The sequence below is a fragment of the Xanthomonas sp. BRIP62411 genome, from assembly GCF_003993525.1.
Taxonomy (GTDB): Bacteria; Pseudomonadota; Gammaproteobacteria; order Xanthomonadales; family Xanthomonadaceae; genus Xanthomonas; species Xanthomonas euroxanthea.
On record NZ_QEZI01000011.1, the window covers coordinates 115,343 to 172,111 of the forward strand.

Sequence of the window (56,769 nt, forward strand, 5' to 3'; positions counted from 1 at the left end):
CAGGCTTCACTGGCGACCCATCCCTTCACGACTTGTGCGACACGTTTTGAATCGGCTTTGACTGCTTCGCGTGCGAGGCGCATGCGTTCTTCGTAGGCGTCCGGCAGCGCGATCGGGGTCTTGCGGTCCTGACCGAGCTGGGCGGTGTCCTCTTCCAGGCGCGGCATCAGGTCGTCATCGTCGACCATCCGCACGTCGGCGCTCTGCGGAGTGCCATCGTTGCCGCCCTTGGCCTGCTTTTCCTTGATCGCGGTCACGCCGGTGAGCTGGCGCAGGGTGGGGCGCACCACGCCGAACAGCAGCGCCAGCACCACCACCGCACCGACCAGCAGGCGCAGACCGTTCTGCACGCGCGGGTCTTCCCACCACTTCGGACCTTCCTCGCCGGCCACCGCTTCGCGCACGAACGGGGCGTTCATCACCGACACCGTGTCGCCACGGGCCGCGTCGAAGCCCACCGCCTGCTTGACCAGGCCCTCGATGCGGGTCAGCTCGGCGGCCGTCAGCGGCTGCTCGACCATCTTGCCCTTGGCACCGGGGCGCGGGACGTTGTCCAGCAGCACCGCCACCGACACCCGCTTGATGCGGCCGGCCGGCTGGCGGGTGTGTTGCAAGGTCCGGTCCAATTCGTAATTGCGGGTGGCGCTCTTGGAACTTTCGGTCGGCGCGGCCGCTGCGGCGGCCTGGCCATTGGCAGCGGCCGGGGTGCCCGGTGCGCCGGCAGTGGCGTTTGCGGCTGGCGCCGGCGGCTGGCCGGGGCTGTTGCTGGTGGCGCCCGGCGGGCCCTGCGGGCCGGTGGCGCTGGTGCTGGTGTCGCTGACCTGCTCGCTGCGCAGCTTGGCCGGCTCGCCGTTGTAGAGTTCGCGGGCTTCCTCAACCACCGAGAAGTCCATGTCCACGCTGACTTCCGGGTTGACCCGGCCCGGGCCGGTCATCGGCTCGAGCAGCTCGCGGATACGCTGGTTGTAGGAGCTTTCCTGGCGACGCACCTGTTCGAACTGGGCGGCGTGCTGGGCGGCGTCGCTGTTGGGATCGGCGATGGAGAGCATGCGGCCGCTCTGGTCGACCACGGTGACGCGCTCGGGGGTCATGTCCGGGATGCTGGAGGCGACCAGGTTGACGATGGCGTCGACCTGGTTGCGTTCCAGGCCCTGGCCGCCGCGCAGCTCCAGCACCACCGAGGCGCTGGCCACATCACGCTGGCGGGTGAAGGCGCTGGGCTTGGGAATGGCCAGGTGCACGCGGGCTTCGCGCACCGGGCGCAGGGTGCCGATGGTGCGCGACAATTCGGTTTCCAGGGCGTGCTGGTAGCGGGCGTTTTCGACGAACTGGCTGACGCCGAAGCCCGGATCCTTTTCCATCAGCTCGAAGCCGCCGCCGGTTTCCTTGCCGGTCAGGCCGGAGCCGGCCAGCTTCAGGCGGGCGTCGTACAGACGGTCCTGCGGCACCGAGATGGCGCCGGTGTCCTGGTCGATCTTGAACGGGATCTGCGCGGTGCGCAGCAGGTCGGCCGCCTCGGCATTTCCCTTGTCGTCCAGGCCGGTGTACAGCGACTGGTAACCGGGTTTCTGCGACCAGAAGAACACCGCCAGACCGGCCGCCACCGCCACGGCGATCATCGCCATCATGGTCAGCTTGCGGGTGATCTGCAGGCTGCGGACACGGTCGAACCATTGCCCCGCCTTTTCGGCGTTCTGGTTCATGTTTTCTTTGGTGATCGCGAGTGCCATGTGTCGTCAACCCTTACAGCGGCATGTTCATGACGTCCTGATAAGCCTGGACGAGACGGTTGCGGACTTCCACGGTGGCGCGGAAGGCCACCTGGGACTGCTGGGAGGCGACCATGACCCGTGCCAGATCGGCACTGGGGTCGCCCATTTCGAAGGCCTTGGCCAAGGCGCCGGACTTCTGCTGGGCCTCGTTCACGCCGCCAATGGCGCCGCGCAAGGTCTCGCTGAAGCTCGGGGCCTGGGTGGCCGGTGTTCCCTGCGTGCCGGCCAGCCCCTGGATCTGGTTGCCGCGCGCCGCATCGCCCACCGCACCCATCGGGCCTTGGCCCATCTGCGTCTGGTAGCTGCGGATCTGCGAGAGGATGGAGGTAACGGAGTCGCTCATGGGTGCGGTCAGCCAGGGAGGCATCCACACCAATGCAAGCGGCGTGCCGAAACTGCGCCGGGATTCCGGCGCGGTGCGTTCCTGGGGCGCCTGTCACAAGCACGTCGCAGCGATACCGCCCCCCATCCGCCCTTCGGGCACCTTCCCCCGCAAGCGGGGAGAAGGGAGCCGATGGTGGTCAGCTGCAGTGCGCCGACAGATCACGCGCAGCCAAGGTTTTCCCTCACGCGCAGCCAATGCTTTCCCTTCTCCCGCGGGCGGGAGAAGGTGGCGCGCAGCGCCGGATGAGGGCAACACCGCCAATTGCCACCCGGCTGCAGGTACGGCAGCGCGCGGCGCTGGCGTGTGGTCGCACGCCCCCATCCGCCCTTCGGGCACCTTCCCCCGCACGCGGGGGAAGGGAGCCGGCAGGCGACCAGTGGCAGTGCAACCGAGAGGTCACATGCAGCCAGGCATCCGTTCTACCGCAAGCGGGAGAACGCTGAAGCGGCGTGCCCGCGCTAGTCGGGCAACCAGGCCGCCCGCCAGGTGTCCAGATTGCTGCCACGCAACATCCAGTCGCGGCGCACCACGTCACGCAATGCCGCGCCTTTTGCTGCCGAAGCGGCCGGGTCGGCAAGATGGTCACGGATCGCGCCGATCCAGTCGCGGTAGCGGTTCTTCACAAGGGTCACCGGCAGGCTGCCCTGGTAGCAGCGCACGTCGCTGGCGATCACCGGGTAGCCGCAGGCGCCGTACTCCAGCAGGCGCAGATTGCTCTTGCACTCGTTGAACAGGTTTTGTTCCACCGGCGCCAGCGCCAGGTCCAGATCCAGCGCCGCCAGTGCGGCCGGGTAGTGGTCGATCGGCACGCCGGGCTGGAACTGATGGATGTGCTGGCGCAGTGCGAACGGATACATCCCCATGAACACCCAATCGACCTCGTCGGCCAGCTCGCGCACCACATCGGCGATCAGTTCCAGGTCGCCGGTGTGGCTGGCGCCGCCGGCCCAGCCGATACGCGGCTTGCCGCCCTGGCGTTCCTTACGGTCGGACCGCGCGGGCAGGTGTTCCCACCAATGCGGCGGCAGGCGGTTCTCGGCCACGCGGATGTCGCTGTGCAACCCGGCGAATGCCTCGGCCAGCGCCTGGGTGGACACCACGAAGCGGTCCACCATGCCCAGCCCACGCCGCACTGTCTTGAGGATGTCCTTGGGCATGTGCTCGCGATGCGCGTTCTTCAGCGGCAGGTTGGGCAGATAGTCGTCCAGCTCATAGACCTTGAACGCGCGCGACAGCGCCTGCATCCGCCGCATCGCTTCCAGTCGCGGCTCGCCGACCTGGCGTTGCAGGATCACCACGTCGGGATCCTGACGCGCCAGCTCGCTGATCTCCAGATAGCCGTTGAACAGCACGCCTTCGACCATGCCGGCCTCGCGCAGGGCGCGCAGCGGCTGGATCACCCGATAGTGGCCGCAGCCTTCGACATCGGCGGGCAGCGCGATCATCGTCGGCAGCGGTCGCCACGACTGCAATGGCCGCCAACTGGCGCGCGGGTCGGCCAGCTGGAAGCCGGCGCCGGGATCCAGCGAGAAGCCCGGGTTGTAGGCCGGGTCGTTGGCCATCACCGGTAGCCAGCGCGCATACATCGCTTCTTCGTCGAGTGCAGTGGCGGGCGTTGCGTCGGGAGGATCGATCAGCAGCTGCGCGCGCGCGGCGTAGACATTGAGATAGCCGGCCTGCTGCAGGCGCAGGCACAGATCGACATCGCTCCATTGCGCCAGCGCCGGCTCCTGCGCAAAGCCGCCGGCGTCCAGGAACAGCTGGCGCGGCAGCATCAGGCATTCGCCACTGAGCGCGCTGTAGTTCTGATCCAGCTGCAGGCGTTGCAGATAGCCGGAGTCGTCGAACGCGGCACCTTCGAACGCGCGTGCTGCCGGTGCCCCCAGGCCCAGCAGCAAGCCGGCGTGATGCACGGTGCCGTCACCGCGCAGCAGCTTGCCGGCCACCGCGCTGACCTCCGGGCGCAGCGCGTGGTTGAGCAGCTGCGCCAGCCAATCGGACTTGATCGCCGCGGCGCCCGCTGCCAGCCACAACAGCAGCTCCCCGCGCGCCTGCCCGGCCGCCGCATTGCAGGCCGCCTCGCGCGAGGGCGCACCGTCGAAGCGCAGCACGCGGATCTGCTGCAGGCCAAGGTTGTCGATGCCCGCCAGCCAGTCGCGCAGCGCCGGCTCGGCGCTGTCGCCGCGATCCAGCAACAGCAGCTCGTAATGCGGGTAGCCGGTGTTGGCGAGCATGTTTTCCAGGCAGCGCTGCAGCTGCGCCAGGCGTCCATCCACCAGCACCAGAATGCTGACCAGCGGCTGCTGTGCATGGCGGTAATCCACCGCGTGCCGGCCGGGGCCGATGCTGCTCACCACCGCGTCCACGTATCCGCGCGCGGCAAGATGGCGGCTGATGGCGCGCTGCTCGTCTTCGTCGCCAAGCCGCGTGCTGGCCGATGCCACCAGCAAGGGTTCGGCGATGTGCTGGATGCAGGCCAGGCCGTAGCGTTCGACCAGCCCCAGCTGGTAATCCAGTTCGAAGGCGTCGCCCGTTCCAGCCGGAAAACCACCATCGGCAACCAGCGCGGAGTGCCGGAACAGCCAATGCCGCGACATCGTCGACGGCGCGCTCAACAGCATGTCCAGATACAGCGCCGGCCGCATCGCCAGCCCCAGCTGGCCACCGTCCAGCGCGACCACTTCATCGGCGTAGATGGCCTGACACGTGTCCGGCAGCGCAAGCATCTCCAGCGCCACGACCAGCAGACCGCTGGCGGTGAACAGGCTGCCGGCCTCGACCAGCAGTACCCAGTCGATGGACTGTTGTGCGGCGATGGTCCGGTTGAGCGTGGACACCAGCCCGTCCGGGCCGACCAGCACACCGCGCTCGCCGTGCTCGGCGGCCTGCTGCGGGGAGCTGCTGAGCACCCAGGTCTGCTGATTCGGATAACACGCCACCGCTGCCAGGCTGGCCTGGGTTGCGGCCACCGCTGCCGCGTCGCCAGTGTCGTCGATCAGCATTACTGCGATCCGCGGGCCGCCCGCATGCGCCTGCAAGCGCGCATCGATCAAGCCGCGCTGGACCATGCTCGGATGCCGCACACCCAACCAGGTGGACGGCGACACGCGCTCGGCCAACCCCGCGCTCTGCATCAACGCATTGACCAGATCCACCGACTTGAACACGCGTGCCTTGTGCGGGCTGAGTGGGGCGACGCGCACTTGGCGGTTGTCGCCGCTCTCGCGCCGCCAGCCCAACTGGCGGATGCCCTGGCGCAGATCTTCGTGGCCCTGGTCGCCGACCCCGACCTGATCGCGGCCGGCCTGACTGAACTGCACGCTGGACACGCGAAAATGCGTGAGCGGGCTGGACAGCAAGGCCAGGTTGCCGTGACGCAGCAGCTTGACGTAGATCGCCAGGTCGCCGACCCAGTGGATGGCCTTGCCGTTCAACATCATCAGCTCATTGCCCAGCGCCACCAGGTCGGCGCGCCGTGCAAGCACGCAACTCGGCTCGCCGATGAAGTTGATGGCATGGTCGGCCAGGAACGACACCAGCTCCGGCCCGTCGATCAGCACGTCCTCGCCGAACGAAAAGTTGGTGGCCAGGATGTCGGGCAACGGGGCGCCGTCATCGTCGATCCGCAGCCGGCGCGAGGACGCCAGCGCGGTGCCGGGGTTGCGTTCCATCGCCGACACCAACTGCGCAATGCAGTCCGGCTGCAGCACATCGTCGTCATGCAGGAACTTGACGTATTCGCCTTGCGCCAGGCCGATGCCCTTGATGGTGCTGCCGAGTTCGCCCAGTCGCGCCGGATTGCGGTGGTAGCGGATCGGGAAGGGAGCGCTCGCCAGGCGCGGCGCCAGCACAGCCTCAATCGCGCCATCGCCATTGTCGTCGCAGATCACCAGTTCCAACGCCGTGTAGGTCTGCGCCAGCACGCTGTCCAGCGCCTGCGCGACATAGCGCGGCTTGTAGGCGGGCATGACGATGCTGACCAGGGCGTTGGGCGTCATCGGCGATCGATTGGCTTGAACAGTCACAGGTGGATCCAAGGCGCGGAACGGGGAGGGCGGGGCGCCCATCGTGCGCCAGTAGATAGCGCACCTGGGTGGGGTTCAACCTAGCCGATCATGCAATAAGCGTGCCGTCGGTGGTGCGGTGGCAACCTGACCGGCAGCGGCACGCAGTCGCCCTTAGGGCTGAGGACGATCTCGCGGTTGTGCTGAGTCTTTGCGATACACCACCTCGATCCAATCGGTACGCAAGCTCTTGGGGTTCTTCGACAGTTTGGCGATGTCCCACAACGAAAAGCCGGCCGCCTGCATCAGGTTGACCACGTCGACGAAGCTGTTGGTCTTGCCGTAGAAATCGTAAAGGCCGATCTCGATCACTGCGCAGTCGGTGTGCTGCAGGATCGCAGTTGCACCCTCCAGCACCTGTCGCTCGAACCCCTGCACATCGATCTTGAGAATATGTACCTGGGCGATCCCCAGCAAGACGCAGGCATTGTCGAGGGTGGTCTTGCTGACCACAATTTCCTCATTCGTCGCCTGTCGCGCATAGCCGAGCGAGTCGGTGGAATCCGCGTTGATCGGCAGCAACCCGCCCAGGTGCGAGATGCTCTGCCGGTAGTAATGACCGACTTCTTCCTTCTCGCCCAATGCAACGCACCTGGTGGTCGTGCCGAACTGTGCAGCCACTTTTTCCAGCTCGGCAAAATTCTGCGGATCTGGCTCGAACGAATACATCTGGCAATCCGGATAGATCGACTTGAAGTGCTGGATCGACTCGCCGCGATGCGCACCCACGTCCAGCACCACCGGCGCGTCGGTCTTCAGTAACTGGTCGAAGAAGCGACGTGGGGAATACGCCTGGGCATGCGCCTGGTTTCTGAGATCGGATGTGCCGCAGATGGGCGAATGCATGCCGGGCTGCGTGTCGGACGTCTCATCCTGGCTCATGGCGCGTTCTGCTCGCCGAGCTGCATCATGCGCAGTGCTGCTTCCACCCGCACTACATCAGCCGGCGTATCCACCGCGATCGACTGGTTGCTCATCTGCACCATGCGCACTTCGAAGCCGAGTTCGAGAAAGCGCAGGATCTCGATATCCTCGATTTCTTCCAGGGGCGTCTTGCAAGGCACCGATGCAAACGCCTGCAATGCCTGCCTGGGAAACGCATAGGCGCAGACCTGCCGCCAGGCGTGCCGGAACTCGCCTTGCTTGGTGACCGGGATTGCCGCGCGCGACATGTACAGCAAACGCCCATCCGGGCGAACGACCACTTTGGGCACGCTCGGATTGCGGAACTCGTCGATGTTGGCGACCGGGCAGTAACCGTTGATCACATCACCCGGCGCTGCTGCCGCAGCGTCTATCAGCAGGCGTAGGTCTTGTGGATTGAATAGCGGATCGTCACCCTGCACATTGATGTAGGTGTCCACGTCGAGCTGTTGTGCAACTTCGGCAACGCGATCGGTGCCGGTCAGGCAGGCACTGGAGGTCAGCAGGGTGCGGATGCCGGCCTGCTCGCAGGTACGTTGAATCACATCGCAGTCGGTGGCGACCAGAATCTGCTCGGCCGGCGCCGCCTTGGCGCACTGTTGATAGGTGCGCACGATCATGGGCACACCGCCCAGCTCGATCAACGGTTTTCCGGGCAGGCGCGAAGAGTCGCGTCGCGCGGGGATGATGATGGCGTAAGTCATAGAAGCCTCCTGGCAACCGATGGCGTTGAGTGGCGAGGGCGGCTCAGCCAACTCTGCCTTGCCAAAAATCGGTGGAGTTGAGCTCCAGCCGGCTGACTGCCTCGGCAGCCTCAAGTACCGCATCGGTGTCAGTGAACAGCCGGTTCCACAAGTCCGTCGAGAAACCGTAGCTGTTGTCGCGCGCTACATTGAACAACGACACGAGCTTCAATGACGTCCAGCTCATCTGTGGCTCCAATGCCAGCAGACGGGACTTTGCAAAACGGTAGCTGTCGACCAGGGTCTCGGCCTGAAATCCGAGCTGGCGTGCGTAGCTCTTCCACAACGACGATTCGAAGGCGTATTGGCTCAGCTGTTGAAAATGCCGATCGGGTGCAAGTTCGTTCATTGGAGAAAACTCGTCGTCCGCATAATTCGCCGGTCGCGGATCCTCTGGCATCGACCACAAAGCCAGCATGTCCTGCGTCCTGCCAAGCATGGCTTTTTCGGTGAAAAGGAACGGGATGTTTCGAAACCCCGCTCCCAAAGAAATTGCGATTTTTCCTTGATTGCGTTTGCCTCTGAAATGGACATTGATGGCGTCGTGCGTTGAGCCGGTCAGCACGTTGTCGCTACGGCAACGCACCGCAAACGCGATGCCTTGCTCGACCAGATGCTCCACGCCCAGACGTGCGGAACGCAGCACCGCATTGCGGTAGTGCAGGCCCAGGTTGTCCGGCTGAGGCACCAGAATCAGCTTGTCCAGCCAGGGCCTGCAGCGGTCCAGTAGCGCACTTGGTTGGTGGTCCCAGGTCACCATGCACTGGTACGCCCAAGGGAAACGCAGACGATTCCAGGCCAGCACCAGGGGCGTAAAGTCGAACGCTAGCCCCTGCACGAAGATGCCGGTATCCGGCTTGGTCAGTTGTCGCGACAGTTGCAGCTCGGGCAACAGGCGCGAGAAATCCTGCAATTCCTGCAACAGTGCAACGCTGCCCTGGCCGTATTCGACGGCACGTACCGTGCGGAAACGGCCATGTGCCTTTGCAATCTGGTTCATCACCTCTGCGGCGTGATTGGAGAAGATGACGATCAGCACATCATCGACCGATTCCTCCTCCAGTGCCGAAGGTGGTCTGACCGGCAGGCCATGGACAGTTGTGCCCTGATTCTCCGGCCGCGGGCAGATGGTGTACTGCAAGTTCAACTGCTGGGCGATGGCTGGATAGAAATCACGGAAAAACTGTCCTGCCCCCCAGCCGATCAACTTGGTGCTGCGCAGATTCAGTCCTGGATATTTGATCGTGGCTCGCTCGATCGAGCCGACTGCTAACGCCATGACAGGGCTTCCTTATGTACTTTGCTGGTCTTATCAGTGTCATTGAATTCGGAGATGCTGTTGTTCTTCGTCGAGCAGCATCGCGCCGATTGCGATTGCGATTGCGATCATCCAGCGCCATGTCACGATCGAGTCGGCGACATGGCGCTGGGCGCCTGACGGATGCGGCGTAGGCGGTCATCGTCGGACAAAGCGGGCCGCGCACATCGCGACGATTTTTTAAGCCCCCCGCGTTGCGGGCGTCAGTCATCGCTCCATCTCTCAAGTCGTGAGTTTCCCCGGGCTTACTCCGCCCAGGGCGGCGGTGCGGCACCGGCCACGGGCGATGCATACAAAACGAGGTCGTAGTAGTGGCCGGGAGAGTGCTGGCGTAGACGGAAGTGATAGCCATCGACCAGTTTGTCCAGTTGCTCCACGATATCCAGCAGATCCTGGGCGTAGTGGTATACACAGATGGCCATGCGGGGGCGCTGGGTACGGATGAGGTGAGATGCGCCTTCCAGTGCCCTGGCCTCGAACCCTTCGATGTCCAACTTCAGTAGGGTGAGCTTTTCCAGCTCGTCGTCCAGGCGTGTCGTAGCCACGGAGATTCCGCCATTTGGCGATACATGGCTGGAAACGGTGCCGGTCTGCTCGAAGCGCAGCGTCGTCTGTTCGTTGGAGATGGCTTTCTTTATGGCCCTGAAGTTATGCGGGGGAAGGGGGAGGGTGCTGGCGATGCCCTCCAATTTCTGGAAGTTGATGCTATCGGGTTCAAAGGCGGTGATGCTTTCATAATGATGGCGGGATGCTTCCAGAAACTTGTGCACGATGGGGCCCTGGAAGGCACCGCCATCGCAGAAATGTTCACGCCGACCCAGCTGGAATGTGCTGCTATCGGCGTATGTTGAAAAGTACTCGTTGATCGGCGTCGCCCAGCAATCCAACAGGAGGCTGGAGTTGTAGGTCAGGCGGAACAACAGGTTGCTGTAGAGCGTAAAGACGCTGAGATCGTCGTCCAGTCGATCGGCAAGACGCAGGAATTCGTCCAGGCGCGCAAGCGTCCGCTGACGGTATACCCGGGCAGGCTCGTATACGGCGGGCAGCCCACAGTGCGCAACGGCCAGGCAGGCATCCACCCTTTCAATGCCTGCTTGTTCGCAGAGCTTGCGGGCAAGACCCGATTCTCCAGGGCTGTAGGAAAAATCGATGGCCAATGCCTGGGGATGCTGAGCCGCTTGTTCAATGAACTGGCGCGAGCTCCAACGCGGCACGCCATGAACGGTGTCGCTGTCGCTTGGCTGGTCATCGACGGCGGCAATGACATGGCTGGAGCGCTGGACGATCTTTGGGCCATAAATCTCGCCAATGCCCGAGCGCGGATGGAGCAGAAAGAGGGGGCGTTGCTCGAAGCGTGGGATCAGCGGATCCAGGCAAGGCGCAATGCTCAGTTGCTCGATGCCCGCGCTGGTACAGAGGTCATTTGCAAACGCCCGACCGCGCGGGCTGCAAGAGAAATCGATAGCGATCGCATCGGCGTACTGCCCTGCCTTGGCAAGGAACTCCTGACTACTCCAGCGCGGTGCGCCGTGAATGCGGTCCAGGTGGATGCTTTGGTCATCAATCGCGGCAACCACATGGCGCAGGTCGGCAACGACGCTGGGGCCATGCACCACGCCAGCATAAGACTCGGGAGCGACGAGGAATGCAGGGCGGCCGGCAATCGCGGGCAGGCGCGCGATGACATCTTCGAGTACGGGGCGCTCCTGCTCCGCAATTCGGAGAATCTGTTGGCGAAGCTGCTCATTTCTTGAGCTCATGAACGTCATCTCTCGTAGGTGTGAATAGGGGCGTCGTAGCGGGCGTCGAAATAGGTCTTGGCAGGTACGTCCTCGCAGTAGACGCGCGGCCAGCCAAGTTCGCAGCTTCGTCCCACCTTGACGCCACCGCGCACGATGGCGCCAGTCCGCAGGATGCTGTTGCCGCCGATCTCGACGCCCGCGCCGACGTGCACACCGTTCTCTATCCAGCATGACGATTTGACGCGGCATGCCGGTCCGAGGTGCGCGCCGGCATGGATGACGGTGTTGTAGTCGATCCTGCACCCGTGCCCGACGACGGCATGGGCACCCACGAATGCGTTGAGTCCGATGACCGTGTCAGCGCCGATGGCTGCGCTGGGGTGGATGAAGGGCTCCAGCTTGAAGCCACGTTCCATTGCTGCCTGCATCAATTCCATGCGCTTGAAGTTGCCGAAGCGTTCGTCGAAAGCCACAAACATGGCCCCTTCGGTCGGATTCAGCCCATCCAGCACGCCAAGATCGAACTCGTGTCCCGCGTCTTGTGGCACGTCGACCCTGATGACCGTCTCGTCCTGCCGCGTCTGCTTCCAGGCATGAAAGGCCAGGTCGAGGTAGTCGCTGCTGCCGATGATCCACCTAGATTTCATGTTCGGTCTCCATCAGCGTCGTGTACCAGCGTTCGACCAGGCGATTCATGGATTCATAGGCTCCCTGGGTAGGTAGCGGAGCGTCTGTGTGCAAGGCCGCCTGCACCCGCTCCATGATGTCCACGTCTTCGCCTACCACCACCTTGCTGCCGTGCATTTGTGCCAGTAGCACTTGGCTGGAGGAACCGTAAGGCTGTTTCCTGCGTGCGCTAAACCAGTAGATTTCCAGGTCGGTCTGGTCCGGCGCGACGGGAATGTGGTGTTCCAGGGTGAAGGAATAGCCGCCGTTAGCACTGGCGATATGCAGGTTTGGGAAGGCAAGCCAATTGAAGTAGGCGTCCTGCTTGCCCCAGCGTTCCACTTTCTCGTGCCAGCCGAAATGCTGAAGGTTGGGGATGGCGGCTTCCGGGCCGCCGAAACTGAAGCGGCGCATCTCACGCCTCAAGGCAGCGGGCGAGCTGTCTCGCAACGCTTCCATGGACTCCCTGGCTTGTTCCTCGTTCACCTCGGGAGTGAAGCTGACGCTCTTGGCCAGTGTCTTGGGGTGGACGAAGCGCGGGTGATTGGCATCGCGAAGATTTTCGTAAGCGAGTTTCCAGTTGTACCGGCCACGCCACGTGGTCACCATGACCTCGGTGTCATAGGCATTGGAACTGCTTTCCAGCAAGGCGATGAAGTCTGCCGAAAACTGTTCCTCGATCGGCATCGGGTCGGGATCGAGGTTGACGAACAGCAGGTTGCCCACCTCGCGCAGGGCGAACTCCCGCAATTTCAGGCCGCGTCTTTCTTCCTCGTCGAAGCCATACACAGCCGCGCACTCGGGGATGTTCTCAACCCGACCGTCTGCGTCGTACTTCCATGCATGGTAGGGACAGACCAACGGGCGCTTTCCCACCGCAGTGGTCTGCAGCAGCGCGCTGCGGTGCAGGCAGACGTTCTCGAACGCGCGCAGGCGGCCCTGGAAGTTCTGGATCAGCACCGGAATCCCAGCGAGCCTGCGGGTGATGAAGCAGTTGTTGTCGGGCAGCAGCGTCTTCAGCCCGGCAAACAGCCAGGCCTTGCGAAAGATCTTGCGCTGTTCGCGGGCGAAGATGTCCGTCGACAGGTAGTAGCTGGGGTGCATTCGCGATCGCATCGGCGCGGCTTCCTCAGGAATCCTTGTGGTAGATGATCCGGGCCGGGTTGCCGAACACGCTGGCGCCGGCCGGCACGTCCTTGACCACGACCGCGCCGGCACCGACCACGGCGCCGACGCCAATGTGGATGCCGGGCAGGATGGTGGCGTGCGGGTGCACGATGGCACGCTCACCGATCCGCGCGCCGCCGCCGATGAAGGTCATCGCACCGATCTGCGCGTAGTCACCGACATGGACGTCGTGCCCAAGCATGGTGTTGGCATGCACATTGGCGAAGTCGCCCAGCCACACGTCGGGGCTGAGCTGTACGCGATGGCACAGGAAGCAGCCCTGGCCGATGCGCACGCGCGGGCTCAGGAATGCACCGGTGAGGACCGGAATGAATTGCGCGCCTTGCGCCAGCAGCGGCTGCGCATAGCGCTGGCGCGCATGCGGATCGCCGATCGCGCAGACGAAGCGCTCTTCGTCCCGCGGCTGGTATGCGAGCGGGCTGCCGACGATGGCCAGATCGCAGCCGTGACCGTCCAGCATCTGCGGGCGCGTGTCGAGAAAGCCCACCGGACGCCACTGCGTTCCGCACGCCGGATCGCCCTGCATCTGCGCCAAGACCTCGCGACCCCATCCGCCGGCACCGATGATCAAGACCGGATGGGTCATAGGATCGAGCCGCCGTCCATGACCAGACTGGTCCCGGTGACCCAGCGGCTGGCGTCGGCCAGCAGGTAGATCGCGGCGTTGGCGACGTCCTGCGGCTCGCCCAGGCCCAGCGGATGCCGCGCCTTCTGCGCCTCGAGCTGGGCGGCGCCCCACATCGGCGTGACCACGGCCGAGGGGGAAATGCCGTTGACCCGGATCCTGCGCTTTGCCTGTTCGAGCGCCAGGCACTTGATGATGCCGATCAGGCCGGCCTTCATCGCCGAATACGGCCCCACGCCGCGCGTGCCAAGGTGCGCGGCAGTGGACAGCATGAACACGATCGAGCCCTGCGGGGCGATGGCGTTTGCCTGCAGCAGGCGCTGCGTCAGCATTACCGGAGCGAGGAAATTGACCGTGTACATCTCGGTCATCGCCGCCTCGGTCAGCTGCCGGATCGGGCAATGCTTCTGCATGCCCGCGCAGTGCACCACGCCATGCACCGTCGCGCCTGCCGAGACAACCAGCGCCTCGCGGTCGGCGGCGCTGGTCAGGTCGCCGAGCACGCCGACATGGCCCGTGCCCTGCAACTGCGCCCGGGTCTGCGCGAGGCGGTCCGTGTCGCGGCCGGCCAGGATGATGCGGGCGCCTCGCTGTGCGCAGGCAATGGCGATCTGCCGGCCGAGCCCCGACGACGCTCCCGTCACCAGGACCGTCTTGCCCTCGAGCGAGAACGCAGTGCGTGCCGGTGTAGTCATGCGTAGATATCCATCGGCACCGTGAGGCCGCCGTCCACCACGAAATAGGTACGCGTGATCCAGCGGCTCGCATCGGCCAGCAGGAACGTGGCGGCGTAAGCGACATCCTCCGGCTCGCCCATACCCAGCGGTGTCAGTTCGAACAGCCCTTCCATGTTGCCGCCGCTGCCCTGCAGGCCGTCCAGCAGCGGTGTGCGCACGTAGCCCGGGGCGATACAGTTGGCACGGATACCGTTCTTGGCAACTTCCTGCGCCAGCGATCTCACCATGCCGAGCAGGGCACTCTTGCTAGCCGCGTAAGCGCTGCTCGCCATTGGCCCGATGTGCGAAGCGACCGAAGCGACGAACACCAGCGAGCCGTTTGCGGCGATGCGCTTCTTTGCCAGCAGGCCGCGTGTCAGCAGCATCGGTGCGAACGTGTTGCTGGAGAAGATGGTGTCCAGATGCGCCCGGTTGACCAGGCGCAGCGGCACCAGCCGGGAGATCCCGGCCGCATGTGCCATCCCGTCCAACACGCCGACCTCGGCGACCAGACGGTCGATGTCCTCCTGCCGGTCCAGGTCTGCCGCGATTGCCATGTGGCCGTCGCCTGGCAACGCCTCCAGGGTCGACGTCAACCGCACACGGTCACGTCCGCTGATCACCAGCTGGGCACCCAGCTCGGCGCAGGAAATCGCGATCTGGCGGCCGATACCCGAGGAAGCGCCGGTGACGAGGATGCGTTTGCCGGCAAGCGCGAAGGGGTCGGGAGCAATGCTCACGATTCGATGAGATCTGGAAAAGTGGCCCCTTCGATGTCGAGCAGGCAGGTGCCCCACGACAGCCCGATGCCGAAGCCGCATAGCAGCACGCGCTTGCGCCCTGATTCCAGGTCCTTGTTGATGCGTGCGGTCATGGTCACCGGCAGCGAGGCGCCGCTGGTATTGCCGAAGTCGCGCAACGTCGAGGGCACCTTTTCCACCGGCAGGCCGAGCTTCTTGCGGATGGTCTCATTGATCATGCGGTTGGCCTGGTGGAACACGAAATAGTCGATCTCCTCCTTGGACACGCACGCATACTCAAGCAGCTTCTGCACTGCCGGCGGGATGCGCTGGGTGGAGAAGCTCAGAACTGCCACGCCGTCCAGGATCAGGTCCACGCCACGCTTCCAGGCACCATCCGCCTCGTCGCGATACGGCACCAAGTGCTGGATGCCGACCGGTTCGCGGTGGCCGCCCACCGGCAGGATGATTGCCCTGTAGCCGCTCCCATCGCTGTTGAGGTCGAAATGCATCGGTGGCGCGTCGGCGCTGAATTCCAGCGCGGTGGCGGTGCCGGAATCGGAGAAGATCGGGTCTTCCAGCGTGGCGCTGCGGTCACCGACCAGCAGCAGGCCCTTCTTGACGCCGCCGGCGGCGATCATCGAGCCGAGCAGGTTGATGCCGAACGGGTAGGCCGAGCAGCCCAGGTTGACGTCGAAGGCAACCGTGGCGTGCGACAGCCCCAGCCGGTCCTGCAGGATGATCGCGGTGGCCGGGATCGGATAATCCGGCGACTGGGTCACCACGATCAACGCATCGATCTCTTCGCGCTTCCACTGCAGCTTTTCCAGCAGCACCTGCGTCGCATCGAAGGCCATGTCGGAAAAGCACTGCCACTCCGACGCCATGCGGCGCGTCTCGATGCCGATGTTGCGCACCAGCCGCTCGCGCTCGGAGCGGATCTGCGGCCGGCAATCGGTGAGATTGGACACGACCCGCTTCGGCACGCAGGTCGCCATGCCGGCGAAGCGGACGTTGTGCAGCGTGGAGGTCGGCATGCTGCTTACGCCTCGGTCAGTTTGTAGAGATCGCCGACGGTGACGGCGGCGGTCAGGTCCTCGCCGGTGATGGTCTTGCCGTACTCCATGTCGAACATCACGATCACGCCCAGTGCGGCCAGCGAATCCCATTCCGGGAGTTCGAGCAGCACGGTGTCGGCGGTGACCTCGACCGGCTCCTGGAAGTCGGTGGCGGCGATGAAGTTCTCGATAAACGTTGCCTGGGTCATGCGATCTCGCCTGGTTGCCTGTTGAAGATGCGGGAGTCTGAAAAAAGCGTGCAGCGGGTTGCCGTCATGTCGCCTGTTGCCTGGCGATCAGATCGGCAATGGTATCGACCTGGTCGCGGGTCAGGCCAGGAAAGATCGGCAGGCACAGTACCTGTGCGGCCACCGAGCGCGCGACCGGCAGCCGTGCCGGCGCCGAGGAGGGCAGGGCGCGATACATCGGAAAATCGCTGATCAACGGATAGAAATAGCGCCGTACCAGGATGCCGTGCTCGCGCATCAACTGATACAGCGCATCGCGCGACAACGGGTAGTCGTCCTGCACCAGGATCGGAAAGTACGCGTAGTTGGCACTGGCATGATCTGGCCGCGCCACGCAGCGCACGCCGCGGACATCGCTCAGGCGCTGCCGATACTGCGCGTCGATGGCGCTGCGCCGGGCGATGGCATGGTCGATGTGCTTGAGCTGCAGCAGGCCGAAGGCCGCGCTGATCTCATTCATCTTGCCGTTGATGCCGGGTGCCACCACCGTGGTTTCATCGACGAAGCCGAAATTCTTCAGATGCCCGATGCGCTGGTAGGTGCGTTCGTCGGGGCAGACGATGGCGCCACCTTCGAAGGTATTGAACACCTTGGTGGCGTGGAAGCTCAACGCGCTCAGGTCGCCGTGACGCAGGATCGAGCCCCCCTCGTCGCGCACCCCGAACGCATGCGCCGCGTCGTAGATCACCTTGAGGTTGTAGATGTCGGCGATGCGGGTGATGGCGGTGGTGTCGCAGGCAGTGCCGTAGCAGTGCACCGGCATGATGGCGGTGGTCTGGGGGGTGATGGCCGCCTCGATCTTGGACGGATCCATGTTGAGCGTCACCGGGTCGATATCCACGAACACCGGCGTGATGCCTTTCCACAACAGCGAATGCGCAGTGGCCACGAACGAGTAGGGCGTGGTGATCACCTCCCCGGTGATGCGCAGCGCCTGCAGGGCGGTGATCAACGCGGTGGTACCGTTGGTCAGCAGGGCCAGGTGCGGCACGCCCAGGTACTCGCACAACGCGCGTTCGAAGGCGCGATGCATGTCACCCCCATTGCTGACAATGCGGCTGTCCCAGATCTGCTCCAGGTAGGGCAGAAATTCTTCCAGCGGCGGCAGCAGCGGGCTGGTGACGGGGATGGGCATCAATGCCTCGGCAGGTGCTGGTGAATGTCGGGATTGCGCCGCAGCCGACGGCTGCGGACGGTGTGATCCTGCGGAAGCAAGTGCCATGCCAGCAAGCGGGGCCAGGAATGCGCCCCGCTCAGTTCGCCAGCTCGGTCTGCTCGCGATCGATGCCGTACTTGCGCAGCTTTTCCACCAGCGTGGTGCGGCGCAGGCCGAGCAGCTGCGCTGCATGCGCCACCACGCCCTGGGTGCGTTCCAGCGCCTCGTTGATCAGCGCCAGCTCGATGTTGGCCATATGGCCCCGCAGGTCGATGCCATCGTCAGGCAGGCTGGAGCTGGTCGCCGGCTCGGCATCGGCGGTCGCAGGTTGCAGGGTCACGACATTGCCCGGCAGCGCGACGGCTTCGACGGGGGCGGCAACCAGTGCCGGCTCCGGCACGGGCTCGACCGCAATGGCCGAGGCAAAATCACCGCGGTAGCGTGCCGGCAAGTCCTGCACGCGTACCAAACCGCCTGGATGCAGCACCGCCAGGCGCTCGACCAGATTGGTCAGCTCGCGTACGTTGCCCGGCCAGTCGTAGCTGCGCAGCGCCTGCAGGGCCTCGTCGGCAAAGCGCACTTCGCCGCGTCCGGTGCGTGCCAGTTGCCCGGCGATGGTCTGCACCAGCATGGCCAAGTCGTCGACGCGTTCACGCAGCGCCGGCATCTCGATCGGGAACACGTTGAGGCGATAGAACAGGTCCTCGCGGAACTGGCCGTCGCTGATGCGGGTTTCCAGGTTGCGGTGGGTCGCGGCGATCACACGCACGTTGCAACGGATGGTCTGGCCCCCGCCGACGCGCTCGAAGCTGCGCTCCTGCAGCACGCGCAGCAACTTGACCTGCATCGGCAGGCTCATGTCGCCGATCTCGTCCAGCAGCAGGGTGCCGCCCTCGGCCATTTCGAAGCGGCCCTTGCGGGTGCTCAGCGCGCCGGTGAAGGCGCCTTTTTCGTGGCCGAACAGCTCGCTTTCCAGCAGGTCCGGCGGGATCGCACCGCAATTGATCGCCACGAACGGCCCGTCGCGCCGTGGCGAATGCTGATGGATGGCGCGTGCCACGACCTCCTTGCCGGTCCCCGATTCGCCCAGCACCAGCACCGTGGTATCGAAGGCGGCCACCTGGTCGATCAGGCGGCGCAAGCGGGTCACCGCCTCGCTGTTGCCGGTCGGGCCGGTGTCCTGCTGCACGCCGGCCTGGTGCTCGGCATCCAGGCGCTTGAGGCTGGCACGGCGCAGCAAGGCTTCCAGCTGTGTATGCCGCAACGGCGTGTCCAGCGTCCAGACATTGGCTTCGTGCAGGCCGTGGGCCTGCGCAAACGCGCTCGGGCTGCCTTCCATCAGCAACACCGGTGGCGGCAGCTTGGCATCGGCCAGCCAGTCGAAGAACTTGTCGGCCTGTGCGGCATCCTGCGCCGAGCCCACCATCACCGCCATCCACTCGTCATGGCGATGGCGGCCAGGATTGATGTCGGCGCCGTCGGTGACCCAGCGTGGATTGAAGTCCATGAACTCGAGCAACGAGACGGTGCGCTCGGCGCGCACGGCATCGCTGTCGATCAACAGAATGCGGGACTCACTCATTCCTGGCTCCTTACCGTCAGGCCCTCCAGGATTGGCATGACTTCCTGGATATAGGACAGCTTGCTAACAAAATTGTCAGCACCCGCGCGAAGAGCGTGTTCACGATGCTCTGCATCGTCGAAGTGGCTCGCGATGACAATATACGGCGGATCGTCCTGCGTCTTGATCAGACGCGTTGCCTGCAGCCCGCCCATCTCCGGCATGGCCAGGTCCATCAGCACGACATTGGGGCGCAGCGACTCAGAGCGCTCGATCGCTTCCAGTCCATTGGCGGCACTGCCCACGATATCGAGCCACTCCACTTTGCGAAAATGACGCATCGCAGCGTTGATGAAGCCCTCGTGGTCGTCGACCAGCAGCACGGTGAGTTTGCTCATAGTAATCCTTATCCTGCCCGGGCAAGCGGCGGTTTGTTGGTGCGGCGGCGCTCGCGTGCCGGGGCGATGTCGAGTTGTTCGCGGTACTTGGCCACAGTGCGACGGGCAATGTTAACGCCCTGGCGCGACAACAGCCCGGCGATGGCTTCGTCGGCCAGCGGCCGGCCGGCCGGCTCGCTTTCGATCAGTCGGCGCACCATCGCCTTGACCGCCTGGCCGGAAACGCTGGCGCCTTCCAGGCGCACCGCAAAGAAGTGCTTGAGCTCGAAGGTGCCGCGCGGGGTCTGGATGTATTTGCCGGTGGTGATGCGCGAAATCGTCGATTCGTGCATGCCGATCTCGTCGGCGATTTCCTTCAGCGTCAGCGGCGCCATCGCTTCCTCACCGCGCACCAGGAACGTGGCCTGGCGTTCGACGATGGCGCGCGTGGCGCGCAGCAGGGTCTCGTAGCGCATCGACAGGCCGCGGGTCAGCCAGCGCGCTTCCTGCAGCATGTCGCGCAGCGGCTGGGCGGCGTCGCCGGCCTCGGCCAGTGCACGCTCATGCACGGGATTGATGCTCACCCGATGGGTGGTGGCCGGGTTCAATGCCACCCGCCAGCTGCCGTCGGCATGCCAGGCGAGCACGTCCGGAATCACGCTGGCGTTGCTTTCCTGCAGCAGGTCATCGCCGGGGCGCGGTTGCAGCGACAGGATCAGCCGGACCGCCTCGCGTGCATCGTCCACTTCGGCATCGTGCGCGCGCGCCAGCAGCGGATAGTCGTGGCTGGCCAGCAGGTCCAGGTCGCCGGCAAGGATGCGCGCGGCCAGATGACGCGCCGGCACACGGCCGGGCAGGGCGGTCAGCTGGGCCTGCAGGCACTCGCGCAGGTCGCAGGCGGCCAGGCCGGCCGGGTCGCCGTGCAGCAGGCGCTGGCGGACCGCTTCCACTGCCTGCACGGTCATACCGAGACGGGTCGCGCCGAGCTGCTGCAGCGTCGCCAGGGCTTCGGTCAGGTAGCCGGCGTCGTCGGTCTGCTCCAGCCAGAACGCGGCGGCCCCCAATGCGGCCTCGTCCAGGTCCAGCGCCAGCTCGCGCAGGATGCGCACGTGCGGGTCGGTGGATTCACCGGCTGCCACGCGCTGCATGCGGTCGTCGTCGCCGTCGTTCCAGCTGCTGCTCGGCACGTCCCACATCGTGCTTTCCGGCAGTTCGTCGAAGGCGGCGACATCGGAGGCGCCATCGTCGCTGCTCGCGACGGCGTCGCTGTCGGCCAGCTCTTCCAGCTCCAGCAGTGGATTGGTTTCCAGCGCGCGACGGATTTCGAGTTCCAACTGCATGCCGTCCAACTGCAACAGACGGATCGACTGCAGCAACTGCGGGGTCAGGTGCAGTTGCTGGCCAAGCTGGGCGGAAATGGTCGTCTTCATCGAAGCGCTTCCGGAAGGCGCCGCACGTGGCAGCGATGGAACGCATCTTGCAGGACAAGGCGACGGGTTTCTAATCAGGGAATCGCGTGAGGCAATTCGTGATTTTCCTGACAGCGCGTGGGGAATTCCCTGACGTACAGGACGGACTCAAGCGTGCTCGCCGGAATCCCGTCACTGTTTTGGTCGCTGGCGGCCGCCTCCGGTCATCGCCCGGCGGCCGGCCCTCAGACCAGTTCGTTGTGATGCTTGGCCGCCAGCAACACTAGATCGTTGGCACGCCGGCAACCGAGCGATTCCATCATGCGCGCGCGATGGGTCTCCACCGTCTTGACGCTGATGCCGAGGTCGGCGGCGATTTCCTTGTTGCTCTGGCCGCGGCCGATCTCGCGCAGGATCTCGCGCTGGCGCGGCGACAAGGCGGCAATGCCGACCGGTTTTTCGCGGCCCAGCATCGGCGCGATCATCTTGGACGAAATCTGCGGGCTCAGGAACACCTGGCCGGCCGCTGCTGCACGCAGTGCCAGCTCCAGCTCCAGCGGCGCGGCATCCTTGACCACGAAGCCGACCGCGCCGCGATCCAGCGCATCGCGCACGTGCACCGGGTCGTCGTGCATCGACATCATCACCACGTGCGTACGCGGCGCAGCGCGCAACACATCGGTCATGGCATCCAGGCCGCTGCGGCCGGGCAGGGACAAATCCATCAACACCAGATCAGGCCGGTGCAGGGATGTCATGTCCAGGGCTTGCTGTGCGTTGCTGGCCTCACCCACGACATCGATGCCGGCGAAGGTTTGCAGCAGCCTGGACAAGCCGGCACGGACAAGGGTGTGATCGTCGACGATGATGACTCGCACGGCGCAGAAGAGACCTTTTTCAGTAAAGGGCACCTTAGCCGACCCGGCGCCCCGCGCCAACAGGCGGTATCAGCGCTGGCGGCGGGCGTCGGCGATCTGACGGCGATGCAGACGGAACAGATGACGTTCCAGCGCCTCCTGCAAGCCTGGCGAAAGCGGCGCAAACCGCAGCCAAAGCCAATGGTCGTGACCATCACTTGCGCTTGCCAGCACCTCGGCAGGAAGCTGTACCAGTTCAGGAAGCCAGTCGGACGGTTGCAGGCAAACACTCCCCAACGTGCCCGGCGGATGGCTGCTTGCGCAGCTCAGACGGATTCCGCGCACCGACCACTGCACGTTCGCCTGGATCAGTCCGCTGTCGCTATGCTGCACCAGACGGCCGATCAGGGCCAGCATCAGGTCGAGCTTGGCGTCCATGCGCTGCACCAGCAGCGGCAGCTCGCCACGGTCTTCGCTGGTGTCTTCGCTGCGCAGGTCTTCCACCTGGCCCAGGCTGCGCAGCAGGGTTTCCGCAGCGCCGTGCGGGCCGGCATCGCTGCCGGCGCGGAAGCCGGCTGGCAGACGCACTTCGCAGCTGAGCGTGTCGGCGAACAGCGCGGCATCGGCCGATGGCGCGAGTGTGCCGAGCGCGGGCATCAGATCCGCCCGACCCGTGCGTAGGCGCGGCTGGCCGAGGAGGACGTCCGCTGCGCGCGGATCAGGTCCAGCAACTTGCGGCGGCGCTCGAGCATCATCCGCATCAGATCCTGCTGCATGGCCTGCAGCGCCTGCAGTGCGTCGCGGTCCTGGTCCAGGTCCGCCTGCTGCGCGTACTCGCGCAGGTGCAGATCGTGGGTGTCCAGCATGAACGGCATCACCTCGAATTCCTCCTGCGCCATGGCCAGGCGGATGTCGGCGATTTCGGCTTGAAGGCTCTGCGCGCTATGCATGGTCTGGCTCACGAAACGGCAGAAAGGCCGCGTTGATCGAGGGGGATGGAATTCCACGCCGAGTCGATTTCGCTGAGCAACTCCAGCGCTTCGGTCAACGCGGTTTCGTCGTTGTGCAGGTTGGCGGCAGTCAGCCGCTGCATCACGTAGTCGTAGAGCGCCGACAGGTTACCAGCGATCTCGCCACCGGCTTCGTGATCGAGCGAACCGTTCAAGTGACCGACGATCGCGCAGGCTTCGCCGATGGCCTTGCCCTTGCGCGCCTGGTCGCCCTGCGCCAGGCAGGCCTGGGCCAGGCGGATGCGCTGGCAGGCGCCGGCGAACAGCAGCGACACCAGCTTGTGCGGGTCGGCTTCGGTCACGCTGGTGGACACGCCGACCTTGCGGTATTGCTCGGCATACTGACGATTGGAACCGTACATGGATGACTCCTCAATGGGCTGACCTTCGCGGGTCCCGGAGCGCTGCGCTCGGGCGACGACGCTCCTGCCGGAAGGCAAGGCCGATATCACGATAGGCCCTTCTTGTATCGGCAAGACCATTGCGGGACTTGAGGATCGTGATCACGAAAATCAGCCTGTCAGCAGGCTGCTGAGCGAACTGGTGCTGCTCTGCAGCTTGCTGATCATGGTTTCCATCGCGGTGAACTGCGCGGTATAGCGATCGCTGAGCTTGGTCATGCGCGCGTCGAGGTCGTCCAGGTCAGACTCGTAGCCCTTGATCTGCTTGTTCAGGCTGTCCGAGCGCATGGTCAGGGTGCCGTCGTTGGCGTTGACGTTGCTGTCGAGCAGCTTGGTCATGGCCGCGCCGAACTTGCTGTCCTTGCCGAACACCTCGGCGGCGGCACCACCGTCCTCGGCGATGGCGGTATCGAACTTGCCGCCATCGAAGCTCATCACGCCATCCTTGTCGATGGTCAGGCCGAGCCCCTTGAGTTCGATGAGGTTGCCGCTGACCTGGCCGCGCAGCTGCTGCTGCAGGCCGCGCACCAGCGAATCGCCGGTGAGTGCCGCGGCCGTCTTGGTGGTGGCGTCGTAGGCGCTGCTCTTGGCCAGCAAGGTGTTGGCGGTGTTGTAGGCGGCGGCGTACGCAGTCAGATTGGCCTTGAGGCTGCTGGTGTCGGCCGCAACGCCCAACGTGACCTTGGTGCCTTCGGCGGCCTTGGTGAGGTTGAGCACCACGCCCGGCACGATGTCGGTGACGGTGTTGGAGCTGGAGGTGCGTTCGAAGCCGTCCACGCGCACCAGCGCGTCGGTTGCGGCCACGGACTGGGTCAGGCCGCCGCTGACGCCGGGGCCGTAGGTGAGGCTGCTCAGGCTCGGGTCGCTGGCACTGACGGTCAGTGCGCCCTTGGTCCCGGAGTCGACCGCGTTGAACACCAGGTGCTGGCCGTCGTTGGCGGTCACCACGCTGGCGTTGACGCCCTTGCCGCCGGCCGCCTTGTTGATGGCCGCAGCGATGTCGGTGAGCTTGTCGGTGCCGCTGATGTCAACGGTGATCTTCTTGTCGCCATACCCGATCGTCAGCGTGCCGCTGCCGACAGTGGCATCGGCGACGAACGCGCCGGAGGCGAGCTTCTGCGCGCTGGCCAGCGAGACCACTTCCACCGAGTAGTTGCCCGGCGCGGCCGAGCTGGTGGTGGTGGCGGTGAAGCCGGCATCGGTGGGCACCGTTGCCTTGTAGGCATTGGTGTCGGCGCTGCTGATGACCTTGTCCAGCGCAGACTTGAGCGTGGTCATGCTGCTCTTGATCTGGCTGATCGCCGACAGCTGCGTCGTCGCAGCGGCTCCGGCCTTGTTGATGCGCGCCTGCTCCGGGTCTTTCTGCCGGGAAACCAGGGTGGACACCACGGTGGGGATGTCCAGACCGGAGCCGGAAGTGCTGATCACCGATGCCATGTTGCATTCCTCGTCTGGGCGTCCAAGCAAGGATGGACGCATGGGATTACGAGACGGGTATCGGCCGCCTCGGCGAGGACTTTAGCGGCGGCGAGCCCGTCTCGCTCACGAGGTTGGGTGATGCAATTTCCATGCCGGCGATGCGTCAAGAAACCCGCGCCAGAAACCCGTGCTGCGCGATCGTGTCGAATCCCTGCGGCTGTAAATATCTGCGACCACAAAAAAGCCCCTCCGGAGAGGGGCTTTGGACTTGCTGCGACGCGCTGCCGATTACTGCAGCAGGCTCAGCACGTTCTGCGGAACCGACTTGGCCTGGGCCAGCATCGCGGTACCGGCCTGCTGCAGGATCTGCGTGCGGGTCAGCTCGGCGGTTTCCTTGGCGTAGTCGGTGTCGCGGATACGGCTACGCGAGGCCGACAGGTTTTCCGAGGTTGCACTCAGGTTGGCGATGGTGGAGGTGAAGCGGTTCTGCACCGCACCCATGTCGGCGCGCGAGGAGTTGACCGCGGTCAGCGCCTTGTCGACGATTTCCAGGGCCTTCTGCGCGCCGGAGAACGTGGAGATGTCCAGGGTGCTCAGGGTCGAAGCGGTGGAGCCGGAAGCGGCCGAGGCGGTGGTGATGCCGGCGCCGACGGTGATGCCTGCGGCGCTGGAGGTACCGGCGGTCAGCGAGGTGAAGTCCTGGCCAGCCTTCAGCGATTCGATCTGCACCGTACCGTCGGTCTTGATCGAGGCGTACATGCCGGTCTGGTCGAGCTTGTCGTTGATCGCGGCAGCCACCTTCTTGTTGACGTCGGCAGCGCTCTCGCCGACGCCGACCTTGACGTCCGCGATGGTGACGCTCTTGGCTGCACCGCTGGCGTCCTTGAACGACAGGCTCATGCCGCTGATCGAGCCCGATGCGGTGGAGGTGCCGGTCACGCCAGCGCCGGAAACGGCGGCAGCGAAGTTGGCCTTGCCCAGCGAATCGACGTTGGCGTCGACGATGCTGTTGATGCCGATGGTCTGGCCGGCGTCGGCGCCGACCTGGAACAGCGCGCCGGAGAAGTCGCCGTTCAACAGCTTGGTGCCGTTGAAGTTGGTCTGGTTGGCGACGCGGTCGATTTCGGCGGTGAGCTGCTTGACTTCGGAGTTCAGCGCGTCACGGTCGGTCGGCGAGTTGGTGGCGTTGGACGACTGCACCGACAGCTCGCGGATACGCTGCAGGTTGCTGCCGATTTCGACCATCGCGCCTTCAGCGGTCTGGGCCAGCGAGATACCGTCGTTGGCGTTGCGCGAGGCAACGTCCAGGCCGCGGATCTGCGTGGTGAAACGCTCGGAGATCGCCAGACCTGCGGCGTCGTCCTTGGCGCTGTTGATGCGCAGACCCGAGGACAGACGCTGGATGCTCGTCGACATGCTCGCGCTGCTGGTGTTGAGGTTACGCTGAGCGTTCAGCGACATTACGTTGGTGTTGATTACCTGTGCCATTTTGATTTCTCCTAAGCGATTTTTCCGGCAAGGGGGACTTGCCCGGAGCCTCCGCAGGGGGGCCATCAAGTTGGCCGTTGCCGCTGCTGAGATGAATAACGGCGTTGCGTCGGGAACCTTTAGCGAAATTCAGTGTTTTTTTGCTGTCTTTCTGCTGCAGGACGAAATACGGAAGCGTTGTGTAGCAAGGGGTTTGGTTTATTCGGCAGCACCCCGTCGATCTTTAGCGTTGGTATAACTTTTGACGAATAAACTCCGTCGGCCTGCGCAGGTGCGCGCGCGCAGGCGTGCAGAAAATGTGGGTTTTCTGCGGAAAATCAGCGGATCAGGTTAAACAACGACGACGACTGCATCTGCTGAAAAATCGTTTGGGCGGCCTGCAACGAGGCCTTCTCCAGTTCGTATTGCCCGAGCGCCGAGGCGAAATCCAGGTCGCGGATCGACGACAGGGTGGTCTTGAGGGTGACCTCGTTGGATTCGAGCAGCGAGTTGGCGTTATCGATCGCCGACAGCTGCGCGCCGCCGGAGGCGCGCGCATCGATCATCTTCGACGAGGCCTGTGCGATGTCGCGCATCGACGACTGCAGCGTGTTGATCATCGCCGCCTTCTGCGGCGGGGTCTGGGTGTCGGAATTGAGCGCGCCGACCAGGTCGTCGATGGTGGAGAACACGTCCTTGGTGGTGGAGGCGCCGATCTGGAAACTGTCGCCCACCGCCGGTGCACCGCTGATGCGCATGCGCACGCCGGCCGCGTTGATGTCTTCGCCATCCTTGTAGGTGCCGGTCCCGACCACCGTATTGGTGCTGTCGCGCACCTCGTAGGTGTCTGCGGCGGTGAACTGCACGCTGTAGCTGCCGCCGTTCCAGCTGCTGGTGCTGGCATCACGGCTGAAATCCAGCAGCAGGCCGGTGCCGGTATTGGCGTTGTCGGGGTGCGCATCCACGGTGCCGTCGCCGGTGCGGATACGCATGAAGATTTCGCTGCCGGGCAGGGTGTCGCTGACAAAGGTGTCCGGCGCCACCTCGACCTGTTTCTGGGTCTGGTCGCCGTTGTAGGTGACGCCGCCATTGCTCTTGATGAACGGTGCGCTGCCATCGGCGCTGCCGCCGAACAGATAGCGCCCGGTGCCGTCGGTGCTGTTGGCCAGGCTGACCATGCTGTCGCGCAGCGCGGTCAGTTCCGAGGCGATCGCCTTGCGGTCGTCGGGGCTGAGCGAGGAATTGTTGGCCTGCACCGCCAATTCGGTGACGCGCGCCATTTTGTCGCCGGCCTGCGACAGGGCGTTTTCCTGCAGGCCGAGCCGGTTCTGCACGTTGTTGGCGTTCTCGCCAAAGCGCGTGATCGCCGCCAGCGCGCGATCCAGGCCGACCGCGGTGCCGGCGGCGACCGGGTCGTCCTTGGCGGTGACCAGGCGCTGCCCGCTGGCGAGCTGGGCCTGGATCTGGCTCAGCCGGGACTGCTTGGCCGTCATCGACGACACCGACTGGCTGTACATCATGCTGGTGGAGATACGGTCGGTCATCAGCGTACGGCGCCCAGGATGGCTTGGAAGATGGTGTCGGCGGTGGAAATCATCTGTGCGGCGGCCTGGTAGGCCTGCTGCAGCTTCAGCATGTTGGCGGCTTCCTCATCGAGGTTGACGCCGGAAATCGAGTCGCGGCTGGCCTGCGCCTGGTCGTTGATGACCTTCTGCGCATCCGAGGCGTAGCTGGCCGCGCGCGCAGCCGAGCCGACCGAGGTGGTCAGGCCCGACAGCGCGCCGTTGAGCGTGACCGTGCCGCCGCTGAGCGCCTTGGCGTCGTCGATCTTGGCCAGCAGCTTGACGTTGCCGTTGTCGCTGGAACCGGCGCCGGTGGGGCCGACCCCGAAGGTGTCGCCGGCCTTGGGCGCGCCGTCCAGCGCAAAGCTCCAGCCATTGGCGCTGATGGTCTGGCCGGCGGTGTAGGCGAACGGGCCGCTGCCATCGATGGTGTACTGGTTGGCGTCGATGAACTCCACCGAGGCCGGGGTCAGCAGCGCCGGGTTCTGCGCGTTGGTGACCTTGACGTCGCTGATCTTGCCGGTGCCCAGGTTGGCGAGCGTGGCGGTCGCCTTGACCGGGGTGGCCGCGGCAATCCGCGAGGGGTCGGTGATGGCCACCGACAGGCTGCCGGCCAGCCCCGCGGTGGGCTGCAGCAGGAACTTGTCGCCGTTGGCCGGCGTGCCGCCCACCACCAGGCTGACGCCATTGAGCACCAGCGGATTGGCCGGGGTGCCGGCGCCGCTGATCGGCACCGCCGACCCGGTGCTGGCATTGGTGGCCTTCCATGCACTGCCGTCGAAGCTGAGCGTGACGTTCTGCCCATCCACCGCCGACATGTTGCTGAAGCTGGCGCTCAGCGACGCGCTGCCGGTATTGCTGGGATTGGCGGCAGTGGTGGGCGTGCCGATGTTGAAGAAGTTGCCGCCCATCGCGCCGTACAGGTCCATGCCTTGCGCGTGACCGGCGTTGAAGGTGCTGGCCATGCCCACGGCCAGGCGACTGAGTTCGGCCTGGGTCGGTTCCAGCACGCTGGTCCGGAACTCCAGCAGGCCGCCGATCTGCCCGCCCAGCGAGCTGGTGCTGAGGCTGACATTCTGGCCCTGGGTCTGCATCGCCACCTGCAGCTTGGTCGGCTGATACGGGTCGGCGACGGTGGTCAGCTTGGACGAGGTGGTTCCCACCACCAGGGCCTGGCCGCCGGCGGTGAAAACGTTTATGAAGCCGCCGTCCTGCATCACCGCGGTGCCGCCGGTGTAGCCGACCAGCTTGGACACCAGCGCATCGCGCTGGTCGAGCATGTCGGGCGAGGCGCTGTCGATGCTGCTGCCGATGGTGCCGTTGATCTTGGCGATCTGCTGTGTCAGGCGATTGACTTCGTCCACCGAGGAGGTCAGGCCGCTGTTGACCTCGTTGCTGAGGCTGTCCATCTGCCCGTTGAGCTGCTTGAAACGCGTGGCCAGCGAGTTGCCGCTGTCGAGCATGCTCTGCCGCTCGGCCGTGGACGAGGCATTGGACGACACCGCGCTGGTGGAATCGAAGAAGTTCGACCACAGCCCGGCCACATTGGTGGCGGTGTTGGAGTACAGGCTGTCGACGCGGTTGGACAGCGAGGACAGCTGCTGCAGCCGCGAGAGCTCGCCGCCGCTGTCGAGCAGGCGCGAGGTGGCCAGCTGGTCGGCCACCCGGCTGACGTCGGTGATCTTGGCGCCATTGCCCACGAACGCGTAGCCCATGTCGGTAGGCGTGCGCGTTGCAAATTCCACACGTTGGCGGCTGTAGCCTTCGGTATTGATGTTGGCGACGTTATGGCTAACGGTCGACAACGCCCGTTGGAAGGCGATCAGCGCACTGGTCCCGGTGGACATGATGGACATGGGCGTTTACCTCAACGACGGATGGTGCCGAGCCCGGCAGGCTCGGCGGTGCTGGCATAGCGGTTGGACAGGTCGGCCGCCGCGTTGCCGATCGCGGCTACCGCACGGTCGATGGTCGGACCGTTGGCGATCGCCGCGATCTTGGCTGCGTAGCCCGGATCGGTGGCGTATCCAGCCTGTTGCAAGCCGCGTGCAAAACCCTTGATATCGGTGCCGGCCTGCAGCGCGGGCTGGTAACGACTGTTGTTCTTCAGCAGCCGCACGTAGTCGGCAAAGCTTTCCTCGGCCGAGCCGTAGGCACGGAAATCGGCGGTTTCGGTGGTTTTGACGCCATTGACGTATTCGTGGGTGCCGGTGGTGACCTTGTCGCCGCTCCAGCCGGTGGCCTTGATGCCGAACAGGTTGTTGGAGTTGCCGGCATTGCCGATACCGCGCCGGCCCCAGCCGGTTTCCAGCGCCGCCTGCGCCACCAGTGCACGCGGATCCACGCCCAGCTCGCGCGCGGCCTTCTGCGCATGCGTCCAGATCTTGGCCACGAAGCCTTCCGGGGTGCGCTCGCCCAGGCTGGCAGCGGCGCTGCTCGCCGCGCTCGCATTGACCGCGGCATTGGCATCGGCGGCGTCGCTGGCGGCCACGTCGGCCCAGCGATCGTTGGCCGAGGGCCAGCTCAGTGCGGCCGCATCGTCGCTGCCGGCTTCGCTGCTGCCGGTACGCCCGGCGATCAGATCCAGCACCTGGCTCATGCCGATGCCGCCCAGGCCGCCTGCGCCGATGCCTGCTGCGCTGCCGATGCCTGCACCGACGCTGCCCGCAGCCCCATCACGGGCCGGCAGCGGCAACGAGGCGTCGCGCTTGCCGGCCACCAGCGCATAGGCCTTGGCGGCATCGGCGGTGCTGAGCGAGGTATTCAACGCCGGGCCGCCGGTGTCGCCGCTCAGCTGCTTGGAAATCATCGCCGACAGGCCCAGCCCCTTGCCGTCTGTCAGCGACTTGGCCATCTGCTGGTCGTACATCTCGCGGAACATCTGGTTTTCGCCCGGAAACATCGGGTCGCCGGAGCTCGCATCGCGCATGCTCTTGACCAGCATCTGCGCGAACTGTCCCTCGAGCTGACGTGAGACCTTGTCGATCTTGGCGGGATCGGCCTTGGTGCTCGGGTTGAGATCAATGGGCGAGGCTGCGATACGCATGTCAGATCACCTCCAGCTCCGCCGTGAGCGCACCGGCTTGCTTGAGCGCTTCCAGGATGGCCACCAGGTCGCCGGGAGCGGCGCCCACTTCGTTGACCGCGCGTACGATCTGATCGAGCGTGGTGCCGCCTTCGAACTTGAACATGCGGCTGCCTTCGGAGGTGGCCGTGATCGTCGATTGCGGGGTCACCGCGGTGCGGCCGCCGCTGAAGGCGCCCGGCTGGCTGACATTGGTGTTCTCGCTGATGGTCACGGTGAGCGAGCCATGCGCGATCGCCGCCGGCATCACCCGCACCAGCTGGCCGATCACCACCGTGCCGGTGCGTGCGTTGACCACCACCTTGGCCGGTGCATCGCCCGGAGAGAGTTCGACATTTTCCAGCCGCGCCAGCAGGCCGATACGCGCGCCGGGATCGGTCGGCGAGCGCACTGCCACGGTCACGCCGTCCACCGCACGTGCGGTCCCGGCACCGAAGCTGCTGTCGATCGCCGCGACCATGCGCGAGACGGTGGTGAAATCGTTCTGGTGCAGGTTGAGGGTGATCTCGCCGCTGCCGGCAAACACATCCGGCAAGGCGCGTTCGACGGTGGCGCCGTTGGGGATGCGACCGACGCTGGGAATGTTGACCGACACCCGCGAGCCGTCCTTGCCCTGCGCGCCGAAGCCACCGACCACCAGATTGCCCTGCGCCATCGCATAGACCTGGCCGTCGGCGCCTTTCAGCGGTGCCATCAGCAGCGAGCCGCCACGCAGCGACACCGCGTTGGCGATCGAGGACACGGTGATGTCGATCGGCTGGCCGGGCTTGGCGAACGGCGGCAGTTCGGCATGGATGGCCACGGCCGCGACGTTCTTCAGCTGCGGATTGACGTTCGCCGGAACATTGACGCCCAGCTCGCCGAGCAGGTTCTTCAGGCTCTGCACGGTGAAGGGCGCCTGGCTGGTGCGGTCGCCGCTGCCGTCCAGGCCGACCACCAGGCCGTAACCGACCAGCGCGTTGCCGCGCACGCCGCCGACCTGGGCAAGATCCTTGATGCGCTCGGCCGAGGCCGGCGCGGCGATCGCGCAGACCGCCACAGCGGCAGCCAGCAGACGGAAGGGCAGGGAAGACAGATTCATGGTCGCAGGCTCAGTAGGGCGACAGACGGGAATTGAAGAAGCGGCTCAGCCAGCCCATCGCGTTGGACTGCGCGATCGCGCCGCGGCCGCCGTAGGCGATGCGGGCGTCGGCCACCTTGCTCGAGGGCACGGTGTTGTCCGGGCCGATGTCGGCGGCGCGCACGATGCCCTGCACCTGCACCAGCTCGTCGCCCTGGGTCAGGCGCAGGTTCTTCTGCCCCTGGATCACCAGATTGCCGTTGGGCAGGCGCTGCATCACGGTGACGGTCACGCTGCCCTGCATGCGATTGCTCTGCGCGGTATTGCCCTTGCCGGCAAACGTGCGGTCGCCGCTGGTGGAGTTGCGCAACACATCGGTGCCGTTGACGGTGAGCGGAACGCCGAGCAGCGTGGGCGTGCTCATGTCCACGGTGTCGGCCTTGCTGACGCTGGTGTTGGCGGTGGACGAGGCGGTGGTGCTTTCCACCAGGTTCACCGTCAGCAGGTCGCCGACATCGCGGGCGCGGCGGTCACCGTACAGATTCAGGCTCGGGCCGGCGGCGTAGATCGCTCCGGCGGTGGGCTGCGCCACCGGCGCGACCACCGGCACGATCGGCGCCAGTTCGGCGAACGGCCGCACATCGCCGGCCGCCACGCAGCCGCCCAGCAGCGCGCTGCAGGCGATGGCGAGGCACAGGGAGGAAAGGGAAGGCAGGCGTGACATGGCGTGGATTCCTGAGAGGGCAGCGACCGGCGGGCCGATCAGACGTTGTTGTTCAAGTAGCCGAGCATCGAGTCGGTGGTGGAGATCGCCTTGGCATTCATTTCATAGGCGCGCTGGGTCTCGATCATGCTCACCAGCTCTTCCACCGTATTGACGTTGCTGCCTTCCAGCGCGCCCTGCACGGTGTTGCCCAGGCCGTTGAGGCCAGGGGTGCCGTTCTGCGCGGGGCCGGAGGCGGTGGTTTCGACGAACAGGTTCTCGCCCTTGGACTGCAGGCCCGAGGGATTGATGAAGTCGGTCAGCGTCAACGCACCGATTTCCTGCGCGGCGGCCTGGCCGGCCAGCGTCACGCTGATGGTGCCGTCGTTGCCGATGGTCAGCGACTGCGCGCCTTCGGGGATCTGGATGCCCGGCTGCAGCGGGTAGCCGCTGTTGGTGACCAGCTCGCCCTGCGCATTGATCTGGAAGGTGCCGTCGCGGGTATAGGCCGAGGTGCCGTCAGGCATCTGCACTTCGAAGAAGCCGCGGCCGTTGACCATCACGTCGAGCGCGCGGCCGGTCTGCTGCTGGCTGCCCTGGTCGAAGCCCTTGAAGGTGGAGACCACCCGCACGCCGGTACCCAGCTGCAGGCCGGTCGGCAGCTGCGTCTGCGCGGAGGTGGAACCGCCCGGCGCACGCACCTGTTGATACAACAGGTCTTCGAACGCCGCACGATCGCGCTTGAAGCCGGTGGTATTGGTATTGGCCAGGTTGTTGGAAATGACCGACATGCGCGTCTGCTGCGCATCCAGTCCGGTTTTGGCGACCCACAAAGCCTGATTCATGACCCGATTCCTCGTTAGACCCGGGGATGTGTTCCGGGTACGGGTGGGTATATGCACGTGCCGTGCCAAACCCGCGCCGGATTTTTGCCGGCTGTGCACTGGATCACGCGAAGCGGGCGCGACGGCCTGCGCGGGGCAGGGCTGGCGGCGGACAGGCAGCGGCTAGGCCGAAGCGGTGGAAACCTGCGCGGCAGATTAGGCGCGCTAGATCGGTCGCCGGTCAGCGATGTGTTCGACGACGTGTGAACCCTTGGCGCTGCCTGCGGAAGGGTTCTCGGGATTTGCCGGCTGGCATTGCGACGCAGTCAACAGGCTGGTTGGTCGAGCGCGCAGTGGCCTCACCGCTCGCGGGACACGCCGTGAACCCATCCCTGGGGGCTCGGTGGCGGCATCCATGCCGCCACACGGTCCCGCAATCGGCGAGGCCACCGCACCAGAGAGTTTGAAGGTCGCTTTCTTAAAGCTTGTCCATTGCTCGGCTTGCATTGAGAAGATCATTGGACGCGCCGTTATCCAAGCAATCCACGTCAGGCATTGTTTGCACCATGCACGCCGACCATCTCGACAGGTCCTTGCCCGCCCACCGTCGCAGGACCTTACGCGGCATGGATGCCGCGAAAGAGCCTATACGGACGTACTTGCGGCGTGTCCTGCGAGGGTGGGCGGGCAAGGGCCCTGCAGCCAAGTCACAAACCAGCCGCTCTGCAGCGAACCCGGGCGGTCGCCATCCAGGTGCTCGGCAGCGCGGCAAACCGACCGGCGCTGCGGCAGTGGGCGTCAGTGGCGCTTAGCCGCTGACCCGCAGCAGCGAATTGGCCGACTGCGCGTTGTCGTCGCCATTTTTGATGATCTTGACCTGCATTTCGAACTGGCGCTGCAGCTGGATCATCTCCACCAGTGCGCCGGCGGCATCCACGTTGCTGCCCTCCAGCATGCCGCTGTTGATGGTCTTGCCGGTGGCCACCGCAAACGCCTGGGCCGGGTCGGTGCTGGTGTTGCGCATCAGCCCGTCCGGGCGCCGCGTCAAACGGTCGGCGGGGGCGTCGACCACCTTCATCTTGCCGACGATGGCCATGGTCTGCGGGCCTTCGCCCTGCGGAATGATCGAGATGCTGCCGTCGCTGCCGATCTCCATCGCCTGGTGCGGCGGGATCGTCATCGGATTGCCGCCTTCATCCAGCACCGCATGGCCATTGGCGGTGACCAGCTGGCCATTGGCAGTGAGCGCCAGCTCGCCGTTGCGGGTGTAGGCCTCGCTGCCGTCTGGCGACTGCACCGCCAGCCAGCGATCCTGCTGCAGCGACACGTCCAGCGGGTTGCCGGTGACCTTCTGGTGGCCCTGGCTGCGGTCGAAGCCCTGGTCCACATGCAGCGCATCGATCCGCGACGGATAACCCTTGCCCTGGATCTTGAACGCCTCGGTATTGGCCAGCGCAGCCTTGAACCCCACCGTATCGACGTTGGCGAGATTGTGCGACACGGTGCCCTGCGCCTGCAGGGAGGCGCGGGCGCCGGTCATCGCAACGTAGAGAGCTTTGTCCATGAGGCACCGGGAATCGGGAATGGAGAATCGGGAATCGCAAAAGCGGGATTGCGGGGGGCTGGGGAGTAGGGGGCAAGGCTGGCACCGCTACACGCAATGCCAGCTCTTACGATTCCCTAATCCCCAATCCCGATTCCCAGCCGTTAACGAATATTGATGATCGTCTGGGTGACCTGATCCTGGGTCGAGATCATCTGCGAGTTGGCCTGGAAGTTGCGCTGGGCCACGATCATGTTCACCAGCTGCTCGGTCAGGTCCACCGTGGAGGATTCCAGCGAGCCGGATTCGATCTGGCCCAGGTCCGAGGTGTCCGGTGCGCCGGTGCGGGCGGCGCCGGAGGTGTAGCTTTCGGCCCACATGTTGTTGCCCTGCGACTGCAGGCCCTGCGGATTGACGAAGCTGCTCAGCGCGACCTGGCCCAGCGGCTTGTCGGCACCGTTGGAATAACGGGCGAACACCACACCACTGGTGTCGATGCTGATCTCGTTGAGCTTGCCGCTGGCATAGCCGTCCTGGCGGGTGTCGCGCAGCGCGAAGGCCTCGCCGTACTGGGTCGAGCCGCTGACGTTGAGCTGCATGCTCAGCACGCCGGCACCGGTGCTCGGAGTGAACGGGTCCATCGTGATGATGCCGTTGGCCGGGGTGGTCAGTGCGCCGGTATCGGAGAACTGCAGCGTGGTCGGCGCGCCGACCGCGGCACCGTCCACGTAGTTGTGCACCTGCCATTCGTTCGGGTTGGCAGTCTTGACGAAGTAGGAGGTCTGCACATGGCTGACGCCCAGCGAATCGTAGACATTGATGCCGCCGGTGGAGTGGCTGTAGGTCTTGTCGTCGGCCGGGCTGAACGGGGTCACCGCCGGTGCGGTGGCGTTGCCGGGCAGGGTGAAGGCCAGGTTGACCGTGGAGGTCGACTTGGGCGGGCTGTCGGTGGTCAGCAGCTGCAGGTCCGACAGGCGACCAACGTCGAAGCCGTTGCCGCTCGGGTTGGGGGCGAAGACCTGCAGGCGCGCGCCCTGTGGATTGATCACATAGCCGTTGGCATCGGTCTGGAAGTTGCCGGCACGGGTATACATCTTGGCGCCGTTGGAGGACACGGTGAAAAAGCCTTCGCCGGAGACCGCCAGATCCAGGCTGCGCCCGGTCGGATCGATGTTGCCCTGCGAGAACTGCTGCGCCACATTGCTGACGCGCACGCCCGAACCCACCGCGTTGCGCGACAGGCCGTAGCTGGTGCTCTGGAACATGTCGGCAAACTCGGCGCGCGATTCCTTGAACCCGGTCGTGTTGACGTTGGCGATGTTATTGGAGGTGACGTTCAGATCGGCATTGGCTGCGTTGATGCCGGACAACGAGGTATTGAAAGCCATGGATGAGGTCCTTTGAGTGTCGGTTGCCGGCTCAGCTGACGCGGAGCACGTTGGCGAGCGGGGAAGTGCCTAGCCCGGTCAGGTTGAGATACAGGCCGTCCGAGCCGATCGTGACGCTGTCCACCGGTGCGTCGACATAGGTGGACAACTTGCTTTTGGCACCGGCGGTGTCGGTCTGGGTGGCGGTCACGCCGTACTTGCCGGCGGCCATGCGGTTGCCGTTGGCATCGGTGCCGTCCCAGGCGAACGACACCTCGCCGGCGGCGCTGGCCGGCACGCTGAGCTGCTTGACGAACGCGCCGTTGGCATCGGTGATTTCGAAATTGACGGTGCCGGCCGAGGTTGCCGCAACCACGCCCTTGGCCGAGTTGGTCGCATCGATGGCCAATTGCGCGGAGGGCACCAGCACGTTGTGCCCGACCAGCGAGGCGCCCTTGAGCACTTGGTCGCTGCTCTGCGCTGCGGAGAAGCTGCTGACCTTGGTATTGAGGTCGCCGATGCCCTGCACGGTGGAGAACTGCGCCAACTGGCCCAGAAACGCACTGTTTTCCATCGGCTTGAGCGGGTCCTGGTGCTGCAGCTGCTCGGTCATCAACTTGAGGAAGTCGGCCTGGCCGAGCGATTCCTCCTTTTTCTTGGTCGCTGTGGCGCTGCTGGAGGTCAGCCCGAGGCTGGTGTAGAGGTCACTACCGATCGTGCTCATGTGAAAAGGTCCGTAAGGGAAGGGTCAGCTAGGCGGGTCAGCGACCCATGGTCAGAGTGGCGAGCGCCAGTTCCTTGGCGGTGTTGAGCATTTCCACGCCGGCCTGGTAGTTGCGCGAGGCCGAGATCATGTTGACCATCTGCGAGACCGGATCCACGTCGGGCGAGAACACGTAGCCGTCGGCATCGGCCAGCGGATGGCCGGGCTCGTAGCGACGGATCGGCGGCGCGTTGGTGGTGGTGATCTCCTTGACGTTCACCGAGGTCAGGCTGGGGTCCTGGCGACTTTGCTGGGCCTGGAAGATCGGCTCGATCGGCTTGTAGGTCGCCTCGGCCGAGCCAGCGACGGAGTCGGCATTGGCCAGGTTGGAAGCGATGGTGCTCAGGCGGACCGACTGCGCGTGCAGCGCCGAGCCGGCCACATCGAAGATGGGAAGATTGCTCATGACTTATTGGCCGGTGATCGCGGTGAGCATCGAGCGCACCTTGGATTCGAGGAAGCTCAGCGAGGCGCGGTATTCCAGCGCGGCGCGGCCGTAGGCAGCACGTTCGGCATCGGGATCGACGGTATTGCCGTCCAGGCTGGGCTGGTCGGATTCGCGGGTGATCTGGAACGGGTTGAGCCCGCCGCTGCTGCCGATCTCGAAATGCTTGGCGTCGGTGGTCTGCAGCAGGGTGCCGTCGCGCACGCCTTCGGCCGATTTCAGCGCGGCCTCGAAGTCCATGTCCTTGGCTTTGTAGCCAGGGGTGTCCACATTGCTCAGGTTGCTGGCAATGAGCTTCATGCGCTGCTCGCGCAGCGGCAGGGCATCGCCGTGGATGCCTAGAAAGGACGAGATGGAATTGGACACGGTGCTCTCCCGCGAAGTGTTACCAGGGAGAAAGCAATGTTTGTGCCAATCGGGGTGGTGCGGGTCGGGGAACTTGGAGACTTATCGGCGCCGCCGACGAACGGCAACTTGGCCGTCCGGGATACAGGGTGGACCTGTATCCGTCGCAGCGTGGCTCACTCAGGTGCGCCAGGCCGGAAGGCCCCGCATGACCCTGAGCGCTGCCCGGCGTCGGGGTGTTACTTCAAGTCGGGGGTGTCACTTCAACAGGTGTCGACCCACCGACCCCAACCGCGCGATCTTCCATGACGCCGCACCTTTGCAGCGCAGCGCTCATCGCTATTGTCGGCTCCGACCCGGCAGCCGCTTTGTGGCCTGCTCAGGCCGCTTCGGCGACCACTTTCAGGCGGGCCAGCACGTAATCGGCCAGTTCGTGCGCGCTGTACTTGGCCACGAAGGCATTGGCGCCGACCTGTTCGACCATGGCGTTGTTGAACACGCCCGACAAGGAGGTGTGCAGCAGCACGTACAGGCCCTGCAACCCCGGCGTGCGCCGGATTTCCGTCGTCAGCGTGTAGCCGTCCATGGCCGGCATCTCGATGTCGGAGATGACCATTGCATAGCGGTCGGCCGGATTCTCGCCTGATGCTGCCACCTGCAAGAGGTGGTCCAGCGCCTGGCGGCCGTCGGACAACAAGGTCGCCGCCACGCCGAGCTGGTCGAGCACGCTGCGGATCTGCTGACGCGCCACGCGCGAGTCGTCCACCACCAGCACCTGGAACTGCCGGTCATAGGCGACCAGCTGCAGCGAAGGATCCAGCTGCACGTCCTTGCTGACCTTGGCGATGTCGGCCAGCACGCTCTCCACGTCGATGACCTGGATCAGCTCGCCCTGGAACCGCGTCACCGCCGTCAAATAAGTGGCTTCGGCGCCCAGCTCCGGCGGCGGATGGATATCTTCCACCGCGATATTGACGATGCGCTCCACGCCGCTGACCAGAAAACCCTGGACCGAGCGGTTGAATTCGGCCACCACCAGGTAGCCGGGGCCGTTCTCCGAGTGCGCATCGCGCTCCGGGTGGCCGATTGCCAGGCCCAGGTCCAGCACCGGTACCGAACGCCCGCGCACGTCGGCAACGCCGGCGAACTCGGTCGGCAGGCCGGGCACCTGGAACAACTCCGGGCGGCGCAGCACTTCCTGCACCTTGAAGACATTCACGCCAAAAAGCTGGCGCCCGCCCAGCCGGAACAGCAGCAGGGCCAGTCGGTTGTGGCCAGCCAGACGCGTGCGCTGGTCGATGCGGTTGAGCAGATCGTGGGTCATGGGGCAGATATCGACAGCGCCCTCGGAAAACTTGAGCGGTTTCAGCTTGGCGTGGGGCGCTGTCGGGAATCGGGAGTCGGGAATGGGGAATCGCAAAAGCGGAGGGCTTTTTGCAGCAAGCCCGAGGCGAAGGGCCGTGGTGTGACGTACCTACGGTGTTCACTAAGGAAATCGCACATCACCAGTGAAGACCGATCAAGGCTAAGCCCCCGACCGATTCCCCATTCCCGATTCCCGATTCAAAAAACAGGCACGCCACTTGCACTGCCTATTCCGTCTTCCTCCGGATCTGGTCCCATGCGCCTGCTCCTGCTTGTCATCTTGTTGGCTGCCGCTCCGGCCTGGGCCCAGAGCTATCAGTCTGTCGATTCCATCCGCGCTGCGGCACTGGCCACCGTTGGCCCGGATGCCGAGGCCGAGGCCACGCTCGATCCGGGCTTGCGCATGCCGGCCTGCCCGATTGCGCTGCAGGCGCAGCCGACCGGCACCAATACGGTGGAAGTGGCCTGTCCGCAGCCGGCTGGCTGGCGCCTGTTCGTGCCGCTGAAGGTGCGCCGCAATCAGGACGTGTTGGTGCTGCGCCGCGGCATCAGCGCTGGAGAAGTCATTTCGCTGGCCGATATCAGTATCGAAAAGCGTGACGCCGCACGCATCGTCGGCGCGGTGCTGGCCGATCCGGTGGCCGCAGTGGGCAAGAGCGCCCGGCGCATCCTGCCGGCCGGTTCGCTGCTCTCGGCCAACGATCTGGTGACGCAGCGGCTGGTCCGGCGCGGCGACACGGTCCCGCTGGTGTCGCGCAACGGCGGTCTGGAGGTGCGCATGAGCGGTCGCGCGCTGTCCGATGCCGGTGAGAACGAGCGGGTGTCGGTAGAAAATTCCTCATCGCGCCGGGTGGTGCAGGGGATTGTCGAAGCGAGCGGGACCGTTTTGGTCTCCAGATAGAAATTCGCTATAAAGTTTTTTTTTGGCATGCCGTTATCCCCTACGACCTGTAGAGGAGTTCCTGACATGACACAGAAAATCGAAGGCAATCTACCGACCGCTGCCACCCTTCGCACCGCGGCCACGAGCAGCAAGATCGCTTCGGCCGGTGAAGACCGCGCGTCCCCGATCGCCGCATTGCCGCCGACCGACAGCGTCAAGCTGACCGGTGAAGCGACCAACCTGCAGAACTTGCAGCGCACGCTGTCGCAGTCCTCGGCGATCGACACCGGTCGCGTCCAGGCCGTGAAGGATGCGTTGCAGAACGGCAGCTATTCCATCAATCCGGATGCCATCGCCAGCCGCATGATGGATCTGAATCAGCAACTGGCGGGTTAATTCCCGACCCAAAGGATGAATGTGAACGAGTTCCTGCAACGTCTCAGCGATGCGCTGGCCGGCGAACGCCAGGCATTACTCGAGAACGACATCGATGGGTTGATGCGGCACACGCAGGACAAGCTGTCGGCGCTGCGCGCGCTGGAGGCGGCAATGCCCCAGGGCGAAGAAGAGCGGCTGCGCGAACTGGCCGAAGCCAACCGCGCCAACGGCGCGCTGCTGGCACGCCGGCGTCGCGAGGTGAACTGGGCGTTGCGTCATCTGGGCCGCACCGAGAGTGCGCCGTCCTACGATGCCAAGGGCCAGTCGAGCGTGCTGCGCGGCGGTCGTTCGCTGGCCGTGGCCTGACGCGCCGCAGCGTGCCCGAGCGCACGCACAGGCCGCGCCGGCGGCGTGGTGGTGCAGCCTTGACGGGCCCGGTGTGCAGGAGCGTGGCGCCGCGCAATACGGGGCCTGGGCGGTTCGGCGTATATTGAAGCGTCCTCTACGCCGCCCTGTCCCGTGACTGCCAAGTTTTTTCTCAATCAAGCCTTATTACCGTCCTCGGCCATGCTGCGCGCTTTCGGCGACCAGATGCTTGAGGGCGTGTTGCTGTTCCGCGCAGACGGGCAGCTGATCCTGGCCAACGCCATCGCACGCCAGAGCCTGTGCAGGGAAGATCCCGCCGACGACCGCAATCTCGGCGAGCGGATCTCGCAGGTGCTGCCATCGGATGCGCTGAATCAGGCGCGCAGCAAGGGCAGCTGGACCGGCAGCCTGCCGGTTGCCGATCGCGTGGTCATTGCGCATCTGTACTACAACGAAGAACAGGGCGTCGGGCACTTTCTGGCGCTGTTCCATAACATCGAAGGCCAGCAGGATTACGAGCGCGAGCTGCAGCAGCGCCACGCCGAACTGCGCCAGGCCTATCTGCGTCTGAACGGTGCCCAGGACAAGCTGCTGCAATCGGAGAAGATGGCCTCCATCGGCCAGCTGGCCGCCGGCGTGGCGCACGAAATCAACAACCCGATCGGTTACGTGCACTCCAATCTGGGCAGCCTGCAGGAATACCTGCGCAGCCTGTTCACGCTGATCGAAGCCTACGAGCGCGCGCTGCAGGCGCCGGATCCGAAGGCGTTAATCCCGGAGATCGACGAGATCCGCAACCGCGCCGACATCGACTTCATCAGCCGCGACCTGCCGCAGTTGATGGCCGAGTCGCGCGAAGGCATCGAGCGGGTCACCCGCATTGTGCGCGACCTCAAGGACTTCTCGTATTCGGACCGTTCCGAGTCGTGGAAGATGGTCGACCTGCATGCCGGGCTCGAATCCACGATCAACATCATCTGGAACGAGCTCAAATACAAGGTGACGCTGGAGCGCAACTACGCCGAGCTGCCATTGGTGGAATGCCTGCCGTCCGAGCTCAACCAGGTCTACATGAACATGCTGCTCAACGCCGGCCAGGCGATTGTCGAGCGCGGCACGATCACCGTCACCACCGGCCGCGACGAGGCCGAAAACGTCTGGATCCAGTTCCAGGACAGCGGCGCCGGGATCGCCCCGGACCTGCTGCAACGCATCTTCGACCCGTTCTTCACCACCAAGCCGGTCGGCAGCGGCACCGGCCTGGGCCTGTCGATTTCCTACGGCATCATCAACAAGCACCACGGCCGCATCGATGTCGAAAGCGTCCCGGGGCAGGGGGCCAGTTTCAGGATCGTATTGCCGGTGCGGCAGCCGCGGTAGCGCTGGCGCGCTGGGAATCGGGAGTGGGCAATCGGGAATCGGTAGAGCGGGGTTTGCTTGTGATTTGCGCTTGACGCGCAAATTGAAAATCTCGGGAACACGCAGGGCCAGTGCACTGCCTTACCGATTCCCCAATCCCGATTCCCTATTCCCGGCCGTTACGCAGCTCATCGTGCGTCCGGAAGGCCTGGCGAATGTGCTCGCGCAGCTCGTCGTCGTTCCAGGGCTTGGTCAGGAAGCGGTAGATCGCGCCGCGGTTGATCGCTTCGGTGACGGTGGCAAGGTCGGTATAGCCGGACAGCACCAGGCGCACGGTGTCGGGGTAGAGCATCTTGACCCGGCCCAGGAACTCGGTGCCGCTCATGTCGCTCATGCGCTGGTCCGACAGGATCACCTGCACGTCGTTGGTGGCGAGCAGGTCGAAGGCATCGCGCACGTTGCCGGCGGCCAGGATGCGGTAACCGTCGCGGCGGAACAGCCGCACCAGCGAGCGCAACACGTTTTCTTCGTCGTCCAGCAGCAGCAGCGTACGGTCGGGACGGCTTTCGGCGAACGATTCCGGGCGCAGATAGCGGCGGCGTAGCGCCATGCCGGCCGACTCGGCCGACATCGGTTCGCCAAACAGATAGCCCTGGAAGATGTCGCAATCGTTGCGACGCAAAAAGCCCAGTTGCGCCTGCGATTCCACGCCATTGGCGATCACCGTCATGCCCAACTGATGACCCATCGCGATGATCGCGCGCGCGATCGCCGCCTCGCGGCTGCCGGCCGGCGCGCTCTTGATGAAGCTGCGGTCGATCTTCAGCCGGTCCACCGGATAGCGCACCAGCGCACTCAGGCTGGAATCGCCGGTGCCGAAGTTGTCCAGGCTCAGGCTGATGCCTTCGTTGCGCAGGTTGGCCATCGTCTCGTGGACGAAGTTGACGTTGTTGGTCAACGCGCTTTCGTTGATCTCCAGCGTCACGAACTGCGCCGGCACGCCGGCGGTCTGCAGCATCGCCATCACTTCGTTGAAGAAGCCCGGCCGCAGCAACTGCAGCGTGGACACGTTCACCGCGATGCTGAAATCGTCGAAGCCCTGGTCGCGCCAGAGCCGCGCCTGACGCACCGCGTTCTGCAGCACCCATTCGCCGATCTGCACGATCACGCCCAACCGCTCGGCGGTGCGCATGAAGCGTTCCGGCACCAGCATGCCCAGCGTGGGCGATTGCCAGCGCAGCAACGCCTCCATGCCGACGATGCGGCCATCGCGCGCGCTCACCAGCGGCTGGTAGCGCAGGCGCAGTTCGCCATGCGGGATCGCATCGACGATCTGTCGCGCGATGATGCTTTCGCTATGCGCGTTGGTGGTCGAGTTGCGGGTATACAGCCGCACCGTATTGCCGCCTTCGCGTGCGGCCTGGTAGCTGGCTTCCTCGGCGTAGTCGAGCAGGATCGACAGCGAGGTGGAGTGCTCCGGGCACAGGCTGATGCCGACCTTGCCGGTCATGAACAAGGTGTACGGCAGCACCGACAACGGCAGTTCCAGTTGCTGGCGGATCTCTTCGGCAAAATCTTCCGGCAGCGGGGTGTCTTCGCGCCGCACCGCCACCACCACCATCTCATCGCTGCCGTGGCGCCACAACTTGCCACGCGCGCCGAGGAAGTCCTGCAGCCGGCGCGCGACCAGCGTCAGCGCCTGATCGCCGACCTCGGCGCTCATGTTCTCGTTGATCGAGGCGAAGTGGTCGATATCGATATGGAACACCATCAACGGCGGACCGCCGGAGGCGGCAGCGTCCACCAGATGCAGCAGTTCGGGGTTGCCCGCGCCCAGGCGGGTGGGCTTGACGATTTCCAGGCCGGGCGGGATTACGGGGCTCCACATGACTTAACGTCCACCATCGTCGTGGACGGACTCGCCGACCGGGTGATAGGGCAGGCGCAACGTCACGCGCGTGCCTGCTCCGGGGGCTGATTCTATCGCGAGCGCACCGCCGACGGTTTGCGCACGCTCACGCATCACGATCAGCCCGAGCCCGCGCGGGCCTTCCGGTTCGAAGCCATCGCCGTCATCGCTGACTTCCAGGCGAAAGCTCTCGCTGTCGATCGAGTGCAGGCGCATGCGCACTTCGCCTGCGCAGGCGTGCCGCAGCGCATTGGTTAGGCTTTCCTGCGCAATCCGGAAACATGCTTGCTCGATCTCGTTGCCCGGCCGCACGTCCAGTGCCTGGATATCCAGCTCCAACCGCACCGGCGATGCGCGAAACAACATCGAGGCCTGCCAGCGCAAGGCCGCTTCCAGACCCAGCGCATCCAGCTGCGGCGGACGCAACAGCATCGACAGGTTGCGCAGCTTGGTCACGGTGCTATCGGCCAGCGACACCACTTCCAGCAGGTCCTCGCGGCGCGCGTCCGGGTCCGGTTCGTCCAGTGCGGCATGAGCGGACAGCTTCATCGCGGTGATGGCCTGGCCGATGTCGTCATGCAGGTCGCGCGAGATCGCACGGCGTTCGTCCTCCTGCAGCGAGAACAGGCGCTTGGCCATCGCCTGCAGCTCGGCGTTGCTCTCGGCCAGCGCATCGCGCATGCGTTCGGGTTCGCTCAGGTCGCGCACCACCAGCAACTTGCAGCTGCGGCCGCCATAGCGGATGTCACCGGCCGACAGGCCGGCATAGAAGGTGCTGCCATCGCGACGGCGCATCGCCCGTGCGCTGGACACCGGCTCGTTGCGATCGCTGCCGGCGCGCAGGTACTCGCGCACCACCGGCAGGTCGCTGTCGCTCACCAGGGTCTGCAGCGGTTCGCCCAGGATGGTTTCGCCCTGGAAACCGAACTGCACCGACCCGGCGGCATTGGCATACATCACGTGCTCGTCGGCCAGGATCAGCACGCCATCCGGCAGCACCCTGACCAGCTCGCGGAACTGCTCCTCGCGCTCGCGCAGCAACCGGCGCGATTGCTCGCGTTCGCTGACGTCCTGCAGCGTGCCATGGATATGCCGGGTGCCGTTCGGGCTGGCCACGCTTTCGGCGCGCAGATGGACGGTGCGCGGCTGCGAATCGCCGCCGGTCAGCGGTAGCAGCACATCGATCTGCACTTCGCCGCCGGTGCACATGTCCTCGATCATGCGTTCGATCCGCGTCTGGGTGGCGGTGTCCGAGGCGGTCAACAGTTCTTCCAGCCGGTGGTCGCGCCGATGCATCGGCACGCTGCGGCCGAGCAGGCGATACACCGCCGGCGAGTAGCGTCCCAACCCGGTCGCGCAATCCAGCTGCCACGAGCCCAGCCGCGCGATGCCTTGCGCTTCTTCCAGCCGCTGCAGCGCCTCGTCGCGCAAATGCTGCGCCTGGCGTTCTTCGCTACGGTCCACGGTGACCACCAGGCGGGCAGGGCCGCTGGCCAGATGCAGCTGGTTGCTGCGGATCTCGACATGGCGCGAGCCGCTGCGGGTCAGCAGATCCTCGTGCAAGGTGCAGGTGGCGTCGCCCTTGGCGCGGATCTGGGTGATGATTTCCTCCAGGCGCGCGCCATCGGCGTTGGGCCAGATCGCCTGCAGCGTCTGCTGCAGAAATTCGTCGCGCTCCCAGCCGAAGAACTCCAGCGCCGCCGGGTTGGCATCCAGGATGCGCAGCGTGGCCAGGTCGTAGACCAGGGCCGGGCTGGGCAAGGCCAGGAACTTGGCCTGCAGCACTGCCTCCGACTGCGCCAGTTGTGCGTGCTCTTCCACGATCAGCGCCACGAAACGGCGCAGCACCAGATGGATCACCACGCTGGACAGCAGCAGAAAGCTCGCGTCCGACCAGCGCTCCGGCATGGCGGCGCCGGCCAGGTGCAGCAGCCGGTTGCCCAGCAGCAGCCAGATCACGCCGACCAGCAAATACAGCCCGGTCAAGGTCCACAGACCTTGCTGCAGGCGCTCGGCGAGGCGAAGGCGGGACACGGGAGCGGACGAAAACGCGGGCGCGGCGACAGGATGGGGCATGGGTCCGCGGACGACCTTTGGTGCTGGCGATGCAACCATCTTAGCCGCAACTCGGCCCGGTTCGGTCGAGCCCGAAACACGCGCCTCAACTAATCCAGGAAACGGCCGTTATCCATTGCGACTCCGAAGGCAGGGGTCGATTCTTCGGAGTGTTCCAGAGTGGACTCAGGCGTCATTGCAAGCATGCTGCAGCACCCGCTGACCTCGGCGGTGGTGTTGTTGGATGCGCATGGTCAGCCTCTGGCGGCCAACCGTGTTGCGCAATCGCTGGGATTGCCGGCCACCCTTGGCGCCTATGTGGAAGTCCTGGAAAGCAGTCGCGCCCAGGTGGCCAGCAGCGGCGGCATGACCGCCTGCGTGCTGCCGGGGGCCGGCGGCGGGCGCCTGGAAGGCTGGCTCCGCGCGGTCTGCGATGAGCATGGCCAGGTCATGGCCTTCACCCTGAGCATTCCCGAGCCGATGGGCGCCGACGGCACCAGCCGCTGGGAAATGGGCCTGGACAGCGCCGATCACGGACTGTGGGACTGGGATATTCCGGCCGATGTGGTCTACCGCTCCGAGCGCTGGACCCGCATGCTCGGTTACTCCGAGCAGCCGCTACCGAACAATCTCACCGCGCTGTCCGGGCTGATCCATCCGGACGACCACGCGCAGGTCAGTGCTGCCGTGCAGGCGCACCTGGACGGGCGCACCGATACCTATACGGCCGAATTCCGCCTGCGCCAGCACGACGGCCAATGGCGCTGGATCCTCGACCGCGGCCGGGTGGTCTCGCGGACAGCCGACGGCCGCCCGTTGCGCATGGTCGGCACGCATACCGACGTGCACCACCAGAAATTGCTCGAGCAGCAGCTGCGCGAGCAGCAGGCCCAGCTCGAAGAGGCTCAGCGCATCGCCAGCATGGGCAGCTGGAGCTGGGACACGCTCAAGGACGCGCTGTGGGTATCGCCGGATTTCCTGCAGCAGCTCGGCATGACCGAACTGCGTCTGCAGGGCATCCGCGACATCCTGCGTCTGCTGGGGCGGCCATCGGTTGCACATCTGCGCAGTGCCTGGCGCAAGATCAAGCACGAAGGCGTGCCGGTGCATTTCGAGCTGGAGATCAACGGGCCTGCCAGCATCAATCCGCATCACCTGCGGGTCTGGGCGCAGCCGGTGTTCGACGGCAATGGCGCCATGGTGCGCCTGCTGGGCCAGTTGCAGAACGTCACCGAGCAGCGCCAGACCGATGCATTGATCCGCTGGCGCACCGAGCTTCTCAACCGCGTGTCCGCGCTGGGCAAGATCGGCGGCTGCGAGATCGAGGTCGACACCCGGCGCATGCAATGGACCGAGGAGTGCTACCGCATCCACGGCCTGCGCAAGGAAAACATCACCCTGGAGCAGGCGCTGTCGCTTTACACGCAGGATTCGCGCGACGCCTTCGAGGCGGCGCTGCTGCGTATTTCCGACGGTGGCCTGCCCGAACAGCTGGAACTGTGTTTCTACCGCAATTCCGGCCAGCGGATCTGGGTACAGGTGCTGATCGAGCTGGACCGCCGCGAAGGCCTGCCGCCGCGTTTCGTCGCCTTGTTCCGTGACGTTACCCGCGAACGCGAGGCCAACGAGCGCATCGAGCTGCTGGCCCACTACGATCGCCTGACCGGTCTGCCCAATCGTTTCCTGCTGCGCGAGCAGGCGGAGAACGCGATTCGCGAAGCGCACGAACGTGGCCAGGTACTGGCAATGCTGCTGATCGATCTGGATGGCTTCAAGAGCATCAACGATTCGTTCGGTCACGCCACCGGCGACAACCTGCTCAAGCTGGCCTCTGCGCGCCTGCATCAGCATCTGCGCAACAGCGACCTGTTCGGTCGCTTCAGCGACGACGAATTCATCGTGCTGCTGCGCGATCTCTCCGAACCGGAAGACGCCGGCCACGTTGCGCGCAAGTTGATCAGCGCCCTTGGCGAGCCGCTGCGCAAGGACCATGTCACCCTCAAGCTCGGTGCCAGCATTGGCATCGCGCTGCAGGGCGAAGGCCTGTCGGATTTCGACAGCCTGTTGCGCGCCGCCGATGCGGCGATGTATGCAGCCAAGGAATCGGGCCGCAACACCTTCCATTACTACAGCCAGGACGTGCTGATGCGTGCACAGCGCCGCCTGGAGCTGGAACACGCGCTGCAAGGCGCGCTGGAACGCGAAGAGTTCACCCTGGTCTACCAGCCGCTGGTCAATACGGTGGGCGAATCCTCGCCCGCGATCGAAGCGTTGATGCGCTGGAATCGCCCCGGCCATGGCCAGTGCAGCCCGGTCGAGTTCATTCCCATTGCCGAAGAGTGCGGCGAGATCGTGCGCCTGGGCGAATGGGTGATCGGCGAAGCCTGCCGCCAGGCCGTGGTCTGGGATCGCGCCGGGCTCAATTTCAGCCGTATCGCCGTCAATGTGTCCGCGGTACAGCTGCGCGAGCGCGGCTTTGCCGAGCGTGTACTGGAAATCTGCCGCGACAACGGCTGGTCGCCCTCGCGCCTGGAACTGGAATTGACCGAATCGGCATTGATCCGCGATTCGGATGCGCTGCGCCGCTGCTTCGAGCTGTTCGAACAGAATGGCGTGCTGTTGGCGGTGGACGACTTCGGTACCGGCTTCTCCAACCTGCATTACCTCAACCGCTTTCCGGTGCAGCGTCTGAAGATCGACCGCAGCTTCGTCCAGGGGATGCTCGACGACGCCAACACCGCCGAAGTGACCCAGGCCATCGTGCATCTGGGCCATGCGCTCGGCATGCAGGTGGTGGCCGAAGGGGTGGAGACTGTGCAGGAAGATGCACTGCTGCGCCAGCAGGGCTGCGACGAAATCCAGGGCTACTTCTATTCGCGGCCGCTGTCGCCGCGCGACATGGCGCAGTGGCTGCGCGAGGCCGAAGCCGGCATGCGCCTCGGTGCACGCCTGGTCATCGCCGGCTGACGCAACCTGTCGCAGCGCCTGGCGTCGTCCGGCTGTTCAATCGTCTGACTGTCCGCATACGCAAGTCAAAAGCTCGATGAGTCGAGGGCGCGATGCCTTCGTCCCTTGCGGGACACGCCGTGAATCCGTCTGCGGAGGCTCCGTGGCGGCATCCATGCCGCCACGGGTCCGGCAACCGGCGAGGACAACGCACCAAGAGTTGGTCGGTTACTTTAAAAGCTTGCCCGCTGCTCGGCTTTCGTTGGGAAGATGCCCCCAACTCCCGGCTATCCGGAGAGCGGACGTCATGCACCGCTTGCAGCCAGGCACACCGACCATCCCGACTGGTGCTTGTCCGCCTACCGTCGCGGGACCTTGAGCGGCATGGATGCCGCGCCAGAGCCTCCATGGACGGATTCACGGCGTGTCCCGCGACGGTGGGCGGGCAAGGACTCTGCAGCCAAGCTGCAAAGCTAGGCGCTCTAAACCTCACCTATCGGACTTCCGGAAAGGCACACGCTGCAATTCAGAGCAGGAGCTGCGTCGTGCCGGTGCAGCTTGCTCACCACCGCGGGGGACCTTGTGCGGCATGGATGTCGCTGAAGCGACTTCAGGAACGGATTCATGGCGTGTCCCGCAATGGTGGGCAGACAAGGGCCCTGCAGCCAAGCCACAACGCCAGGCGCTCTACACCTGAGCTATCACGCGCCAAACTACCGAAGGCACATGCGGCAGCTGCGAGCAGCAGGGGCGTCTCGGTGCAGCCCGCTGACTATCTGGAAACCTGCGGCACGGATACCGCATAAGAGCCTCGAGCGATGGATTCGCAGCGTGGGAGTGGGCAAGCGCCCTGCAGCCAGGCCGTAGATCAGCCGAGCGAAGCGGGACATTGTTTCGTGGGATTCTTAGAGGTCGTCGAGCAGACGGGCAGGGGACAGGTCACCCTGGTGCTGCAATCGAATGGTCGCCCATGCTCGGAGCCACGCCTGGTGGCACGGCCTGGCGTACCAGCGCCACAGGTCGGGCAGTGGAAACAACCGGCGGGGCGCCTGCCGAGGCACGCCCCGTCGTCGCACAGATGTCAGGCTCCAGACACGCCGACAGCGGCGCCATCCAGACCCAGATCCCAGGCCACGGTCGCAAACAGCAGTTCTTCTTCGCTGCAGCTGCGGCGGGGGTTCTGCATTGCCTGCACTTCCGCACGGGCGGCATGCTCCAGCCGTTCCAGCGCGGCCGGCATGCGCACGCTGCGCAGCGCAGGCCGGGCAGCGTCGCTTTGCGCGATGCGCTGGGCATGTGCAGCCGCCAGCGCGGCTGATTCGAGCACGGCGGTGGATGCATCGGTGGGCGGGGCAAGTAGCGTCATGAGTGGATACCAGGTTGTTGCGGAACGACAAATCCCCGGAAGGCCGGGGAATGTCGGAATCAGGCAGTGCGTGGCAGCGGTCTTAGAACAGTTCGACCGTACCGGCACCCATGCCTTGCTGCGCCACCGGCTTGTGCGGCGGGCGCTCCCACTCCACACGCATGTCGCGCAGGCGGGTGGACACCTTCTGCAGCGCGGCGACCAGATCGCTGTCGTACACGCCGCCGTTACGATGCAGCAGTTCCTGCAGCGCCACCGCTTCACGGTTGATCGCGGTGAGACGATCCAGGTGGGTATGGATACCGCTCAGCGTCTGCGTGGCGATGTCCTCGAACTGCAGGGCACGCACCGCTTCGGCCACGCTACCGTCGATGGAACGCGCGCATTCGGAGATTTCGCGCATGCCGTCGCCCAACGAGGCGTTGATCTGCGCGACATTCTCCAGCATCGCCGCCGATTCATGGCGGGCTTCGCGGGAGCGATCCATGTGACGCGAGGCCAGCTGCGAGACCGTTTCACGGACCTTGGCGATCGATTCCTTGGAGCTGTGTGCCAGCTTGCGGATCTGTTCGTTGAAGGTGGTGGAACGCTCGGACAGATTGCGCACCTCGTCGGCGACCACCGCGAAGCCGCGACCGGCTTCACCGGCACGGGCTGCTTCGATGGCGGCGTTCAGGGCCAGCAGGTTGGTCTGGTCGGCGATCGACTTGACGTCTTCCAGCAGCGCGAAGATGCCATCCAGGTGCTGGGCCATCTCATCGATGTGGTGCACCGTGTTGGTACTTTGACCGCTCACCTGTTCCAGCGCTTCCACCAGCTGCTCCATCCGGGAGCTGGCGTGCTGGGCGAAGCGGGCGACGTCGACCCCGGCGCTGCCGTCGTCACCGGCACGGTCGACGATGCGGGCCAATGCCTGGCTTTGCTGGCGCGACTTGCGGTTCATCGCTTCGAAGCTGCCACCAAGACCGGACACGGCCTGGCGGATCAGTTCACGGGCACGCTCGACTTCCGAGCGCGAACCGTCGACTTCGTTGCTGACGAACGTACGCAGTTCGTTGAGCAGTTGGTCCTGCTCGCGCAGGATGCGGGTCTGGTCCGGATTACGCCGGAACTGGGAGTAGGTCACCCAGGCAGCGAAACCGAGCCAGCTGAGCGTCATGGTCGCCAGGATCGCCCAGCGCACCGAAGCGGGCCAGTCGAATCCGACAGCGAAGGGAAACAGCAAGGTCAGGGCCAAAGGGGCGGCCAGACGGATAAGTGGACGTGAATACATGGGCGTTCTCGGCAGAGTCACGGTTGCTGTATCGGCCGTCCCCCCTGTGTCTTTAGCGACGATCGCCACATCGTCTCGCCCGTTCAACCGATGTTGACACGCGCCAGCGACCGCTGGCGCATGTGGCAACCCGAATTGTCAGGTGGTTAACGCAGCGCGCGGTCCACCGCCTCGATCATTGCGCGCTTGGCGAACAGGAAATCCCACAGGCTGCCACCCATCTGCCGCCACAACACCGCCGAGCGGACAGCGGCCAGCAGCAACGCGCGGATTTCCGCAACCACGCCGGCCTGGCCCAGGTAATGCGGATTGCCCTGCACCATGACCTTGGGGCGCAGGTGGCTGATGGTCTGCGCATACAGCCCGCCGAGCGAATTCAACACGTCCGGATGGCCGCTGTCGCCCAGGCTCTGTGCCTGACGCGCGGCCGCCTCGATGCCCTTGGAGACCGTGGCGACAGTGGTGGTGTCGCGCACGAAGCGGCGCTCCAGCTGCAGCACCGCCAACGCCAGCCGCGGCAGGACCTCGTCCTGGCCCTGATTGTGGAAATAGTTATGCAGCAGCCGCAGGCCCGGTGCCAGGTCCGCTGGCGAGCCGTACACGGCCTCCGGCGAGGCCGCATCCACCCGGAACACGCTGTCCATGGCGGTACGCACCGTCGCAGCCTCCGAGTGCCCGGTTTCGGCGATCCGCCGCACCTGTTGCAAGGCCTGGGCGACGCCGGCAAGCGCCAGCACGCGGTGATCCATGGAAGAACTCATCAAGCCACTACCTCAGGTGAAAAAGAAGATCCCGCCAATTGGCGTTCCAGCGGCGCATCGGTGGCGGCAATGACCGCGCCGCCCAGGCATTCCTCGCCGTCGTACAACACCAGCGACTGCCCGGGCGTTACCGCCCGCTGCGGCCGCTCGAAACGCACCTGCACGCTGCCATCGTCCTGCACCTGCACCGTGCACGGCTCGTCGGGCTGCCGGTAACGGGTCTGTGCGGTGCAAGCGAAGCTGCGCGCCGGCGGCGCGCCGGTGACCCAATGGGCCTGCTCGGACTGCAGCCAGCGTGATTGCAGCAGCGGGCTGTCACGGTCCTGGTCCACATACAGCACATTGCTCGCCACATCCTTGCCGACCACGTACCACGGCGCGGCGGCGCGTCCACGCACGCCGCCGATGTTCAGGCCTTCGCGCTGCCCCAGGGTGAAATAGAACACCCCCGGATGCTCGGCGATGCGTTGCCCCTGCGGGTCGCGGATCTCGCCGGTGCGCGCGGGCAGGTAACGGCCCAGGAACTCGCGGAAATCGCGCTCGCCGATGAAGCAGATGCCGGTGGAATCCTTCTTGGCATGCGTCGGCAGGCCGGCATCCTGGGCGATCCGGCGCAGCGTGCTTTTTTCCAGGTCGCCGATCGGAAACAGCGTCGCGGCCAGCTGGGTCTGTCCCAGCTGATGCAGGAAATAACTCTGGTCCTTGCCGCGGTCGGCGCCGCGCAGCAGGCGCCAGCGCCCGCCGCTGTGCGCCACCCGGGCGTAGTGGCCGGTGGCGATGCGCTCGGCGCCCAGCGCCTGGGCCGCATCCAGGAAATGCTTGAACTTGACCTCGCGGTTGCACAGCACATCGGGGTTGGGGGTGCGCCCGGCCGCGTATTCGGCCAGGAAGTGCTCGAACACGCCGCTCCAGTATTCGCCGGAAAAATCGCGGAAATGGAACGCAATGCCCAGCACCCCGCACACCGCCACCGCATCGCGGCGGTCGTCCTCGGCGCGGCAATCGCCGCTGCCATCGTCGGCCCAGTTCTGCATGAACAGTCCGGCGAGCGACTCGCCTTGCTGGGCCAGCCGCCAGGCCGCCACCGACGAATCCACGCCGCCGGAGACCCCGACCACGATGCGCGGCGTACTCATGCGACGTGCCGCACCAATGCCAACGGATGGCGCTGGCCGGCCAGGTAATCGGCCACCACCTCCCACACCAACGGGCTGCGCATCCGCTCGGTGGCGCTGCGCAATTCTTCCGGCGTCATCCACAAGGCGCGCACCACGCCGGTGTCCAGGCTGCGCTCGGGATGGTGGGTCAGGGCCTCTGCGACAAACGCAAACCGCAGGAAGCACTGGCCGCTCGGGGCGACCCACTGGTAGGTGCCGATGAAGTGGGTCGGGCGCACATCCCAGCCGGTCTCTTCCAGGGTCTCGCGCACCGCCGCGTCGAGCAGGCTTTCGTCCGGTTCCAGGTGTCCGGCAGGCTGGTTCAACAGCAGCCGGTCACCGATGTGCTCTTCGACCTGCAGGAAGCGCCCGTCGCGCACCACCACGGTGGCCACGGTGACATCCGGATGCCAGCGTTGTCCGGAGGCGCTCATCGTTGCAGGTCCTGCTCGATCGAAGGGTTGCTCGCCTTGCCGGCGAGGGTCAGGGCGTGAAGTCGGCCCAGACGGCCGTTGGACCCTGCTTCGCGCATGGAGCTGGACAAGTCGGCGGTGAACGACGGCGCCAGCAAGGGCGCGGTCAGGGAATCGGTCATCAAGGGCCAGCCATGGAATCGGAGACAAATTGTGCGGGGCGCGGCGTAAATCGTCCAATGCGTGCGGCGATGAACCGTATAATGCCCGGATGCCTCGTAAGACCTCACACGAACACGATCACGGCCTCACGGTCGAAGCCAGCAAGCCTGAAGTGGCGCCACCGCCGCGCTATCAGGTGCTTCTGCTGAACGACGACTACACCCCGATGGACTTCGTGGTGACGGTGTTGCAGCAGTTTTTCAACCTCGATCTGGAGCGGGCCACGCAGGTCATGCTGCATGTCCATACCCGTGGACGTGGCGTTTGCGGGGTCTACAGCCGCGAAGTCGCCGAGTCCAAGGTCGCCCAGGTCAACGAATTCTCGCGCATGAACCAGCATCCGCTGCTGTGCACGATGGAGCAGGCCTGACCGGTCGATTGGATCATTCCAGCAGCGCAACACTGTGGCTGCAATCACATGCTAACGCCGTCTGAACATGCCTATCCGATAGGGTTGTGGTAAATCCCAACAAAAGCCGCATATTGTTGGCAACAGCCGTTCGGAGTTACCAATGTTCAGCAAAGACCTAGAGCAAACCATCGGCCAGTGCTACAAGCGAGCACGCGAGGCGCGTCACGAGTTCATGACCGTCGAGCACCTGCTGCTCTCGCTGCTGGACAACCCGTCCGCCCAGGCCGTCCTCAAGGCCTGCGGCGCTGACCAGGTGCGTCTGCACAATGATCTGGAGCAGGCGATCGAGGCCTCGGTCTCACGCCTGGCCGAAGACGATGGCCGCGACACCCAGCCCACGCTGGGCTTCCAGCGCGTGCTGCAGCGTGCGGTCTATCACGTGCAATCCTCGGGCAAGAAGGAAGTCACCGGTGCCAATGTGCTGGTGGCGATCTTCGGCGAGAAGGATTCACACGCGGTGTATTTCCTGAATCAGCAGGACATCACCCGTCTGGATATCGTCAACTACCTCTCGCATGGCATCGCCAAGCTGGGCGAGGACGGCGAGCAGCCGTCCACCTCCGATGGCGAGCCCAAGAGCGAGGGCGGGGAGGGCGAGGCCAAGGGCGATGCGCTGGCCGAGTTCGCCACCAATCTCAACGAGCAGGCCCGCAACGGCAAGATCGACCCGCTGGTCGGCCGTGGCGACGAAATCGAGCGCACCATCCAGGTGCTGTGCCGCCGCCGCAAGAATAATCCGCTGTACGTGGGCGAGGCCGGTGTCGGCAAGACCGCCATTGCCGAGGGGCTGGCCAAGCGCATCGTCGACAACGACGTGCCGGAAGTGCTGGCCGACGCAGTGATCTTCTCGCTGGACCTGGGCGCGCTGGTGGCTGGCACCAAGTACCGCGGCGACTTCGAGAAGCGCCTCAAGGGCGTGCTGGCGGCGCTGAAGAAGGTGCCCAACGCGGTGCTGTTCATCGACGAGATCCACACCATCATCGGTGCCGGGTCGGCGTCGGGCGGCACGATGGACGCCTCCAATCTGATCAAGCCTGCGCTGTCGTCGGGCGAGCTGCGCTGCATCGGCTCGACCACGTTCCAGGAATACCGCGGCATCTTCGAAAAGGACCGTGCGCTGGCGCGTCGCTTCCAGAAGATCGACATCGTCGAGCCGACCGTGGGCGAAACCTTCGAAATCCTGCAGGGCCTCAAGCCCAAGTACGAAGCGCACCACGGCGTGACCTATGCCGACGATGCGCTGCAGGCCGCCGTGGACCTGTCGGTCAAGCATATCGGCGACCGCCTGCTGCCGGACAAGGCGATCGATGTGATCGACGAAGCCGGTGCGCGTCAGCGCCTGCTGCCCGAGGGTAAGCGCAAGGAGCTGATCGATATCGAGGAGATCGAGACCATCGTCGCCAAGATGGCGCGGATTCCGGCCAAGCAGGTCAGCGCGACCGACAAGGACGTGCTGCAGCATCTGGAGCGCAATCTGAAGATGGTGATCTTCGGCCAGAACCCGGCGATCGAGACGCTGGCTGGCTCGATCAAGCTCGCGCGCTCGGGCCTGGCCAATCCGGAGAAGCCGATCGGCAACTTCCTGTTTGCCGGTCCCACCGGTGTCGGCAAGACCGAGGTCACCAAGCAGCTCGCGCTGCAATTGGGGATCGAGCTGGTGCGCTTCGACATGTCCGAATACATGGAAGCGCATTCGATCAGCCGCCTGATCGGCGCGCCTCCAGGCTATGTCGGTTTCGACCAGGGTGGCCTGCTGACCGAGAAGATCGTCAAGACGCCGCACTGCGTGCTGCTGCTGGACGAGGTGGAGAAGGCGCATCCGGACATCTTCAACATCCTGTTGCAGGTCATGGATCGCGGCATCCTCACCGACACCAACGGGCGCGAGGCAAACTTCAAGAACGTGATCCTGGTGATGACGACCAATGCCGGCGCCACCCAGGCCTCGCGGCGGTCGATCGGCTTCACCAAGCAGGATCACTCCACCGATGCGATGGAATCGATCCGTCGCGGGTTCACGCCCGAGTTCCGCAACCGCCTGGATGCAATCGTGCAGTTCCAGCCGCTGGGCTTTGACCACATCCTGCGCGTGGTGGACAAGTTCATCATCGAGCTGGAAATGCTGTTGCAGGAAAAGCACGTGTCGTTGTCGGCCACGCCGACTGCGCGCGACTGGCTGGCCCAGCACGGCTTCGATCCACTGATGGGTGCGCGCCCGATGTCGCGGGTGATCCAGGAGAAGATCAAGCGCCCGCTGGCCGACGAGCTGTTGTTCGGCAAGCTGGTGGAAGGCGGTCGGGTCAATATCGACGTCAAGGACGGCGAGCTGGTGGTGGAGGCGCATCCGGAACCGGAGCGTCT

51 protein-coding genes (2 of these 51 only partly in view) are annotated in these 56,769 nt (G+C 65.1%); 7 read left to right on the top strand and 44 right to left on the bottom strand.

The window, feature by feature from the left end:
* The 36 genes from fliF to EO139_RS08750 all read right to left on the bottom strand — a co-directional run.
* Window positions 1-1,730, bottom strand: partial view of a flagellar basal-body MS-ring/collar protein FliF gene (gene fliF, locus EO139_RS08570; RefSeq protein WP_104582701.1) — the 5' portion only. The gene continues 1 nt to the left of window position 1, outside the view; 1,730 of the gene's 1,731 nt are visible here — the first part of the coding sequence; the start codon lies at window positions 1,728-1,730; only part of the stop codon is in view: it crosses the left edge, with 2 bases visible at window positions 1-2.
* 13 nt (window positions 1,731-1,743) lie between these two features.
* Entirely contained in the window at window positions 1,744-2,115 is a 372-nt protein-coding gene (fliE, locus tag EO139_RS08575; RefSeq protein ID WP_006449786.1) for a flagellar hook-basal body complex protein FliE, read from the bottom strand.
* Between the two features lie 500 nt (window positions 2,116-2,615).
* Window positions 2,616-6,125, bottom strand: a complete 3,510-nt coding sequence (locus tag EO139_RS08580) for a glycosyltransferase (protein WP_126970482.1) — start codon at window positions 6,123-6,125, stop codon at window positions 2,616-2,618.
* A gap of 210 nt (window positions 6,126-6,335) precedes the next feature.
* Window positions 6,336-7,103, bottom strand: coding sequence for an FkbM family methyltransferase (locus EO139_RS08585; RefSeq protein ID WP_126970239.1), 768 nt, complete (start codon window positions 7,101-7,103; stop codon window positions 6,336-6,338).
* Window positions 7,100-7,963, bottom strand: a complete 864-nt coding sequence (locus EO139_RS08590) for a 3-deoxy-manno-octulosonate cytidylyltransferase (protein ID WP_241235939.1) — start codon at window positions 7,961-7,963, stop codon at window positions 7,100-7,102. The genes EO139_RS08585 and EO139_RS08590 overlap by 4 nt, the downstream gene beginning before the upstream one ends.
* A complete protein-coding gene (locus EO139_RS08595; RefSeq protein ID WP_126970241.1) occupies window positions 7,893-9,167 on the bottom strand; it encodes a hypothetical protein in 1,275 nt (424 codons plus the stop codon). Before EO139_RS08595 ends, EO139_RS08590 begins: the two co-directional genes overlap by 71 nt.
* A 284-nt stretch (window positions 9,168-9,451) precedes the next feature.
* Entirely contained in the window at window positions 9,452-10,975 is a 1,524-nt protein-coding gene (locus EO139_RS08600) for an FkbM family methyltransferase (protein ID WP_126946012.1), read from the bottom strand.
* Window positions 10,972-11,595: a UDP-3-O-(3-hydroxymyristoyl)glucosamine N-acyltransferase gene (locus tag EO139_RS08605; RefSeq protein ID WP_104582696.1), complete on the bottom strand. Its 624-nt coding sequence runs from the start codon at window positions 11,593-11,595 to the stop codon at window positions 10,972-10,974. Before EO139_RS08605 ends, EO139_RS08600 begins: the two co-directional genes overlap by 4 nt.
* Window positions 11,585-12,730, bottom strand: coding sequence for an aromatic ring-hydroxylating dioxygenase subunit alpha (locus tag EO139_RS08610; protein WP_126970243.1), 1,146 nt, complete (start codon window positions 12,728-12,730; stop codon window positions 11,585-11,587). Before EO139_RS08610 ends, EO139_RS08605 begins: the two co-directional genes overlap by 11 nt.
* A gap of 13 nt (window positions 12,731-12,743) precedes the next feature.
* Window positions 12,744-13,388 (bottom strand): NeuD/PglB/VioB family sugar acetyltransferase, encoded by a 645-nt coding sequence (locus tag EO139_RS08615; protein ID WP_104582694.1) that lies wholly within the window; start codon window positions 13,386-13,388, stop codon window positions 12,744-12,746.
* Window positions 13,385-14,122, bottom strand: coding sequence for an SDR family oxidoreductase (locus tag EO139_RS08620; RefSeq protein ID WP_126970245.1), 738 nt, complete (start codon window positions 14,120-14,122; stop codon window positions 13,385-13,387). Before EO139_RS08620 ends, EO139_RS08615 begins: the two co-directional genes overlap by 4 nt.
* Window positions 14,119-14,883 carry an SDR family oxidoreductase gene (locus EO139_RS08625; RefSeq protein WP_104648702.1) on the bottom strand — a complete coding sequence of 255 codons (765 nt, stop codon included), beginning with the start codon at window positions 14,881-14,883 and terminating at the stop codon, window positions 14,119-14,121. The genes EO139_RS08620 and EO139_RS08625 overlap by 4 nt, the downstream gene beginning before the upstream one ends.
* Window positions 14,880-15,920 carry a ketoacyl-ACP synthase III gene (locus tag EO139_RS08630; protein ID WP_126970247.1) on the bottom strand — a complete coding sequence of 347 codons (1,041 nt, stop codon included), beginning with the start codon at window positions 15,918-15,920 and terminating at the stop codon, window positions 14,880-14,882. The genes EO139_RS08625 and EO139_RS08630 overlap by 4 nt, the downstream gene beginning before the upstream one ends.
* 5 nt (window positions 15,921-15,925) lie before the next feature.
* On the bottom strand, window positions 15,926-16,150 hold the full coding sequence (locus tag EO139_RS08635) for an acyl carrier protein (RefSeq protein ID WP_104582690.1): 225 nt from the start codon (window positions 16,148-16,150) through the stop codon (window positions 15,926-15,928).
* Window positions 16,151-16,214: 64 nt separating this feature from the next.
* The gene (locus EO139_RS08640; RefSeq protein WP_126970249.1) at window positions 16,215-17,324 is read right to left on the bottom strand and encodes a DegT/DnrJ/EryC1/StrS family aminotransferase; all 1,110 of its coding nucleotides are present in this window, start codon (window positions 17,322-17,324) and stop codon (window positions 16,215-16,217) included.
* A 118-nt stretch (window positions 17,325-17,442) separates the two neighbouring features.
* Complete coding sequence (locus EO139_RS08645; RefSeq protein ID WP_104582688.1) at window positions 17,443-18,927, bottom strand: sigma-54 dependent transcriptional regulator; 1,485 nt, start codon at window positions 18,925-18,927, stop codon at window positions 17,443-17,445.
* Entirely contained in the window at window positions 18,924-19,304 is a 381-nt protein-coding gene (locus EO139_RS08650) for a response regulator transcription factor (RefSeq protein WP_104582687.1), read from the bottom strand. Before EO139_RS08650 ends, EO139_RS08645 begins: the two co-directional genes overlap by 4 nt.
* 8 nt (window positions 19,305-19,312) lie before the next feature.
* Window positions 19,313-20,713 (bottom strand): RNA polymerase factor sigma-54, encoded by a 1,401-nt coding sequence (gene rpoN, locus EO139_RS08655; RefSeq protein WP_119128783.1) that lies wholly within the window; start codon window positions 20,711-20,713, stop codon window positions 19,313-19,315.
* A gap of 224 nt (window positions 20,714-20,937) precedes the next feature.
* A complete protein-coding gene (locus tag EO139_RS08660; protein ID WP_003482986.1) occupies window positions 20,938-21,570 on the bottom strand; it encodes a response regulator transcription factor in 633 nt (210 codons plus the stop codon).
* Between the two features lie 69 nt (window positions 21,571-21,639).
* Window positions 21,640-22,206 carry a PilZ domain-containing protein gene (locus EO139_RS08665; protein WP_126946000.1) on the bottom strand — a complete coding sequence of 189 codons (567 nt, stop codon included), beginning with the start codon at window positions 22,204-22,206 and terminating at the stop codon, window positions 21,640-21,642.
* The gene (locus EO139_RS08670; RefSeq protein ID WP_119132104.1) at window positions 22,206-22,499 is read right to left on the bottom strand and encodes a hypothetical protein; all 294 of its coding nucleotides are present in this window, start codon (window positions 22,497-22,499) and stop codon (window positions 22,206-22,208) included. Before EO139_RS08670 ends, EO139_RS08665 begins: the two co-directional genes overlap by 1 nt.
* 8 nt (window positions 22,500-22,507) lie before the next feature.
* Complete coding sequence (gene fliS, locus EO139_RS08675) at window positions 22,508-22,921, bottom strand: flagellar export chaperone FliS (RefSeq protein WP_104537438.1); 414 nt, start codon at window positions 22,919-22,921, stop codon at window positions 22,508-22,510.
* 150 nt (window positions 22,922-23,071) lie between these two features.
* A complete protein-coding gene (gene fliD / locus EO139_RS08680) occupies window positions 23,072-24,397 on the bottom strand; it encodes a flagellar filament capping protein FliD (protein ID WP_126970251.1) in 1,326 nt (441 codons plus the stop codon).
* Window positions 24,398-24,667: 270 nt separating this feature from the next.
* Window positions 24,668-25,867 (bottom strand): flagellin, encoded by a 1,200-nt coding sequence (locus EO139_RS08685; RefSeq protein ID WP_104582683.1) that lies wholly within the window; start codon window positions 25,865-25,867, stop codon window positions 24,668-24,670.
* A 317-nt stretch (window positions 25,868-26,184) separates the two neighbouring features.
* Window positions 26,185-27,390, bottom strand: coding sequence for a flagellar hook-associated protein FlgL (flgL, locus tag EO139_RS08690; protein ID WP_126970253.1), 1,206 nt, complete (start codon window positions 27,388-27,390; stop codon window positions 26,185-26,187).
* On the bottom strand, window positions 27,390-29,264 hold the full coding sequence (gene flgK / locus EO139_RS08695) for a flagellar hook-associated protein FlgK (RefSeq protein ID WP_126970255.1): 1,875 nt from the start codon (window positions 29,262-29,264) through the stop codon (window positions 27,390-27,392). The genes flgL and flgK overlap by 1 nt, the downstream gene beginning before the upstream one ends.
* A gap of 11 nt (window positions 29,265-29,275) precedes the next feature.
* Complete coding sequence (flgJ, locus tag EO139_RS08700; RefSeq protein WP_104582680.1) at window positions 29,276-30,454, bottom strand: flagellar assembly peptidoglycan hydrolase FlgJ; 1,179 nt, start codon at window positions 30,452-30,454, stop codon at window positions 29,276-29,278.
* A 1-nt stretch (window position 30,455) separates the two neighbouring features.
* On the bottom strand, window positions 30,456-31,574 hold the full coding sequence (locus tag EO139_RS08705) for a flagellar basal body P-ring protein FlgI (protein ID WP_104582679.1): 1,119 nt from the start codon (window positions 31,572-31,574) through the stop codon (window positions 30,456-30,458).
* Window positions 31,575-31,584: 10 nt separating this feature from the next.
* Window positions 31,585-32,277: a flagellar basal body L-ring protein FlgH gene (gene flgH, locus EO139_RS08710; RefSeq protein WP_104582678.1), complete on the bottom strand. Its 693-nt coding sequence runs from the start codon at window positions 32,275-32,277 to the stop codon at window positions 31,585-31,587.
* Window positions 32,278-32,315: 38 nt separating this feature from the next.
* On the bottom strand, window positions 32,316-33,101 hold the full coding sequence (gene flgG, locus EO139_RS08715; protein ID WP_016901723.1) for a flagellar basal-body rod protein FlgG: 786 nt from the start codon (window positions 33,099-33,101) through the stop codon (window positions 32,316-32,318).
* A gap of 787 nt (window positions 33,102-33,888) precedes the next feature.
* Entirely contained in the window at window positions 33,889-34,644 is a 756-nt protein-coding gene (gene flgF / locus EO139_RS08725; protein WP_005921307.1) for a flagellar basal-body rod protein FlgF, read from the bottom strand.
* A 143-nt stretch (window positions 34,645-34,787) separates the two neighbouring features.
* Window positions 34,788-36,011 (bottom strand): flagellar hook protein FlgE, encoded by a 1,224-nt coding sequence (gene flgE / locus EO139_RS08730; RefSeq protein ID WP_126970259.1) that lies wholly within the window; start codon window positions 36,009-36,011, stop codon window positions 34,788-34,790.
* Between the two features lie 31 nt (window positions 36,012-36,042).
* On the bottom strand, window positions 36,043-36,714 hold the full coding sequence (locus EO139_RS08735; RefSeq protein WP_104582675.1) for a flagellar hook capping FlgD N-terminal domain-containing protein: 672 nt from the start codon (window positions 36,712-36,714) through the stop codon (window positions 36,043-36,045).
* A 37-nt stretch (window positions 36,715-36,751) separates the two neighbouring features.
* Entirely contained in the window at window positions 36,752-37,159 is a 408-nt protein-coding gene (flgC, locus tag EO139_RS08740; RefSeq protein ID WP_005914451.1) for a flagellar basal body rod protein FlgC, read from the bottom strand.
* A 3-nt stretch (window positions 37,160-37,162) separates the two neighbouring features.
* Window positions 37,163-37,564, bottom strand: coding sequence for a flagellar basal body rod protein FlgB (gene flgB / locus EO139_RS08745; RefSeq protein WP_104533384.1), 402 nt, complete (start codon window positions 37,562-37,564; stop codon window positions 37,163-37,165).
* 358 nt (window positions 37,565-37,922) lie between these two features.
* Complete coding sequence (locus tag EO139_RS08750; protein WP_104582674.1) at window positions 37,923-38,867, bottom strand: chemotaxis protein; 945 nt, start codon at window positions 38,865-38,867, stop codon at window positions 37,923-37,925.
* 297 nt (window positions 38,868-39,164) lie between these two features.
* Between EO139_RS08750 and flgA the strand changes: the two genes are divergently transcribed.
* From flgA to EO139_RS08770, 4 genes are all read left to right on the top strand, one after another.
* Complete coding sequence (gene flgA, locus EO139_RS08755) at window positions 39,165-39,809, top strand: flagellar basal body P-ring formation chaperone FlgA (protein WP_104648710.1); 645 nt, start codon at window positions 39,165-39,167, stop codon at window positions 39,807-39,809.
* Window positions 39,810-39,875: 66 nt separating this feature from the next.
* Window positions 39,876-40,187 carry a flagellar biosynthesis anti-sigma factor FlgM gene (flgM, locus tag EO139_RS08760; protein WP_104582672.1) on the top strand — a complete coding sequence of 104 codons (312 nt, stop codon included), beginning with the start codon at window positions 39,876-39,878 and terminating at the stop codon, window positions 40,185-40,187.
* A 15-nt stretch (window positions 40,188-40,202) separates the two neighbouring features.
* Window positions 40,203-40,535: a hypothetical protein gene (locus EO139_RS08765; protein WP_024939614.1), complete on the top strand. Its 333-nt coding sequence runs from the start codon at window positions 40,203-40,205 to the stop codon at window positions 40,533-40,535.
* Between the two features lie 153 nt (window positions 40,536-40,688).
* Entirely contained in the window at window positions 40,689-41,915 is a 1,227-nt protein-coding gene (locus EO139_RS08770; protein ID WP_104582670.1) for an ATP-binding protein, read from the top strand.
* A 145-nt stretch (window positions 41,916-42,060) separates the two neighbouring features.
* Here EO139_RS08770 and EO139_RS08775 read toward each other — a convergent pair whose 3' ends face one another.
* Window positions 42,061-43,782, bottom strand: coding sequence for an EAL domain-containing protein (locus EO139_RS08775; RefSeq protein ID WP_039521514.1), 1,722 nt, complete (start codon window positions 43,780-43,782; stop codon window positions 42,061-42,063).
* Between the two features lie 3 nt (window positions 43,783-43,785).
* Window positions 43,786-45,918, bottom strand: coding sequence for a PAS domain S-box protein (locus tag EO139_RS08780; RefSeq protein ID WP_164739794.1), 2,133 nt, complete (start codon window positions 45,916-45,918; stop codon window positions 43,786-43,788).
* Between the two features lie 120 nt (window positions 45,919-46,038).
* On the opposite strand from EO139_RS08780, the gene EO139_RS08785 reads away from it, so the two are divergent.
* Window positions 46,039-48,825 carry an EAL domain-containing protein gene (locus tag EO139_RS08785; protein ID WP_181116226.1) on the top strand — a complete coding sequence of 929 codons (2,787 nt, stop codon included), beginning with the start codon at window positions 46,039-46,041 and terminating at the stop codon, window positions 48,823-48,825.
* A gap of 1,060 nt (window positions 48,826-49,885) precedes the next feature.
* Here EO139_RS08785 and EO139_RS08790 read toward each other — a convergent pair.
* From EO139_RS08790 to EO139_RS21420, 6 genes are all read right to left on the bottom strand, one after another.
* Window positions 49,886-50,170, bottom strand: a complete 285-nt coding sequence (locus tag EO139_RS08790; RefSeq protein ID WP_104648712.1) for a hypothetical protein — start codon at window positions 50,168-50,170, stop codon at window positions 49,886-49,888.
* Between the two features lie 82 nt (window positions 50,171-50,252).
* Window positions 50,253-51,530, bottom strand: coding sequence for a methyl-accepting chemotaxis protein (locus EO139_RS08795; RefSeq protein WP_180496970.1), 1,278 nt, complete (start codon window positions 51,528-51,530; stop codon window positions 50,253-50,255).
* 59 nt (window positions 51,531-51,589) lie between these two features.
* Window positions 51,590-52,204 carry a high frequency lysogenization protein HflD gene (hflD, locus tag EO139_RS08800; RefSeq protein ID WP_104582667.1) on the bottom strand — a complete coding sequence of 205 codons (615 nt, stop codon included), beginning with the start codon at window positions 52,202-52,204 and terminating at the stop codon, window positions 51,590-51,592.
* Window positions 52,204-53,340, bottom strand: coding sequence for a tRNA 2-thiouridine(34) synthase MnmA (gene mnmA / locus EO139_RS08805; protein ID WP_119131999.1), 1,137 nt, complete (start codon window positions 53,338-53,340; stop codon window positions 52,204-52,206). The genes hflD and mnmA overlap by 1 nt, the downstream gene beginning before the upstream one ends.
* Window positions 53,337-53,795 carry an NUDIX hydrolase gene (locus tag EO139_RS08810; RefSeq protein ID WP_104582665.1) on the bottom strand — a complete coding sequence of 153 codons (459 nt, stop codon included), beginning with the start codon at window positions 53,793-53,795 and terminating at the stop codon, window positions 53,337-53,339. Before EO139_RS08810 ends, mnmA begins: the two co-directional genes overlap by 4 nt.
* On the bottom strand, window positions 53,792-53,956 hold the full coding sequence (locus EO139_RS21420; RefSeq protein ID WP_164739795.1) for a hypothetical protein: 165 nt from the start codon (window positions 53,954-53,956) through the stop codon (window positions 53,792-53,794). Before EO139_RS21420 ends, EO139_RS08810 begins: the two co-directional genes overlap by 4 nt.
* A gap of 89 nt (window positions 53,957-54,045) precedes the next feature.
* Between EO139_RS21420 and clpS the strand changes: the two genes are divergently transcribed.
* Window positions 54,046-54,366, top strand: coding sequence for an ATP-dependent Clp protease adapter ClpS (clpS, locus tag EO139_RS08815; RefSeq protein ID WP_104582664.1), 321 nt, complete (start codon window positions 54,046-54,048; stop codon window positions 54,364-54,366).
* Between the two features lie 142 nt (window positions 54,367-54,508).
* On the top strand, window positions 54,509-56,769 hold the 5' portion of the coding sequence (gene clpA / locus EO139_RS08820; RefSeq protein WP_104582663.1) for an ATP-dependent Clp protease ATP-binding subunit ClpA. Its footprint extends 22 nt past the window's final position; the window shows 2,261 of its 2,283 coding nt (coding positions 1-2,261); the start codon lies at window positions 54,509-54,511; its stop codon lies off the right edge, out of view.

Excerpts from the sequence above, each read along its gene's own strand:
- flgH (WP_104582678.1), bottom strand. The coding sequence starts at position 32,277 with ATGTCACGCCTGCCTTCCCTTTCCTCCCTGTGCCTCGCCATCGCCTGC.
- EO139_RS08580 (WP_126970482.1), bottom strand. The coding sequence starts at position 6,125 with ATGCCCGCCTACAAGCCGCGCTATGTCGCGCAGGCGCTGGACAGCGTG.
- EO139_RS08635 (WP_104582690.1), bottom strand. The coding sequence starts at position 16,150 with ATGACCCAGGCAACGTTTATCGAGAACTTCATCGCCGCCACCGACTTC.
- EO139_RS08630 (WP_126970247.1), bottom strand. The coding sequence starts at position 15,920 with ATGCCGACCTCCACGCTGCACAACGTCCGCTTCGCCGGCATGGCGACC.
- EO139_RS21420 (WP_164739795.1), bottom strand. The coding sequence starts at position 53,956 with ATGACCGATTCCCTGACCGCGCCCTTGCTGGCGCCGTCGTTCACCGCC.
- EO139_RS08595 (WP_126970241.1), bottom strand. The coding sequence starts at position 9,167 with ATGGCGTTAGCAGTCGGCTCGATCGAGCGAGCCACGATCAAATATCCA.
- flgE (WP_126970259.1), bottom strand. The coding sequence starts at position 36,011 with ATGGCTTTCAATACCTCGTTGTCCGGCATCAACGCAGCCAATGCCGAT.
- EO139_RS08810 (WP_104582665.1), bottom strand. The coding sequence starts at position 53,795 with ATGAGCGCCTCCGGACAACGCTGGCATCCGGATGTCACCGTGGCCACC.
- flgA (WP_104648710.1), top strand. The coding sequence starts at position 39,165 with ATGCGCCTGCTCCTGCTTGTCATCTTGTTGGCTGCCGCTCCGGCCTGG.
- fliE (WP_006449786.1), bottom strand. The coding sequence starts at position 2,115 with ATGAGCGACTCCGTTACCTCCATCCTCTCGCAGATCCGCAGCTACCAG.
- mnmA (WP_119131999.1), bottom strand. The coding sequence starts at position 53,340 with ATGAGTACGCCGCGCATCGTGGTCGGGGTCTCCGGCGGCGTGGATTCG.
- flgC (WP_005914451.1), bottom strand. The coding sequence starts at position 37,159 with ATGAGCAATCTTCCCATCTTCGATGTGGCCGGCTCGGCGCTGCACGCG.
- EO139_RS08650 (WP_104582687.1), bottom strand. The coding sequence starts at position 19,304 with ATGAGCAAACTCACCGTGCTGCTGGTCGACGACCACGAGGGCTTCATC.
- EO139_RS08790 (WP_104648712.1), bottom strand. The coding sequence starts at position 50,170 with ATGACGCTACTTGCCCCGCCCACCGATGCATCCACCGCCGTGCTCGAA.
- clpS (WP_104582664.1), top strand. The coding sequence starts at position 54,046 with ATGCCTCGTAAGACCTCACACGAACACGATCACGGCCTCACGGTCGAA.
- flgL (WP_126970253.1), bottom strand. The coding sequence starts at position 27,390 with ATGACCGACCGTATCTCCACCAGCATGATGTACAGCCAGTCGGTGTCG.
- flgM (WP_104582672.1), top strand. The coding sequence starts at position 39,876 with ATGACACAGAAAATCGAAGGCAATCTACCGACCGCTGCCACCCTTCGC.
- flgG (WP_016901723.1), bottom strand. The coding sequence starts at position 33,101 with ATGAATCAGGCTTTGTGGGTCGCCAAAACCGGACTGGATGCGCAGCAG.
- EO139_RS08775 (WP_039521514.1), bottom strand. The coding sequence starts at position 43,782 with ATGTGGAGCCCCGTAATCCCGCCCGGCCTGGAAATCGTCAAGCCCACC.
- flgF (WP_005921307.1), bottom strand. The coding sequence starts at position 34,644 with ATGGACAAAGCTCTCTACGTTGCGATGACCGGCGCCCGCGCCTCCCTG.
- EO139_RS08670 (WP_119132104.1), bottom strand. The coding sequence starts at position 22,499 with ATGCATAGCGCGCAGAGCCTTCAAGCCGAAATCGCCGACATCCGCCTG.
- EO139_RS08600 (WP_126946012.1), bottom strand. The coding sequence starts at position 10,975 with ATGACGTTCATGAGCTCAAGAAATGAGCAGCTTCGCCAACAGATTCTC.
- EO139_RS08765 (WP_024939614.1), top strand. The coding sequence starts at position 40,203 with ATGAATGTGAACGAGTTCCTGCAACGTCTCAGCGATGCGCTGGCCGGC.
- EO139_RS08640 (WP_126970249.1), bottom strand. The coding sequence starts at position 17,324 with ATGCCCATCCCCGTCACCAGCCCGCTGCTGCCGCCGCTGGAAGAATTT.
- flgK (WP_126970255.1), bottom strand. The coding sequence starts at position 29,264 with ATGTCCATCATGTCCACCGGGACCAGTGCGCTGATCGCCTTCCAACGG.
- fliS (WP_104537438.1), bottom strand. The coding sequence starts at position 22,921 with ATGTACGGTTCCAATCGTCAGTATGCCGAGCAATACCGCAAGGTCGGC.
- EO139_RS08705 (WP_104582679.1), bottom strand. The coding sequence starts at position 31,574 with ATGAATCTGTCTTCCCTGCCCTTCCGTCTGCTGGCTGCCGCTGTGGCG.
- EO139_RS08735 (WP_104582675.1), bottom strand. The coding sequence starts at position 36,714 with ATGAGCACGATCGGTAGTGACCTCTACACCAGCCTCGGGCTGACCTCC.
- EO139_RS08605 (WP_104582696.1), bottom strand. The coding sequence starts at position 11,595 with ATGAAATCTAGGTGGATCATCGGCAGCAGCGACTACCTCGACCTGGCC.
- EO139_RS08750 (WP_104582674.1), bottom strand. The coding sequence starts at position 38,867 with ATGACCCACGATCTGCTCAACCGCATCGACCAGCGCACGCGTCTGGCT.
- EO139_RS08665 (WP_126946000.1), bottom strand. The coding sequence starts at position 22,206 with ATGCCCGCGCTCGGCACACTCGCGCCATCGGCCGATGCCGCGCTGTTC.
- EO139_RS08780 (WP_164739794.1), bottom strand. The coding sequence starts at position 45,918 with ATGGTTGCATCGCCAGCACCAAAGGTCGTCCGCGGACCCATGCCCCAT.
- EO139_RS08685 (WP_104582683.1), bottom strand. The coding sequence starts at position 25,867 with ATGGCACAGGTAATCAACACCAACGTAATGTCGCTGAACGCTCAGCGT.
- rpoN (WP_119128783.1), bottom strand. The coding sequence starts at position 20,713 with ATGAAGACGACCATTTCCGCCCAGCTTGGCCAGCAACTGCACCTGACC.
- flgJ (WP_104582680.1), bottom strand. The coding sequence starts at position 30,454 with ATGCGTATCGCAGCCTCGCCCATTGATCTCAACCCGAGCACCAAGGCC.
- EO139_RS08620 (WP_126970245.1), bottom strand. The coding sequence starts at position 14,122 with ATGACTACACCGGCACGCACTGCGTTCTCGCTCGAGGGCAAGACGGTC.
- EO139_RS08645 (WP_104582688.1), bottom strand. The coding sequence starts at position 18,927 with ATGAGTGAGTCCCGCATTCTGTTGATCGACAGCGATGCCGTGCGCGCC.
- fliD (WP_126970251.1), bottom strand. The coding sequence starts at position 24,397 with ATGGCATCGGTGATCAGCACTTCCGGCTCCGGTCTGGACATCCCCACC.
- EO139_RS08615 (WP_104582694.1), bottom strand. The coding sequence starts at position 13,388 with ATGACCCATCCGGTCTTGATCATCGGTGCCGGCGGATGGGGTCGCGAG.
- EO139_RS08585 (WP_126970239.1), bottom strand. The coding sequence starts at position 7,103 with ATGAGCCAGGATGAGACGTCCGACACGCAGCCCGGCATGCATTCGCCC.
- hflD (WP_104582667.1), bottom strand. The coding sequence starts at position 52,204 with ATGAGTTCTTCCATGGATCACCGCGTGCTGGCGCTTGCCGGCGTCGCC.
- EO139_RS08610 (WP_126970243.1), bottom strand. The coding sequence starts at position 12,730 with ATGCGATCGCGAATGCACCCCAGCTACTACCTGTCGACGGACATCTTC.